The following is a 51,625-nucleotide window of genomic DNA, read 5'->3' as shown; positions in this document are numbered from 1 at the left end:
GCGAAGGCTAGCGGGAGAAATAGACCTCTGGAGCTAAAAGCCAGAGAAGACTGAAGGTCCTCGGCGAATTTTAGTGAAGAGGAGCTATTTCTGCTAGCCTAAACCCGAGTACGGCGGGGACTTTGTGAAGTGACACGAAAGCTGATCTTGCGAACCCAACTAGGTTGAAAACAAAGGCGAAAAAATTAAAGGGCCTGCTTGGTCGTGTCTTTATAAAAACTTTGCTTCCTAACCCCGAACTTATGATAAACTATAAGGATGTAAGTAACTTTAAAGGAGTCGATGAAATAGATGAAAGATTTCAAGGCCTTAAATTGGTATAAAACTTATGGGGAGAAACCCCTGTTAACAGATGTCTCCTTCCTTATTCGGGGAGGGGACCATGTGGGCTTGATTGGAACCAACGGCTCAGGAAAAAGTACTTTAATGCGTATTTTAGCAGGCGTGGACAGCCTGGATAGCGGGGAAATGGAGCACCCCAAAGATTTCAAGGTCACTATGGTTAGCCAAGAGGAAAACTTTGATGAAGACCTCACAATCTTTGAAGCCGTCTATGATTCAGAGAGCCACTTGGTCCAAATTGTAGCTCGCTACCAGGAAGCGGCCCACCGCCTCGCGCAGTCGCCCCAGGATAAAGACCTCCAAGCTGCCTTTAGCCAGGCGGAAGAGGCTATGAATGCAGAAGATGGCTGGCAATTGGATACAACCATCCATACCGTCCTCAACCAGCTAGGCTTTACAGATAGCTCACTAACTATCCGCCAGCTGAGCGGGGGACAGCGTAAGCGGATTGGCCTAGCCAAGGCCTTGATTGAAGAACCCGACCTCTTCCTCCTCGATGAACCGACCAACCACCTGGACTTTGAGATGGTTGCCTGGTTGGAGAAGTATTTAGCTAATTATAAGGGGTCGGTCCTCTTGATTACCCACGACCGTTACTTCCTGGACCGGGTAGTAGGTCGTATTTTTGCCTTGGACCATGGGAACTTGCGCGAATACGAGGGCAATTACCAGGCTTATCTGGAGAAGAAGGCCATCGAGGACGAGCAAGAACGTGAGACGGCCCGCAAACAAAAGCAACTCTATAAGAAGGAATTAGCCTGGATGCGGACAGGCGCCAAGGCTCGGACGACTAAGCAGCAAGCTCGGATTAACCGCTTCGAGGACTTGGAAGGCCAAGTGAAAGGCCAAAGGGGACCGGACCAGAAGCTCAGTATCGACTTTGACCAAGAGCGCCTAGGTAAGAAGGTTATCGAATGTCAGGATTTAACGGTTGGCTATGAGTCAGAAGCTCCCCTGGTCAAAAACTTAGACCTTCTCGTCCAGAACCGGGACCGAATCGGGATTATCGGGGAGAATGGGGCAGGAAAGACCAGTCTGATGAATACCATTGCTGGTCTCTTGCCTCCCTTATCTGGCCAAGTTGTGATAGGGGAGACGGTAAAAATAGGCTACTTCCAACAAGTGCCTGTCGATTTGCCCGAAGACAAGCGGGTCATTTCTTATATCCAAGAAGAGGCGGAAGACTATGTTTACCGGGATGGGAAAACCCTCAGTGCCTCCCAGATGCTGGAAACCTTCCTCTTTGACCGGTCCATGCATGGGGTGAAGATTTCATCCCTGTCAGGGGGCGAGAAGAAGCGGCTCTACCTCTTGCGTATCCTCATGGCCCGGCTCAATGTCTTATTCTTAGATGAGCCGACCAATGACCTGGATATCCAGACCCTGACCATCCTGGAAGATTATTTAGAAGATTTCCCAGGCGCTGTCCTGACCGTCAGCCACGACCGTTACTTCCTCGACAAGGTAGTCGACAAGCTCTTGGCCATCGATGACCATCATGAGGTCGATATCTTCTTCGGTTCCTATAGCGACTACCAAGAAGAGCTTAAGGCAGCGGACAAGGCCAAGGCGGAGGCCCAGGCCAAAAAAACACCCAAGGAGCCAGCAGAAGCTCAAAAACAAAAGGACCCAGATCGCAAAAACCGGATGACCTACCAAGAGAAGAAGGACTGGGAACAGATCGAAACGGTGATTAGTCAACTAGAAGACAAGCTCCAAAGCATTGATGAAGAGATGTTAGCCAATGGAGCAGACTATGGGAAATTAGCCGACTTACAAAAAGAAAAAGAGACCACCGAAGCTGAACTTTTAGACCAAATGACGTATTGGGATTATCTCAGTGAAAAAACTTATTAGGGAGTGACACAATGGCCAAACAATATTTAGACTTATTGCAACATATTTTAGACAAGGGAAGCTTTAAGGATGACCGAACAGGGGTAGGGACCCTGTCGACTTTCGGCTACCAGATGCGCTTTGACTTGAATGAGGGCTTTCCACTTCTGACAACCAAAAAAGTCGCTTTTGGTTTAATTAAGAGCGAACTCCTCTGGTTTTTAAGAGGGGATACCAATATTCGCTTCTTACTCGAGCATAATAACCATATCTGGGATGAGTGGGCCTTTAAGAATTGGGTGGAAAGCGCGGCCTACCAAGGACCGGATATGACTGATTTTGGTCTGCGGGCTGAAAGCGACTCAGACTTCGCGGCAGTTTATAAAGAAGAAATGTCTAAGTTCCGCCAGCTCATGCTTGAAGACGATGATTTTGCGGCTCAATATGGCAACCTCGGTGCGGTCTACGGTAAACAGTGGCGGCACTGGGAGACCCGGGATGGGGGAGAGATTGACCAAATCGCCATCCTCCTCGACCAATTGCGCCATACACCAGATTCAAGACGGATGATTCTCAGCGCTTGGAATCCTGAAGATGTGCCAGATATGGCCCTGCCTCCCTGCCATACTTTGAGCCAGTTCTATGTCCAAGATGGGAAATTGAGCTGCCAGCTCTACCAGCGGAGTGCCGATGTCTTCCTGGGCGTTCCTTTTAATATCGCCTCTTATGCCTTATTGACCCATCTTTTAGCTCGGGAAGTGGGACTCGGTGTGGGCGATTTCGTCCATAGTTTTGGTGATGTGCATATTTATAAGAACCACTTAGACCAAGTCAAGGAACAATTGTCGCGCGAGCCCCGTCCCTTGCCTGAACTCGTCATTAAAGGAGAAGCCCCGATGGATGAGCTTGCGACTGAAGATATCTTCGTCCAAGGCTACGACCCTTACCCAGCCATTAAGGCCCCTGTTGCTGTTTAATGTCATGATTTAACGCTGAAGGAGAGTTAAGATGTTAATTGCCGTTTGGGCCCAGGCCCGCAATGGTGTCATCGGTAAAGATCAGAAGATGCCCTGGCACCTGCCCAATGATTTTCAATTCTTTCGTTCCCAAACCATGTACCATAAGATTGTCCTCGGCCGCAAAACCTTTGAGGGCATGGGCTCTAAGCCTCTGCCTGACCGCCAGACCTATATCCTGACTCGTTCAGAATCGATTGCAATCAATGGCGATAGGTCCTCTGTTGAACTCATCCATGCTATCGATCCCATCCTAGAACTGGCCAAGAAGGAAGATGTCTATATTATCGGCGGTAAGCAGATTTACCAAAGCTTCTGGCCTTATTTAGATGAATTGCGGGTAACTTACATCGACCATGCCATGGCAGGGGATACGGTCATGGATCCTGACCTCAGTGATTTCCACAGCTATGCGGAAATCAAGGGCGCAGTTGACGATAAGAATCCTTACCCCCATCGTTTTATTTTTTACCGACGGGAGGCTAAGTGATGGCAAGACAAAGCAATGGCTGGCGACGGGCCTTCTTTATTCTCCTCGGCTTAGTCCTGGCCCTAGCACTTGGCCTCTTCCTTGTCCTCTCCAGTATCCGGCCTTCTTATGAACCGGTTGACCAGGGAGAGCTAGCCCAAACGGAAGAGACCATACAAGCTGAAACCCAGCTCAGCCGAGAGAGCTTTAACGTTCTCATGCAGGCTCTCCTAGCTGGCGACCAGGTGCCTTACCGCCTCCACTTGGACGATCAGGTCCATTTATTAGGCCAATTTCAGGTCTTAGGGCAAGAGCTGTCTTATGAGATTCGTGCCCAGGCAGAAGCCCAGAATGACGGGAATATTGGTCTTTCTATAGAGGCCATTGAAGTAGAAGGCTTGGACCTGCCCATTGGAACTAGTCTAGCACTCTTTAGCCGGCTCATTCCCGACCATGTGCCGCTCAGTGTGGATAGGGACCAGGAGCGTCTCATTGTCCGCCTCGACCAAGTTTCAGCAGAGGGACAGGTCGCTATCGTAGCGCAAGCGATTGACCTGCCTAACAATCAGATCAAACTTGCCTTTTCCCTGCCTTTGCCTTATGCTGTAGAACAAATAGAAGCTTACCGACAAGGCCAGTAGAGGAGGAAGAAGATGTCACTTTCATTTTACCGCTATGTGGAACGGTTTAGAGGGCGGGGCAGTCTAGAGGTCGACCAGAAGGAAGCTTTTGCTGACTTGGTCTACCGCGACCTGGACTTTCCCCGCGACAGTAAGGAATTCGATGAAATCAGCCGCTATATTGAAGGCCATAGTGACTATGCCGATTACATCTCATGTTTTGATGACTTATGGCAGGCCTATGACTATGAACAAGGTTAGAAAGTAGGCTCACATGCAGGAAGATAAACACACGCAAACAAGTGACCAAGCTAAAGCAAGCCCTAAAAATACAGGCAAGTTGGGCAAAAAAAGAGTTGGGCAGGGTGCTCTCTGCCTGTCGGTTGGACTGGTCCTGGGTATCCTAGGAACCAATACCTATACCACAGGCCGTTTACCCTGGGACCTGCTAGCTTCAGACCAGGCCCTATCGGCTGCTGACCTGCGTAAGCTCCAGTACGGCTACCAAATCTTGAACGACCAATATATTGGAGACGTTAAGAAGGGGGAAGTCGTGAATGGTGCTATGGCGGGAATGGCAGATAGTGTAAAAGACCCCTATACCGCTTATTTGACCGGTGCTGCTTCAGAGAGTCTGGATGAAACCATCAAGGGGAGTTTTGAAGGGATTGGCGCCCAAGTCACTACCGAGAATGGCTGGCTTACAATTATCAGCCCCATCAAGGATTCACCCGCTGAAAAAGCTGGCTTACAGGCCAATGATATCATCCTCGAAGTGGATGGCAAGTCGACCAAGGGTTTGTCTACCGAAGAAGCGGTCAAGATGATCCGCGGCGAGAAGGGAACAGAGGTCGAGCTGAAGATTAAGCGGGGCGACCAAGAGCAGACAGTCAAGGTGAAGCGGGATGAAATCCCTATCGAAACCGTCCATGCCCGTCTTATGGACCAAGCCCCTGACGTCGGCCATATCCAAATCTCCGAATTCTCAGAAACGACCTACGACGAACTCGTTCAAAACCTCAAGGACCTGCAAAAGCAGGGCGCTAAGAAATTCGTCTTAGATGTGCGGGGGAATCCAGGGGGCCTCTTGCCTTCCGTTTTGAAGGTTGCCAATATCTTCCTCGAAGAGGGGCAGACCATTTTGAAGGTGGAAGACAACCAGGGGGAAGAGCAAGTCTACCAGGCCAATAGCCAAGACTTGGGCGACTTTAAAGTCCAAGCCCCTCTCGTTGTCCTAATTGATGAAGGTTCGGCCAGTGCGAGTGAAATCTTAGCCGGCGCCCTCCAACAGAGCGGTCAAGTGCCGGTCGTGGGTCAGAATTCTTATGGTAAGGGATCCGTGCAGACTGTCTTCCCCCTTGATAAGAATGGGAAGATGAAGGTCACTGTGGCGAAATGGCTAACTCCTGACGGTACTTGGATCAATGAGAAGGGAATCCAGCCAGATATTGAGCAAAGCCTGCCAGAATATGCTAAACTGACCCTAATTGATACGAGCCAGCACTACAAGGCGGGCCAACAATCTGAGGCCGTCCTCAATATTCAAAAGATCCTCCACAGCTTGGGTTATCTCAGCGAAGACCAGGTGACCAGCCGTTACGACCAAGGCACCGTTGAAGCGGTTCAAACCGTCCAGGAAGAAGCCGGCTTGAAGGTCACAGGAGAAGTGGACGGAGAAACCGCCCTGCGTTTAACCCAAAAGATGCAAGAGAAGATTAAAGCCAATGATAGCCAGTTGGATAAGGCCATTGACGTCTTGGCGCAAGCTTAGAAAGAAGGCAAATTGATGAAACGATTTTTTAATGAAGTAATTTCTTTTATCCTCCCAATTCTCATTGCGGTTGTCCTAGTTTTAGGGGTGCAAAAATACATTGCCTTCCCGATTAATATTTCGGGTGACTCCATGGCGCCTACTCTCCACAATGGGGATATGGCCATCGCCTATCGCTTGGCTGAACCAGATCGCGGGGATATTGTCGTCTTCCCGGGCCCCGATGCCCCTAATGAGAAATACATCAAACGGGTAATCGGTAAGGCTGGGGATACGATTAAATACCAGGACAACCAGCTCTACGTCAACGGCGAGCCTGTTAAAGAGGAATATCTGGAGCCCTTAAAGGCCAGCAATCCCGGCCAGCTGGTGACCCAGAACTTCACCCTCGAAGAACTGACCAATGAAAAAACGGTGCCTGAGGGCGAATTCTTTGTCCTCGGTGACAACCGTCCCGTTTCAAAGGACAGCCGCTATTTTGGCTTCGTCCACAGCGACCAAGTCGAAGGGACCACCAACTTTAGATTCTGGCCCCTATCTGACTTCGGCAAGATTCAAGAATAAATTTTAAGGAGGCAGCCTGCCTCCCTTTTTAATGACAAGCTATAAAGGAGTGAAAATAAGATGGCAACAATTCAATGGTATCCTGGACATATGGCCAAAGCCAAGAAAGAGGTCCAAAACCACCTGAGCCAAGTCGACTATGTAATCGAACTCAGGGATGCCCGGGTGCCCGAAAGCAGTAAGAACCCGATGATCGATCAGATTATCCAAGACAAGCCCCGGATCATTGTCCTTAATAAATCAGACCTAGCCGATAAAGAAGAAACCCAGGCTTGGCTAGACCTGCTCAACCAAGAAGAAGGCAGCCAGGCTTGCGCCTTAAACAGTAAAAACCCCAAGGAAATGAAACGCTTTAAGAAAAAGCTCTACGACTGGACAGCCCCCGTGCGAGAAAAGTGGCAGGCCAAGGGAGTCAAACACCAAGCGGTCCGTCTCATGATTGTAGGAATTCCCAATGTGGGTAAGTCTACCTTTATCAACCAATTTACCCAAAAGAAAAAGGCCCAAGTCGGGAATAAGCCCGGTGTCACCAAGGGCCAACAATGGATTCGAATCGATAAGGATTTTGAACTTTTAGATACTCCGGGAATTCTCTGGCCTAAGTTTGAAGACCCAGAAGTAGGGACGCGTCTGGCCCTCTGTACGGCGATTAAGCAGACCCATTATTACAACGATGACATTGCCCTCTATGCTTTAGCCTTCCTCATGGACTATTATCCCGGTGCCATCGAGGCCAAGTATCCCATTTCTGCTGACCAGGTACACCCTCCATATCCGGAACTCCTCATGACCCTAACGGAAAAGATGGGCTTCTTAGATGATTACGACCGGGCCTCAGAAAAAATCATCAAGGACTTCCAAGATGGCGCCATTAGCCGGCTGACCTTGGACCGAGTGGCGGACTATGAAATGGCTCAGGAGGCAGCTGATAATGACTAAGCGCGAGAGCATCCAAGCCATTAAAGACCGGCTCCAAGCCAAGGGAGCGGACCTGAGGCCGGAAGACCTGGCTCCCTATAGCCAAGACGAGCGCAAGGGGGTCCAGCAGGTCCTCAAGACTTACCAGCGCCGCATCGACCGGGCCCAAGAAGAAGGAGCAGCGATCCAAGAGTTGAGGGCCTATGAAGACCAGCTGAGGGCCCAGGGCTATGCCTATATTGCTGGCGTTGACGAAGTAGGGCGGGGGCCCCTGGCTGGGCCAGTTGTCACTTGTGCGGTCATTTTGCCCCCAGATATGCCAGCTGTTTACTTCAATGACTCCAAGCAGCTCTCCCATAAGAAGCGCCAGGCCTTGGTTGCCGATATCGATAAGTATGCCCTGGCCTGCGAGATTGGCCTCAGTCCCGCTGAACGTATTGACCGCATTAATATCCTCCAGGCGACTAAAGAAGCGATGGCGGCTTCTGTTAACCAGCTCCAACCCAAGGCTTCCTATGTCCTGGTTGATGCGATAACCATACCGGGAATCAGCCAGCCCCAAGAGGCGATCATCAAAGGCGATGCGCGTATTTATTCCATTGCTGCGGCATCAATCTATGCCAAGGAGTATCGAGACCGTCTCATGGCAGACTATGCCGAGCTTTATCCAGAATATGGTTTCGACCAACATGCAGGCTACGGAACTAAGGCCCACTTAGAGGCCCTAGCCAAGTACGGCCCTTGCCCCATCCACCGCAAAAGCTTTGCCCCAGTTAAAGATTTTATTTAATGAATAAATCACTTGATGAACTGGCCGCTCTTTCGTTTATATATGAATGAAGGAGTTGATAAGATGTTTAACAAGCTAAGTCGTCGCCAACAAGAGATTTACCTGACCGAATCGGGCCTCATTCCCTATAGCGAGCGCCTGCGATTATTGCAGGATCCTGACCGAGAAAGAGTAAAGATCCCAGCCAAACACTATGACAAATGGCAGAACTTTACCGCCCACTACCCACCGGCCTATTTCCAAGAACTCTACCAAAAAGAGGGGGTCGTGCCCCTTGTCCTTGGCGATGCTGCCTATCCTGAGGGGCTTATAGAAACCCATAAACCAGCCCTTGTCCTCTTCTGCCAGGGAGACCTTACATTATTGAAACGCCTAGCCCTAGCCGTAGTCGGCAGCCGTAAAATGACAGTTTATGGTCAGGAAGCACTAGAGAGCCTCCTACCAGAAGTCGCTAAGAAATTAGTCATTGTCAGCGGATTAGCAAATGGAATCGATTGCCTATCTCATCAGATAGCTATGAAAGAGCAAGGGAACACCATTGCGGTTATTGGGACTGGATTGGGTCAAGTTTATCCAGACAACCATGCCAAGCTGCAGAGCCAAATTGCACGCGACCACTTGCTGGTCTCGGCCTTGCCTTATCATGCGGGTGCCAAGCGCTGGCACTTTCCTTACCGCAATGAAATTATCGCGGGCCTTTCTGCCGCCTGCCTAGTAGTCGAAGCGGGGCATAAGAGTGGGTCCTTGATTACAGCGAATTATGCCTTGCAGGCTAACCGAGATGTCTTTGCCGTACCTGGCCCCATCAACCAGCCGCTCTCTCGGGGGACCAATGAATTGATCCAGGCAGGGGCTAAGCTGATTTTGACCAGTCAAGATATCCTGGAAGAGTATAGCCATCTTTTTTGAATCATTTCTACTATTATAATAAGGGACAATTTAAGCAATTTTTTTCTCTCGCCATCATTTTATATTTGACAAAGAATCTTGAATGGCATAATATGAGAATCAATTTGACAGCTTATCCGACACTTCAGCCTTTTCCAGCATCTTCTTATTATCCTGTCGGGTAAATTCGAAAGGAGTTATTCTTTTGGCTTATAAGTACCTTGTCATTGTGGAATCACCGACTAAGGCGAAAACCATTGAAAAATATTTAGGCAGAAATTACAAAGTGGTTGCAAGTAAGGGCCACTTGCGGGACCTCCCTAAGAGTAAGATGGGGATCGATATCGAAAATGAGTATGATCCTTACTATATTACTATTCGGGGCAAGGGACCCATTATTAAAGAATTGAAGAAATACGCGAAAAAAGCAGAAAAAATTTACCTGGCTTCCGACCCGGACCGGGAAGGGGAGGCCATCGCCTGGCACCTGGCCTATATCCTAGGTCTTGACCCTAAGGATAAGATCCGGGTGACCTATAATGAAATTACCAAGGAAGCCGTTAAGGAGGCCTTCAAGCACGCCCGGCCGATCGACAATGACCTGGTAGATGCCCAGCAGGCACGCCGGATCCTCGACCGCTTGGTGGGCTATAGCCTGTCACCGATTCTCTGGTCCAAGGTCAAAAAAGGCCTGTCTGCTGGACGGGTTCAATCGGTCGCTTTACACTTAATCATTGAGCGTGAAAAGGAAATTCGCAATTTCAAACCAGAAGAATACTGGTCTATTGACGGCGAATTTAAGAAGGGGCGAGAAAAGTTCAAAGCCAATGCTTCTAAATTCAAAGGCAAGAAGCTTGATCTAAAGAACAAGCAAGATGTTGACCAGTTGATGGCCCACATCACATCTGATGAATTCACCATTGCCAACCTGACCAAGAAGCAACGGCAAAGAAAGCCACAAAAACCTTTCACCACGTCTTCGCTCCAACAAGAAGCTTCTAAGCGGCTTAAATTCCGGACCCGGAAGACTATGATGATCGCCCAACAATTATATGAAGGAATTAATATTGGCAAGGGAAGCGTCGGTCTGATTACCTACATGCGTACCGACTCCACCCGGGTCGCTGATGTCGCCAAAGAAGGGGCCAGTGACTTTATCACTAACACTTACGGTAAGGAATACCTGGGTAAGCAAGGGCAAAGCAAGGCCAAAAACAGCAATGCCCAAGACGCCCACGAAGCCATTCGTCCTTCAGCTCCCGACCGGACCCCTCAGTCCATCGAATCTTACCTGACCAAGGACCAGTACAAGCTCTACAGCCTCATCTGGTGCCGGTTTATGGCCAGTCAAATGGCGCCTGCTATCTATGACACAGTAGGCTGCGACATCGTCCAAGGAGAAGTTTCTTTCCGGGCAACAGGTTCACAAATTAAATTTGAAGGTTATCAAAAAGTCTACGCTGAGAAAAAGGAAAAGGATAATCCGCTCCCTGACTTAGCTAATGGGGATACTGTAAAGAGTGTCAGCTTAGATCCTAAGCAACACTTTACCCAACCCCCAGCCCGCTATACGGAAGCTAGCCTCATCCAAACTTTGGAAGAAAACGGCGTCGGGCGGCCATCGACCTATTCACCAACCATTGAAACCCTGATCAAACGTTACTATGTTAAGATCGAAGCCCGACGCTTTGAGCCGACCGAGCTCGGTGAAATCGTCAACCAACTCGTTGCCACGTATTTCCCAGACATTGTTGATGTGAACTTCACGGCCAGCCTAGAAAATGAGCTGGATAAGATTGAAGAGGGCAAGGAAGAGTGGGTGGAAGTCATCGACCGCTTCTACCAACCCTTCGCCAAGGACTTGGAAAACGCTGAGGAAAAAATTGAAAAAATTGTCATCAAAGATGAGGCCGCTGGTTTCGACTGCGAAAAATGTGGCCATCCCATGGTGATTAAATTGGGCCGCTATGGCAAATTCTACGCCTGCTCTAACTTCCCTGACTGCCGGAATACCAAGGCCATTGTCAAGGAAATTGGTGTCGACTGTCCTAAGTGCCAAGAAGGCCAAGTCATTGAGCGGAAATCGAAAAAGAACCGTATTTTCTACGGCTGCAGCCGTTATCCTGACTGTGATTTTGCTTCTTGGGACAAGCCCATTGGTCGCCAGTGCCCAGTTTGCCAAAACTACCTCGTTGAAAAGAAAAAGCGGGGGAGTAAACAAGTCAAATGTAGCCAATGCGACTACCAAGAAAGCGAACAAAAAGGGGATAATTAGAAGCTCTTCTTAGTTTCTAGTCCCACCTCTTACTTACTTTTTTGCTATGGCAACATAAATTAAAAACTATTTATTCGAAGAGATAAAATCAATTTCCGACTTTGGATGATTTTATCTCTTTGTTTGTGTTATAATGTTTAGGTAAAAGAGGGTGAGTGCCATCGAGTTGACAGCAAAAGGAAAAGCCTTCCTAAACTACCTTACAAATGAAAGACACTATAGTGAAGAAACGCTCCTAGCCTACCAGCATGACCTTGAGGAATTTGCGGATTTTCTATCGGAAGCAAATGTAAACGATTTAAAAGATTTGACTTATCAAGATATCCGCCGCTATTTATTCCAATTACAAAAAAAGGACCTGGCCAAGTCATCGCTTGCCAGGCGTTTGAGTAGTTTACGGTCTGCTTTTAATTTTTTCCAAGAATCCGGTTGGGTCGATAACAATCCTTTTCAATATGTTCATTCGCCCAAGCAAGGCTTGCACCTGCCGGACTTTTTTTATGAGGAGGAGCTGCTTGCTCTATTCGAAGCCGTCCAAGGTCCTGAAGCTCTCCAGCAGAGGGACCGAGCTCTTCTCGAATTTCTTTATGCAACGGGCGCCCGGGTTAGCGAATGCACGGAACTTAGCTTAGACCAAGTTGAATTGGACGCCATGGTCGTGCTCCTCCACGGTAAGGGGGGCAAGGACCGCTATGTGCCGTTCGGTGGGCCTTGTAAGGAGGCTTTACAGACCTATCTAGCTGAGGGACGCCAAGAGCTCCTAGCTAAATCTGGCGAAGATCATCAGCTCGTTTTTGTTAACTACAAAGGACAGGGGCTCAGCCGTGAGGGGATTGCCTATATTCTCAAGCAGATAGTCAAACGGAGTGCCTCCCAGCTGGCCATCCACCCCCACAAACTCCGCCACTCCTTTGCCACCCATTTATTGAACCATGGAGCAGATATTCGGACCGTCCAGGAGCTACTGGGCCACTCCAGCCTCTCCACCACCCAAATCTATACCCACCTTTCTAAGGAAAGCCTACGTCAGAATTATATGACTTTTCACCCGCGGGCCCAGCGTCAAGGGCACAATTCAAACCGATCATCTCAGGAGGACTAAAATTATGGATATTCAGGAAGTATTAGATAAAATTCGCCAAGTTAAACGTGTCGTTCAAACGGAAGATATTATTTCAGAAGACAAGGGCAGCGATTTTCCTTTCCAGCGTTTAGTTGAAGAAATCTCTGAAATTCTCGCGGTCAACGCCTATCTGTTAAATTATGAAGGCCAGCTGCTCGGTTATTTGTCTATCTTTGATGATATTAACAGTGCCCGGACCCATCAAATGATGGAAGAGAAGCAATTAGACCCCAATTACATGAAGCGGGTCCAAGAACTTACCGTTACCCTGACTAATATCCCTGTTGAAGACGAACGCACTATTTTTGCCAATGAATATGCGGCCAATTTCCCTAATGGTAAGACGACAATTATTCCGATTATCGGCCATGGTCGGGGACTAGGTTATCTGATCCTAGCTCGTAAAAAACAGGCCTTCGATGCCGGTGATATGATCCTAGGAGAATATGTCGCAACGATCCTGGCTATTGAAATTGAAAACCTCCTCCACCAGCAAGAAGACCGCCAACAAAAGAACCGACTGATGGCTAAGAAGGCAGTGGCTTCCTTAAGCTTCTCCGAATTGGCTGCTATGCGGACAATCTTAAAGGATAAGACCGAGCCTAGCTTCCGCTTCACCGCCTCACGTTTAGCGGAAAAAGAGGGCTTGACCCGGTCCATCATTGTCAACGGCATCCGCAAGATGGAATCCGCCAATATCCTCTCCTCCCAGTCACTTGGCACTAAGGGCACCTTTATCGACCTCTACACCGAAGAGAACCTCCACCTGATCCAGGAAACCTTAGACCAAGAAGAGCGCTAAGCAAGACGATATGATAAAGAAAAAGAGGAGCTGGAAAAACGCCAGTTCCTCTTATATAAAGCTAGCTCTACCAGCTAGTTCACGACCGATGGGAGATCCTTAATAGATCATCCATCGGTCGCTTAAATTTTAGGGTTTCTTCGTCTCTAAAGCTTTATCGTCCCATTATTTTTTGGCCCGGAAACCAAAAGGCACCTTGGATTCACTACCATTGAGGATGCGTTCAATATTGGTCCGGTGCCTGAGGATAACGATCAAGCATACAATGACTAAGATCAGTTGGAGGAAATGATCGCTAGTAAAAAGAAGCGACAAGACCAAAGCCGTCAACACACCAGTGATTGAAGCTAAGCTCACCATGCGTGAGAAGTAGAGGACTAAGAAGAAGGCGCCAATCCCCAAAAGGGAAATCAGGGGCGCGTAGAAGAGTCCCATGCCGAAGCTAGAAGCCACGGCCTTACCTCCCTTGAACTTGAGAAAGATCGAGAAGCTATGGCCCAAAATGACCGCAATGCCATAAACCAGGGGATGCCAAGTAAAGACAGTAAAGCTCTGGGCAATGAGGACAATGAGACCTGCTTTGAGCATATCGCAGACGAAGACAAATAAGCCACCGGTCCTACCAAGAGCACGAAAGGCATTGGTGGTCCCGATATTCCCTGAGCCGTAGTCACGGAGGTCAGTCTGATAGAAGACCCGACCGATCAGTAGCCCAAAAGGAACTGAGCCAAGAAGATAAGCAATAATTAAAAGTAATAGATTTAATAACATATATTCACCTGCTTTTTTGACATGTCTATATTATAGCATTATTCCGACCGCCCTTGATTAAAAAATTCAAAAGGGGCACAAAACTAGGCAAAGGAAACAGGCATTGTGAATTGAGTAAAAATCGAGTAAGATGGTAAAAGATGTCTTTTGAGACGCGATGAAATAAATGATTATAATGGATTAAAGGGGACATGCTTAAGATGACCAAAAAGCAAGCACAATATGATGAAAGTTCAATCCAAGTCCTAGAAGGCTTGGAAGCCGTCAGAAAACGGCCGGGAATGTATGTGGGATCAACAGATAGCCGAGGCCTTCACCACTTGGTCTATGAGATTGTAGACAATTCTGTCGATGAGGCTCTTGCTGGCTATTGCGATGAGATTGACGTCTGCATCCATCCAGATAATTCTGTCACCGTCCAAGATAATGGCCGGGGCATGCCCATTGGCCAACATGCGACAGGCCGGCCCACGGTAGAAGTTATTTTAACCGTCCTCCATGCCGGAGGGAAGTTCGGAGGTGGCGGCTATTCGACTTCAGGTGGCTTGCACGGGGTTGGCTCTTCTGTCGTGAACGCACTTTCTTCATCACTAGAAGTTACCGTCCACCGTGACCAAAAAGAGTATAAGCAAGCTTTCAAGGACGGCGGTAAGCCAGGTAAGGCCCACTTGAAGTCCATTAAATCCAAGGCCACAGGAACCAAGATTCATTTCAAACCAGATGAAAAAATCTTTGGCCAGGCCCAATTCGATCGCAAGACCTTACAAGAGCACTTGCGCGAATCAGCCTTCTTAATGAAGAACTTAAAGATTAATTTTAAAGATGAAAGAGAGGACTTCGAAGAAAGCTACCACTATGAAGAGGGGATTGTCGCCTTCGTTAAATACCTTAATGAAGACAAGGACGCCCTCCACCAGGCTGTTTATTTCGAAGACAAGGCAGCCGAGAGCGGAATCGAGATGGAACTCGCCTTCCAGTACAACGATGGCTATTCCGAAACCATCCTATCCTTTGTCAACAATGTACGGACTTCGGACGGGGGGACCCATGTTTCAGGGCTTAAGACCGGACTTACCAAGGCCTTCAATGAATATGCGCGGAAGACCAACCTGCTCAAACCCAAGGAAAAAAACCTGGAAGGGACCGATGTGCGCGAAGGCTTCACGGCTGTCCTATCCATCCATGTGCCGGAAGAATACCTACAATTTGAAGGGCAGACCAAGAGTAAGCTAGGAACCCCCCAGGCTCGGTCCAGTGTGGAAGCTATGGTTAATGAGAAGTTGGGCATCTACCTTCTCGAAAACGGGGAATCCGCCCAGCACTTGGTCCGCAAGGCATTGAAAGCTCGAGAAGCCCGGGATGCTGCTCGCAAGGCCCGGGAAGAGAGCCGCAAGGGCAAGAAGAGCCGCAAACGAGAAACTCTCTTATCCGGCAAGCTGACCCCTGCCCAGGGTAAAAACGCTAAACGTAATGAGCTCTTCTTAGTCGAAGGGGATTCAGCGGGAGGCTCAGCCAAGCAGGGACGGGACCGGAAGTTCCAAGCCATCCTACCGCTTCGAGGCAAGGTCTTAAATACGGAAAAGGCCAGCATGCAGGATATCTTAAAGAATGAAGAATTGAATACTATTATCTATACCATCGGTGCCGGCGTCGGGGTAGAATTTGAACTTGCCGATGCAAATTACGATAAGGTCATCATCATGACCGATGCGGATACCGATGGGGCCCATATTCAAGTCCTCCTCTTGACCTTCTTCTACCGCTATATGCGGCCCTTGGTCGAAGCCGGCAAGGTTTATTTGGCTATGCCTCCTCTTTATAAAGTATCTAAAGGTAAGGGGAAAAAGGCAAAAATCCGCTATGCTTGGACCGATGAAGAGCTTGCCCAAGTGACTAAGGAAGTTGGCAAGGGCTATACCCTCCAACGCTACAAGGGTCTGGGGGAAATGAATGCTGACCAATTATGGGAAACGACGATGAACCCTGACTCCCGCACCTTGATCCGGGTGACCTTGGATGACCAATCGCTAGCTGAGAAGCGTGTTTCCGTCCTGATGGGGAACAAGGTAGCCCCTAGACGGGAATGGATTGAAGAAAATGTTGCCTTTACTATGGATGAAGAGGACAAGCTTTTAGAGGCTGCTAGCCAGGAGAGCGATCCAGAAATGGAAGAAGAATTGGCCAGTAAACTGGCTGACCAGTCTGCTGGTCCCGAAGCTGACCAAACGAGTCTATTTGATGATGAGGAGTTTTAGTGCATGACAGTTGATATTCAAGAATTATCTCTAGAAGATGTAATGGGGGACCGTTTTGGCCGCTATTCCAAGTACATTATCCAAGACCGGGCCTTACCGGATATCCGCGATGGGCTCAAGCCTGTCCAACGGCGGATTCTTTATGCCATGTTTGTGGATGGCAATACCTCCAGCCATAATTTCCGTAAGTCTGCTAAAACAGTCGGGAATGTGATCGGTAACTACCACCCCCACGGCGACATCTCGGTTTATGACGCCATGGTGCGGATGAGCCAAGACTGGAAAAACCGGGAAGTTTTAATCGAGATGCATGGTAATAACGGCTCGATGGACGGTGACCCAGCAGCTGCTATGCGTTACACCGAGGCCCGTTTATCTAAGATTGCCGATGAACTCTTGGCCGACTTGGACAAGCAGACGGTTGAAACCATGCTCAACTTTGACGATACAGAAGAAGAGCCTACCGTATTACCTGCCGGCTTTCCAAACTTACTGGTCAATGGAGCAGCGGGGATTTCTGCTGGTTATGCGACGGAAATTCCCACCCACAATCTGGGAGAGGTCATTGATGCGACTAATTATTTTATCGACCATCCCAAGGCTAGCATAGACAAGCTCATGGACTTTCTACCCGGTCCCGATTTTCCGACAGGGGGAATTATCCAGGGCAAGGATGAAATCCGCAAGGCCTATGAAACGGGCCGGGGCAAGGTGGTTGTCCGGTCTAAACACCGCATGGAGACCCTGCGTTCGGGCCGCCAACAGATTGTCATCGATGAAATTCCCTTTGAGGTCAACAAATCGGATTTGGTCAAACGGATGGATGAACTCCGACTCAATAAGAGCATCGAGGGCATTAGTGAAATCCGCGATGAAAGTGACCGCAACGGCCTAAGAATTGTTATCGAGTTGAAGAAGGATGCCAATGCCAATGCCATCCTCCAGTATTTCTATAAAAATACGAACTTACAGATTAATTACAACTTCAATATGGTAGCCATTAACCAGCTCCGGCCCCAGCAAGTGGGCTTGAAGGATATCCTGTCAGCCTATATCAGCCACCGTAAGGAAATCGTCACCCGGAGGACCCAATTTGACCTCGACAAGGCTTCTCAGCGCTTGCACATTGTCGATGGTTTAATCAAGGCCATCAGCATCCTCGATGAACTGATCCAAACCATCCGGCAGAGTAAGGACAAGAAGGACGCCAAACAAAATATTATGGAGCAGTTTGACTTTACTGACAAGCAAGCTGAAGCCATCGTCAACCTCCAACTTTACCGACTGACCAATACCGATATCACTAGCCTTCAAGAAGAAAATCTCAGTCTAAATGAAGCCATTGCTTCTTACCAAACGATTTTGAGCCAGCCCAAGGTCTTACTCAAGGTCATCAAAAACGAGCTCAAAGCCATCAAAAAAGCCTATAGCAATCCCCGTCGTAGTGAGATCCAAGACGAAATTAGTGAAATTAAGATTAAAAAGGAACTTCTTATTCCTGAAGAGCAGGTCATGGTGGTCATCAGCAACTATGGTTATGTCAAGCAAACTAGTTTGCGTTCTTACCGGTCCTCTGAACTAGAAGACCTGGGACTAAGAGAGGGCGACCATGTCCAATACTTAGCTGAACATTCTACACTTGACCTATTGATCTTAATCACTAACAAAGGCAATTATATCTTCCAACCTGTCCACGAACTTCAAGAGCTCAAGTGGAAGGACCTAGGAGAGCACATATCGCAAAGGGTTAACTTTGCTAATGATGAAAAAATTATTAAAGTTCTCCCTTACGCCAAAGATAGCAAAGATAACATTTTGCTTATTACCCAGGCAGGCATGGTTAAGCAAAGCCCCTTAGCTGATTTTAAAGAATTTAGAGGTTATAAGAAGCGCTCAGCCGTCGCCATGACCCTCTCCGACGAGATGGACCAGGTCGTCAATGTCTACCAAATTTCTGCCCAGACAGATCAGAGCCAAGCCCAGATCATTATCTTTACCGAATTTGGCTTCAGTCTGCGCTACAGCATTGACGAAATCAACCAGGTTGGCCTCCGTGCCAAAGGGGTGAAGTCCATTAACCTCAAAGATAAAGATCAGGTTGTCAATGCGGTCTACCAGGACCAAGCTGACGACCAGGCGCAAATTATCTTATTCACCCAAAGAGGGCACGCCAAACGTTTGCGCTGGGAAGAAATTGCCAGTCTTGGCCGGGCCAAACGGGGGCTAGTGGTCCTCAAAGAATTGAAAACCAAGCCTCACCGCTTACTCGCTGCCTATCCGGTAACGACCACCCAAGACCTCTTTGAACTCTACTGCGCCAATGGCCAGCTCAAGCAAATTCGAGCTGTTGAGGCGCCAATTGCCGACCGCTATTCCAATGGCAAAGCCCTGGTCGATGAAGACAAGGAAGGGGAGCTTATGCGTGTGACCCCCCTCATCGACTTGGATGAGCTAGCGGCAGAAGACTAGGCCTTTCACTTTTCAAATCTTAAGCAGACCTGTTATACTGGGACTAAAGACTGATTACTGATGATTTCAAAGGAGGCGTTGGATCCAAATGACCATTCCATACTATACTTTGCGTAACGGTGACCAAGTCCCCCAAGTCGGTTTAGGGACCTATAAGCTTAAAGGTCGGGCTGGTGTGGACAGCATCAAGGCTGCCTTAGACATTGGCTACCGCTACCTCGACACCGCTTATAATTATGAAAATGAGGGGACAGTTGGCCAGGCCATTCGTGAATCAGGCCTGGCTCGTGACCAAATCCAAGTCGCTAGCAAGTTACCAGGCCGTTACCACGCTTATGATTTAGCTCTGACGGCCATTGAAGAATCTCTCTACCGGGCCCAATTGGACTACTATGACTACTACTTAATCCACTGGCCTAACCCTAAGCAAGGCCACTATGTCGAAGCTTGGCAGGCCCTGATTGAAGCTAAAAAACGCGGCTATGTCAAAGCGATTGGGGTCAGCAATTTCTTGCCTGAACACATCGATCGCTTAATTGAAGAGACCCAGGAAGTACCAGTTATAAACCAGGTAGAGACCCATCCTTACTTCCAACAGGCTAAGCAGATTGCCTATGACAGAGACCACGGCATCCTGACCCAAGCTTGGAGCCCACTCGGTCGGGGGAGCGAGAAGATGTCTGAATCCATCTTGGAACAAGAGCTAATTAAAAAGATTGCTGAGAAGCACGGCAAGACACCAGGTCAGGTCGTCCTGCGCTGGCATCTACAGATCGGCACCATGCCCATTCCTAAGTCGAGCCATGCTGACCGCCTGGAAGAGAACTTCAAGGTCTTTGACTTTGAACTTGACGATGACGATATGGCCCAGATTGCTCGCTTGGACCATCCCAATGGTCGAACCGGGGCACAAAATCCAGCAGTTTATGAAGAATTCTAAGCCTAAAGCCGGCTTTTATGATAAAATAGAGGCAGAAGTTTTTTAGAAAAGAGGAGATTTTGTGAGTAAAATTCTTGTTTTTGGACACCAAAATCCAGACACAGATGCCATTACATCTGCTATCACTTACAGTCATTTATTAAATCAATTGGGTGAGGAGGCTGAAGCCATCGCTCTTGGCGACTTAAACCCAGAGACCCAGTTTGCTTTAGAGCATTTCTCTGTCCAAGCCCCACGTGTGCTTAAGAAAGTAGCTGCAGAAACAGATCGCGTGGCCTTAGTGGACCACAACGAATTCCAACAATCTGCTGAAGATATCCGTGAGGTTGACATCCATTCTGTAGTGGACCACCACCGGATTGCTAATTTCGAGACGGCTTCACCTTTGGCCTATACCGCTCGCCCCGTAGGCTGTACCCAGACGGTCATTTATGGCCTCTACCAAGTCCATGGCGTTGAAGTGACTAAGGAAATCGCAGGTTTAATGCTTTCTGGTCTGATTTCTGATACCTTGCTCTTGAAATCACCAACTTGTACCGAAGAAGACCGTAAATTAGCCAGCAAGCTCGCTGAAATTGCTGGAATCGACCTTGAAGCTTATGGTCTCGACATGCTGCGGGCAGGGGCCGACGTTTCTGAAAAATCTGCCTTGGAAATCGCAGATGGCGACGCTAAGTCCTTCGAAATGAACGGTCACTCCGTTCGCATCGGCCAAGTCAACGTGGTAGATGTCAATGACGTCCTCAAGCGTAAAGACGACATGCTCCAAGTCATGCAAAAAGAAACCGCAGAAAAGGGCTATGACGCTTTCTTCCTCGTGGTTACCAATATCTTAACCAATGATTCAGAAGGCTTACTAGTTGCTAATGTCGACCTTGTCGAACACTTTGAAAAAGCCTTTGCTGGTGAGATCGTTGACTCTCAAATCGCCTTACCAGGCTTAGTATCTCGGAAAAAACAAATTGTACCTCCTTTAACTGAAGCTTTCGAAGAAGCTTAGAGGAGCGTTTGCATGAATTAAAACGAGGCTGGGACAAAAAGCTCCAGCCTCGTTTTAAATAGGGGTTGTGTAATGAAAAAAATGGAAATTGTGGTGGTTGGAGGGGGCGAACTCGGCCAAGAATTATGCTATCTTCTCAATAAGGAAGGGCACGAGATCACCTTAATCGACCAGTCCCAGCAAGTCATCGACAAGTTGATTGAAGTTCTAGATATCCAAGGTATCTGCGGGACAGCAACCAACTTAGATACCTTGTTGGAAGCCAATGTGGACCGCTGTGACGTCTTTATCAGCGTCACCAACTTGGATGAAGTGAATATTATCTCAGCCATCCTAGCTGAAAAAATTGGCGCCCGCTACCGGATTGTCCGCTCACGCTCGGGGGAATATACGGCCAATGAAGACTTCATCCGCGAGCACCTGGGCATTAACTATGTCATCAACCAGGACAAAGAAGCCGCTAAGGAAATTGTCACGGTCCTGGACTATCCTGCTGCTATTCATGTCGAAAAATTTTACCATGACCGGATCAAGCTCCTCCAGATTCGCCTGACCGCCTACAGTCCTATCCTCAATTGGAGTGTAGCCCAGGTCCGGCAAAAATTAAGCGATATTGTGATCTGCCTGGTCGAGAGAGGGGACCATGTCTTTATTCCGCACGGGGATGATTACCTGCGCCAGGATGACCAGATCCATATTATCGCAACCAATGAAGTCTTGAGCCAGTCTGCCTATATCGCAGGCCACAAGCAGCGGGCCAACTACCGGTCGGTAATGATTATAGGGGGAAGCCGGATCAACCGCTACCTGGTGCCCTTGCTGGACAAGCGCGGTATCCATGTCAAATTAATCGAAAAAGACCTCAAGCGAGCCGAACTCCTAGCTGATGAAATTGACCAGGCTGAGATTATTTTAGGCGACGGAACGGACCAACGTTTCTTAAGGGAGCACCGGATCGACCGTCATGATATTGTCATTTCCATGACCGATTCCGACGAAGAAAACTTGATGCTATCCCTTTTCGCCCATGAAGAAGGCGTTAAGAAAAACATTACCAAGGTTAACCGACCCAAGCTTGTCCGGCTCCTGAATGCAGAAAACCTGGATGTCATTGTCTCGCCCCGGATATCAGTTTCAGATGCCATTATCCGCCATGTACGGGCTATTCCAGAGAATAACAGTGCGCTCTTAGGCTATGCCCGATTGGCAGTGGATAAGGAAATAGCGGAAGCTATGGAATTTCAAGTCAGCGCCCAGGACCGGGTGACCCAAGCGCCAATTAAAGACCTGGCCATCAAAGACCATGTGCTCCTAGGGATGATCGTGCGCCAGGACCGACTCCATATTCCATCCGGCGACGACCAGCTCCAGGCAGGGGATGATGTCTTGATTTTTACCTCCTGCCGGGATGTCTTTAGCCTGGATGATATCTTAGAGAGGGGTGAGCGAGCCTAGCCATGAATACGTCCTTTCTTCGTTTTATCATCGGTCGTCTGCTGATGATCCTAGGTCTCTTGATGCTTCCATCTATCCTGGTGGGACTCTATTACGGCAATCCCGCCCGGGTCATCTGGGCCTTTGTCATCACCATTGCCCTCTGCGAACTCCTTGGTTTAGCCTTGTCCTACCGCCAGCCCGATTCGGATATCTTCTACCAGCGCGAAGGCTTTGCCCTGGTTAGTATTATCTGGTTGCTCTATTCTTTTTTTGGGGCCTTGCCCTTTTATTTGAGCCAGTCAGTAGGGGACTTTATCGATGCCTTCTTTGAATCGGTCAGTGGCTTTACCACGACGGGCGCCTCTGTTCTCAGCTCCAGCCTCCATATCCTGCCTGAAGCCCTCATGTTCTGGCGGAGCTTTACGCTCTTAATTGGTGGGATGGGTATGTTGGTTTTTATCCTATACATTCTACCGAATTTCGGGGCCAGGGGGGTCTATGTCATGCGGGCCGAACTACCTGGTCCGGTCTTTGGTAAGGTAGAGTCCCGGGTCTCCAGCTCCATCAATATTCTCTACAGCATTTATTTGGTCATGACCCTAGTCGTCATGGTTCTCCTCCGCTTGGGAAAGGTTCCCTGGTTTGAAGCAGCCCTCTTAGCCATGGGGGCCTCGGGGACAGGGGGCTTTAACATTTACAGCAATTCCATTGCCCACTACAATAGCGACTATGTGGACCTCGTTATGGCCATTGCCATGTTCATCTTCGGGATGAGCTTTAACTTTTTTTACTTGCTCTATATCGGCAAGTGGCGGCAGGTCCTCCACAGTGAAGAATTGCGCTGGTATGTGGCCATCATTGCCTTGGCCAGCTTAATTATCTTCCTCAATATTAACGGCCTCTACCAGAGCCCCTTCCAAGCCTTAAAAGACGCCTTCTTCAACGTAGTATCGGTTAACTCGACTACTGCCTACACCAATGTCTCCATCGCTAATTGGCCGGTCACGACAGATATTGTCCTGCTCTTCCTCATGTTTACAGGAGCCATGTCCGGCTCGACCACTTCAGGCTTGAAAATCGTCCGGATTGCGATCTTCTTCAAGTCCATCCGCCAAGAGATCCGCCGGGTCCTAGCACCTAGCCGGGTCCAGCCCATCAAGTTTGACGGAAAAAGGGTAACCCATGATATCCAGCGCTCGATTGCCTTTTATCTGATGACTTATCTAGCTGTTTTCTGCCTGGTACTCTTTATCCTGAGCCATTACACCCAGAGCTTCAGCGGAGCCTTCAATGCGGTTATCGCCACGCTGAACAATATTGGTTATGGCCTAGACCTGCTAGGCCCTAGTGAAGACTATGCCGAATTAGCCCCTTTCGCGAAGTTCATTATGTGCCTAACCATGCTGATGGGGCGCTTGGAAATCTATCCCATCCTCCTAAGCCTAACACCACGAGTTTGGAAGAAATACTAGTATAAGACAAAAAGACAGCTCAAGGTAAATCCTTGAGCTGTCTTTTTGTCTTAAATTATACTTCTTTATTCACCGAAGCATCATAGATCGTATCGATAGCTGTCTTGAGTTCATTGTGGAAGTCTTCATCAGATTGGCTAGCCCGTAAAGCATTGGTTAGAGCACGGGAGAAGCTAGCAATCACGCCTTCATTGCGGCGTAGCTTATCATTGGCTTCATCAATCGAGTAGCCGCCAGATAGGGCAACCACGCTTAGGACTTGTGGATGGTCAACTAATTCTTTGTAAGCGTTATCGACGCTTGGTAGGGTTAGCTTAAGCATTACCACTTGGTCGTCAGCTAATTGGTCAAGTTCCTTGAGAATTTCTTGTTTGAGGACTTCTTCAATCTCAGCCTTATCCTCAGCATGGATATTAACTTCCGGCTCAACAATAGGGACGAGGCCAGCAGCAATAACTTTTTTGGCCAAATCAAATTGTTGGCTAACTACTTTCTTAATTCCGTCAGGGTTCAATTCTAAGATATTCGAACGTTCCTTGGTCCCAAAGATGCCACGTTCGTTGGCACGGGCTAATAGGTCATCAAGATTTGGAATATCTTTCATGACTTGGACACCGTTTTCGATCTCAGCTAGTCCTTTGTCAATTTTTAGGAAGGGGACAATCCCTTTATCTGCCAGGTAAGTCGCGGTATATTTACCTTCAACTTGGCGATCCATGGTTTGCTCAAATAGGATAGCCCCGAGAATCTTGTCTGAATTAAAGGCGTCATCCGTCATAATCCGGGTCCGCATCTCATGGACGAGATCAAACATTTCTTCTTCGCTAGAGTATTGGTCCTCAGAAACACCATAAGCGGCTAAGGCCTTAGGAGTTGAACCACCGCTTTGGTCTAAAGCAGCGATAAAACCGTCTCCTGATTTCACACGGTCAAACTGTTCTTGGTTCATAATATTATAAGACTCCTTTACTTAAATTCTATTTGAGACAAAAACTAAATCCCAATCGTCTCGCACTTATTATAACAAAAATGAACTTAGCTTCAAAGGGAAGGCCTATATTAATTTACCCATCGCTTCTCATAATGTATATTATGTTAACTAGAATAGATAAAAAGACTCACTGACAAGATCCACTGATTTCTTAGCTTATATATGAATATTTATTCATTATGTGTAAGTCTAATTTCTATCTATCCCATCATCTCTTTGGTTAACTACAAACTGACCCCGTCTTTAGCCTCTAGACTTAGTTTACTGCTCAAGTTAAGACGCTAGCTAGGCACACTAAGTCCTAGTTGCTGATAATTTGATCAAAAAGCTCCAAAATGCATTTCACAAAGTCATTTCGAAATTAAATAAATATGCTTCAAATTTGAATTGTTTACTCCTTGTCACTGACTCTCTCTTAAATGTTTGGCCTTGCAAGCCTTTTCTTAGTTATTTAGTCCATTTAGCTTGATAACATTCTGAGTCAACTTTATTTACTGGATTGGCTGACTCCATTCACTCGAAGTTAACTTACTTGACCTCTTATAGGTCCTCTATGCTAAACTTAAGGCAATGAAATGAATATAATAGATAGGAAGTGTTGGATAATGGATATTCAAGTGAGTGACGCGGCGGTAAAGTTCTTTAAAGATGAAGTGGCACCAGGCCCCGGTCAAGGCATTCGCATTTATGGTAAAGTCTATGGGTCTACCAATGTGCATGACAACTATTCCGTGGGGATCTTAGTTGAAGCGCCGCAAAATGTTTTTGCCCAGGTAGAAAAAGATGGCTTGCTGATCTTTGCTGAGGATGAAGACCAGTGGTTCTTTGAAGATTATAATTTAGAAATTGATTACGATGCTGAAGAAGATGTGCCAACTTACTACTTTATCAGTTCTAATCCTGAAGAAGCCGCCAAGCAGCGAGAAGTCGATGCCCAATCTGGCGCTTCCGCCCATTAAAGAAAGCGTGACTTAAAATGACTAAGATGCATGTCCAAGCTGAAGTGCTTGAAAACTTACATTTAAAGCTGTCCGTCGATGGCCACGACTATGAACTCGACCACGATTTACCAGACTCTGACTACCAGCCCCAAGCCACAAGCCCAGCTGGTGCCCTCTTGATCGGTCTAGCTGGCTGCAAGCTCATGCTGGCTCAATCCTACTTGCGCAGTCGCAAGCTCGAAGGCGTGACGGTCTCTCTCGACCTAGAAGCCAATTTAGGCCGAGATGACCAAAAACACCGCAATCTGCAGGCGGATGTGAAGCTCAATATTGACGGTGACTTGACCGACAAGCAAAGAAAGAACCTCCAGCGCTACGTGGACAGCCAATGCGCTGTTGAACAGATTATCTTAAGTGACAGCAACCGCATTCAAACCCACTACCAGTTTAATTAAAATGATTACAATTAAACCACATCCAAACTTTACTTGCTATGGCTTTGGATGTGATTTTTTCTTTAATAAATTATAGAAATTAAATACTGGCCAAGATACTGCCAATCCCATAAGCAGCTAGGGCGGCAAGTCCACCGATTACTAGCATTTCCATGCCGGACTTGAAGCTATTTTCCTTGGTAACCGAAGCCTTAGACACCCCTAAGATAAAGAGCGTGACAAAGGTCATCAGGATAGAAATACTGAAGCTATAAGGAACAAAATCTTCATTAAAGTATGCCAGGATAAAGATGATGAGCGGAAAGAGACCGAAGAAGGCAAAGGAAAAGAAGGTAATGCAGGCATTGGTTAAGGGCTGGGAAGCCTCTTCTTCTCCTACAGAGAGGACCTTCATCTGGGTATCGACATCATGCTGGACTAGTTTTTCAGCAATAATCTGGGCTTGTTGGCTGGATAAACCCTTATTTTCATAGACTTCTTGAATGTGAGTTTGGTTGAGTTCAGGATCTTTTTCAAGGATTTTTGCTATTTCCAAGCGCTCAAAATCATCATAAGCTCGCTCTGACTTACTGGATAAATAATCGCCGATAGCCATGGAGATACCATCCGCCAAGAGATTAGCAAAGCCTAGGATAAGGATCACCTCCATATTGAGGTCTCCCCCGATAGCCCCTGCCACCACAGCAAAGGTTGTAATAATTCCATCCAAACCGCCATAAACCATGGACTTCAACCCCTCGCCCCGGTTAAAGTTCTGTACTTCACTTGCCATATGAACCACTCCTTTTCTTATTCAATGCATGCTTCCAAGTCTATTAGAAAGTAGTCAATCGATGAAAAAAGGCACACCGAAAGACAGTTGATACTGCCTCACAGTGTGCCTCATTAAGCGCTCTGCTGTCGGAAGTCTCACCTCCCGACCGGGTTTTGGACCTAAAGATCCGCCACTTGCTCTAAACGATTATTTAACTTTCTATACTCATTATAAATAACGCCATCCACTATGTCAAGCTATATTATAATAATTACAATGTAAATTTAAAGTAAAGAAAAGAAAGACTCCAAACGAGAATCACTCACTTGGGGTCTTCCCTATTTAACTTTCTAAACTTAACCGCGCAAGCGCTGGCGGACATCTATAATTAAATCCTCTAAGCTTTTAATCCCTAGTTCATCCATCCTATGCGGTAAGGCTTGGATGAGTTTTGGGCAGATATAAGGATCAGTAAAATTGGCAGTGCCAACAGCTACAGCTGAAGCGCCCGCCATAAACATTTCGAGCACATCATCGACTGTGAAGACACCGCCCATGCCAATAATCGGCAGGTCTGAGTGACTGGCTACCTGGTGGATCAAACGAATAGCAACCGGCTTAATCGCTGGTCCTGATAAGCCACCCGTTTGGTTGGCTAAGATCGGACGCCGGGTCTTCAGGTCAATCCGCATGCCCAGAAGCGTATTGATCATGGTAAAACCATCCGCTCCCCCCGCCTCGATGGCCTCGGCAATCGGTAGGATATTTGTGACATTAGGCGATAATTTGGCATAGACAGGCACCTTAGCCACCTTCTTAACCGCCTGAATCAGGTCAAAGGCCACGTCAGGATCTGTCCCGAAGGTAATTCCGCCTTCTTTAACATTGGGGCAAGAAATATTTAATTCAATGGCTTTGACATTAGGGGCGTCACCTATGCGTTCACAAACGATCACATAGTCTTCCTGGGAAGAGCCGGCTACATTGGCGATAATGGGCAGGTCTTCATAGACTTCTAAGGCCGGCAGATAGTCCTTCATGACCACCTCTAGGCCTGGATTCTGTAGTCCAATCGCATTGAGCATGCCGGAGGGGGTTTCGGCCACCCGTGGCGTCGGATTACCCAATTTTTCTTGAGGGCTGGTAGCCTTGACCATGATCGAGCCCAGTTGGTTGAGGTCATAGTACTTAGCGTATTCCTTACCGAAGCCAAAGCAACCTGAAGCAGGAATGATAGGGTTCTTTAAGTCGAGTCCTGGCAGCTTAACCGCTAAACGATTCGTCATTAGAGCACCACCTCCTTAGCTTGGAAGACGGGGCCATCTTCACAGACCTTCTTCGTCCGGATCTGACCTTGGGGGCCATCCTCGGATGACCGGCAGACACAGGCTGCACAAGCCCCCATCCCGCAGGCCATGCGTTCTTCTAGAGACAGCTGGATATTGTCTGTTCCCTGGCAGGTCTGGTAGACCGCCTTGAGCAGGCCATTGGGACCGCAGGAAAAGACAGCATCAGGTTCAATCCCTGACTCGCGTACCATCTGGCAGACATTGCCATGGAAGCCATAGGAGCCGTCATCGGTAGACACATGGGTGGGGCCTAATTGGCTAAAGGCCTCTTCATAGTAGACCACGTCCTTGGTCGCATAGCCGAGGAAATGGTGGCAGTGGACCCCTTTTTGGCGGAGCTGGGCCGATAATTCATAGAGTGGAGGAATTCCGATCCCCCACCAATAATGAAGGCCTGGTCGCCTGCTTGAAGCTGGGAGAGGTCAAAGCCCCTACCTAAAGGCCCCATGACATCGAGGACATCGCCAGCTGTCATCTCAGAGAAGATCCGGGTCCCATCCCCTTCCACCCGGTAAATAATCCGGCAGGTCCCAAGCTCGCGGTGGATGCGGTTGAGACTGATGGGACGCCTGAGTAAGAGGTCCTGCCGGGGCACCCGGATATGGATAAACTGTCCGGATTCCCCCATTTCTTGGACAAGGTCCCCTTTCAAGGTCATTTCAAAGATTCTAGGTGCAATTTCTTCCTGCTTGATGATGGTCATCATCTCCTGGCGCATGTCCTCTCCCCTTTCTAAAATAATTTAAATCGCTTGAATTGAGAATGCACGAGCTTGCATGACACGAAGGATGGCGCGGGCTGTATCCAAGGAGGTAAAGAGTGGGACCCCTTGTTCAACCGCAGCTTGGCGGATCGCAAAACTGTAGTCCTGGCTTTCGTCTTCCTCTTGGGAGACCCGGTTAACAACGGCTTGGATAGAGCCTGAATGGATGGCTTCTTGGACAGATGGGGCCTGAGGATCTTCACTGTGGCCTTCAATGCTTTGAACCAAGAGCCCTTGTTCTTCAAAGTAAGCCGCTGTATTCGTTGTGGCCACAATCCCATAACCCAGTTCCGCAAAAGCGTCGGCCAGGTCATAGGCTTCTTCCTTGTCTTCGTCAGCAATAGTAAAGAGAATATTCCCGTGGTCCGGCATATGGAGGCCGGCTGCCTCAAAGGCCTTGTAGAGGGCCTTGTTGCTATCGCGGTCGCCGCCCATGACTTCCCCTGTTGACTTCATTTCAGGACTCAGATAGGAGTCGACTTGGTTCAATTTAGTGAAGGAGAAGACCGGTGCCTTGACATAGACTTGGTCTGTTTCAGCTGCTAGGCCAGTTGGATAGCCAAGATCGGTGATTTTCTGCCCAAGTATAGCCTTGCTTGCCAGTTGGGCCATTGGAATATCGGTCACCTTACTTAAGAAAGGTACGGTCCGGCTAGCCCGTGGATTCACTTCAATCACATAGACTTTATTTTCATAAATAACGAATTGGATATTCATCATGCCGATGCAGTTTAAGCCCAGGGCTAATTTTTCCGTATAGTCCAAGATAGTGGCCTTAATCTCTTCAGAGAAGGATTGGGGTGGATAGATCCCCATGGAGTCGCCTGAATGGACGCCGGCATGCTCGATATGTTCCAAGATACCTGGCACAAGGACATTCTCCCCGTCACAGATGGCATCGACTTCGCATTCATAGCCAGGGAGGTAGCGGTCGATCAGAACCGGATGTTCAGGTGAGGCCTTCACCGCATTGGCCATATAGTTTTCAAGGTCGGCTTGGTGTTCCACAATCTGCATGGCCCGGCCGCCTAGAACATAGGATGGCCGTACCAGCACTGGGTAGCCGATCTTGTCCGCGATCTGTACCGCTTCTTCGGGACTTCTAGCCGTGTCCCCAATCGGTTGAGGAATCTCTAACTGGCTCAGGGCCTGTTCGAATAAATCACGGTCTTCTGCCCGGTCCAAATCTTCCACTGTGGTTCCTAGGATCTTAACGCCAGCCTCGGCGAGTGGTGCAGCCAGGTTGATGGCGGTCTGACCTCCGAATTGGACGATAACGCCGAGGGGCTTTTCAACCGCAATGACTTCCATCACATCTTCAAAAGTTAAAGGTTCAAAGTAGAGCTTGTCAGAGATGGAGAAGTCTGTCGACACGGTTTCCGGGTTATTGTTCATAATAATGGCTTCATAGCCCGCGTCTTGGATGGCCTTCACAGAATGGACAGTCGCATAGTCAAATTCGACCCCCTGGCCAATCCGGATAGGGCCTGAACCTAGGACGAGGATAGAGTCTTTGTCCGTGGAAGGCTGGCTTTCACTGTGGCTTTCATAAGAGCTGTAGAAGTATGGAGTGGAAGCTTCGAATTCAGCAGCACAAGTATCTACCATCTTGTAGACCGGATGGATGCCCGCTTCCAAGCGTTTCTCACGGAAGTCAGCTTCGTCCATGTCCCATAACTGGGCCAGCTTATAATCGGTAAAGCCATATGTTTTAGCCTGGCCAAGTTTTTCCATGTCTCCTGGGTGCGACTTAAGATCATCCTCAATTTCTACGATGTGTAAAAGTTTATCCAGGAAGAAGAGATCGATCTTTGTCAACTGGGCGATATCTTCAATGCTGTAGCCGCGGCGGATGGCTTCCATGATATAGAAGAGTCGGTCGTCTTGGGCTTTGATTAATTTTTCGCTAATGACATCGTCTGAGACATCTTCGAGTTCTTTCATTTCGGCGTGGTAGCAGCCAATTTCCAGTGAACGGACAGCCTTCAGCGTCGCTTCTTCGATATTCCTTCCGATCGCCATGACTTCTCCTGTCGCCTTCATTTGTGTCCCTAGGCGGCGCTCCGCATCTTGGAACTTGTCAAAAGGCCAGCGCGGAATCTTGCAGACAACATAGTCCAAGGTGGGCTCAAATTCTGCATAAGTTGATTCCGTCACAGGGTTCATCATTTCATCCAGGGTCAGGCCGAGGGCAATCTTGGCTGCTAGCTTGGCGATCGGATAACCTGTTGCCTTGGAAGCTAAAGCAGAAGACCGAGACACCCGAGGGTTCACTTCAATCACATAATACTTGAAGCTCTTAGGATCTAGAGCTAACTGCACATTACAGCCCCCTTCAATTTCAAGGGCACGGATAATAGCTAAGGAAGCATCACGAAGCATCTGGTGTTCATCATCGGACAGGGTCTGGGTGGGTGCGTAAACAATAGAGTCGCCCGTGTGGATACCGACAGGGTCAAAGTTCTCCATATTACATACCACAATGGCATTATCAGCGGAGTCCCTCATCACTTCGTATTCAATTTCCTTGTAACCCGCAATGCTCTGTTCGATCAGGCACTGGGTCACGGGGGATAAGGAAAGCCCGTTTTCGGTGATTTCTTTAAGCTCCTCTTCGTTCTCGCATAGGCCCCCACCCGTTCCGCCTAGGGTATAGGCTGGACGTACAATCAAGGGGTAGCCGATTTTCGCTCCAAAAGCGACCGCTTCATCTACCGTGTGGACAATGGTCGATTCAGGGATGGGTTGCTTTAATTCTTCCATCAATTGCTTGAACTGGTCCCGGTCCTCGGCCTGTTCAATGGCTGAGAGTTTGGTGCCCAGTAATTCAATGCCTAATTCGTCTAAGATGCCGGCTTTAGACAATTCTAAGGCCATATTAAGACCGGTTTGCCCGCCTAGGGTTGGCAGAATCGCATCGGGACGATCTTTTCTCAGGGTGCGGGAGACAAATTCATAGGTAATGGGTTCGATATAGACCTCATCTGCGATCTCCTTGTCAGTCATGATGGTCGCAGGGTTAGAATTGACGAGGACGACTTCATAGCCTTCTTCTTTAAGAGCTAGGCAAACCTGGGTCCCAGCATAGTCAAATTCAGCTGCTTGGCCGATCACAATCGGGCCTGAGCCAATGACCATAATTTTTTGGATATCTGTACGTTTAGGCATCTTAGTGCTCCTTTCTTGCATCAATCATTGCCATGAAGTCATCGAAGAGATGGAGGGCGTCGTGTGGCCCTGGGGCAGCGTCCGGATGGTATTGGACGGTGAAGGCTGGATAGTGGCGGTGCTTGAGCCCTTCCACTGTCCCGTCATTAATCTCCACATGGGTAATGATTAATTTTTCTGGATCGATGGAGTCTTTGGCTACCGCATAGCCATGGTTCTGAGAAGTGAAGTCAATCCGACCGGTCGCAATCTCGCGGACTGGATGGTTGACTCCGCGGTGGCCGAATTTCATCTTGTAGGTATCGGCTCCATTGGCGAGGGCAAATAATTGGTGGCCGAGGCAGATCCCGAAGATTGGGACCTGTTCTTGAATTTCACGGATCATATCGAGGACAGCAGGCAAGTCTTTCGGATCTCCTGGTCCGTTTGAGAGCATGACGCCATCGGGTTTGAGGGCCAGGATCGTTTGAGCATCGGTATCATAAGGGACAACGGTCACGGAACAATGCCGTTCAGAGAGCGCCCGCAGGATCGAATGCTTGAGGCCAAAGTCCACGACAACCACCCGACGTCCGGTATTAGGATTAGGATAAGGCGTCTTAGTTGAGACACTCGCAACGTGGTCCTTAAGAGCTGGTTCGGCTTTGAGCTCAGCCAGGGCTTGGTCCCGGTCGGCATCAACCGCGATAATAGCTGCTTTCATGGCCCCCTGTTCACGAATTTTATGGGTCAAGGCCCGGGTATCAATCCCTGCTAAACCTGGAATCTCATGTTGTTTCAAAAACTCATCCAAGTTCATCTGGCTCCGCCAATTGGAGGGACGGCGGGCCCATTCCTTAACAATGACCGCCTTACAAGAAGGAGCAACGGATTCATTATTATCTGCCGTGATCCCGTAATTGCCGATCATCGGATAAGTAAAAGTAATCAACTGGCCAAAATAAGACGGGTCCGTGATGGTCTCTTGGTAGCCGGTCATGCCAGTGGTAAAAATAAGCTCACCGCTGACTTCTTTTAAGGCACCAAAAGCTTGTCCGCTAAAATATGTGCCATCTTCAAGTAATAAAATTCTTTCCATCTTTAGGCCTCCTTTTGCCATACCAATTGCCCATCCACGAAAGTTGCTAGGGTCTCTCCCTTGATCTTCCAGCCTGCAAAAGGCGTATTCTTCCCTTTGGAGAGGAAGTCATCGGGATTAATCTCACTTTCCTGGTCGAGGGCAAAGATAGCCAGGTCAGCTGGGCTGCCAACTTTTAGCTGGCCTGCCTCTAAGTTAAAGATTTCTGCCGGTTTGCGGGCCATCCAATTGACCACCTGTTCGAGGGTAAAAATACCTCTTTCAACAAAATAGCTGTAGATCAGTTGGAAGGCCGTCTCGATGCCGACAATCCCAAAGGCTGACTTAAGGAAGCCTTGGTTCTTCTCTTCGAAGGCATGTGGGGCGTGGTCGGTTGCAATACAGTCAATGGTGCCGTCCAAGAGCCCATCAATTAGGGCTTGGCGGTCAGCAGTTGAACGTAGCGGCGGATTCATCTTGTACATGGCGTTATCAGCCGGAATATCTTCATCCGCTAACAGCAAGTGGTGGGGAGAGACTTCACAGGTCACATGGATCCCCGCTGCCTTAGCCTGACGTACGGCCCGCACACTCTCCTTGGTTGAGACATGGCAGACATGGTAGTGGACGCCGGTCGCTTCTGCCAGGAGAAGGTCCCGGGCGATTTGTGAAGATTCTGAAATCGGTAGAATACCTGGTAGGCCTAGTTCCTCAGAACGGTCTCCCGCATTCATGACCCCACCAAACAAGAGCGAATCATCTTCCACATGGGCCACCAAGGCTTTATTAACTTTGGCAGCTTCCTGCATGGCCTGGTACATGGTGCCTGCAGTCTGGACCCCTACCCCATCATTACTGAAGGCAAAGGCGCCCGCTTGGCTCAAAGCCTCATAGTCCACCAATTCATCCGACCGGAGGCCCTTGGTAATCGTAGCGTATTGGTGGACCTTGATTTTAGCCTCTTTTTTGATCAGGTCATACATATGGTCCAAGCGTTCCTTAGAAGACGGCACAGGGTCTACATTGGGCATGGCACAGACGGTGGTAAAACCACCCCGGGCTGCGGCTAAGCTCCCGGAAGCAATGGTTTCCTTATGTTCTTGACCAGGCTCCCGGAAGTGGACGTGAACATCCACTAGGCCGGGACTGATTAAGCCCCCTTGAGCGTCAAAGACTTGGTCAAAAGCTTCTTCCGCGAAGCCCTGGCCTAAAGCTTGGATACGCCCATCCTCAATAACGAGTTCAACCGGATCCAGCGCATTAGCCTGCCCATTCATTAAGCCATTCTTGATCAGTGTTTTCATGCTTAGCCTCCCTATTCTCTTTTTTTGCTTCTTTACCATTGATGACAGCTTCTAAGATAGCCATCCGCATAAAGACCCCATTGGACATCTGTTGGACGATGCGGGATTGGTCGCACTCCACCAGACTGTCGGCAATCTCCACATCCCGGTTAACAGGAGCTGGATGCATAATAATGGCATGATCTTGCAGTCTTTCAGCTCGTTTTAGAGTTAGACCATAAGCTTGGTGGTAGTCTTCCTTGCTGTAGGATTTCTCTCCGTGATGGCGTTCGTTTTGGACCCGGAGCATCATCATAACGTCCACCTTCTCAACAATCTGGTCGAGATCTTCATAATGGCCATACTGGTCAAAACTTGTGTCATACCACTCAGGAGCCCCGGCGAAGTAGAGCTCAGCGCCTAGGCGGTGGAGCATTTGCATGTTGGACTTAGCCACCCGGGAATGAACCAGGTCCCCAACAATGGCTACCTTCAAGCCTTGGAAGCGGCCGAATTCTTCATAGATTGTCATGAGGTCGAGTAAACACTGGCTAGGGTGCTGGCCGCTACCGTCCCCACCATTGATAAGAGCACAATGGATATGAGGGCTCTTAACCAAGTCATCATAATAGTGGTCTTGCCCATGCCTGATTACCGCAATATCAACCCCCAAGGCCGACATAGTCAAGACTGTGTCGTAGAGAGTCTCCCCTTTTTGCACGGAAGAAGTTGACGCTTCAAAGTCTAAACATTCCAAGCCCAGCTTGCGCTCAGCAATCTCAAAGCTGCGGTGGGTCCGCGTTGAGTTCTCAAAGAAGAGATTGCTAACGAAGTATTGCTTTTGAATCGGCCGGTGTTCGGGATGGTATTTGTAGACTTGGGCCATCTTAATAAGCCCGAGCACTTCTTCATCGCTTAAACTTTCCACACTCAGTAGGTTTTGGAGGCAGATCTTTTGCGTATTTAAAATCATGACAATCCTTTCTAGCTCTTCCTGGAGCGTTCAATCAATGCTTTAATGACTTTGTTCGATATAGATGCCGTCTTCTCCGTCGACTTCTTCCATCTTCACAAGGACGCGCTCTTTGCGGGATGAAGGGAGGTTCTTGCCGACATAATCAGCATGGATAGGAAGCTCTCGGTGGCCCCGGTCAACGAGGACTGCTAGGGCAATCAGTTCTGGGCGGCCAAAGTCCATCACCGCATCCAGAGCTGCGCGGATGGTTCGTCCGGTATAGAGAACATCGTCAACAATGATCACTTCCTTGCCTTCTAGGCTGACTGGGATGTTGGACTCATTGACTTCTGCTTCTTGGACCTTGGTCTTTTGATCATCGCGGTAGCGGGTAATGTCTAGCTCACCAACAGCTACTTCAATGCCTTCGAGTTGTTTAAGACGTTGGGCAATCCGTTGGGCTAGGTAAATCCCCCGTGTTTTGATCCCGACTAGGACAAGTTGGTCTAATTGGTGGTTACGCTCAATAATTTCATAAGAAATCCGGGTAAGGGCCCGTTTAATGGTAACTGCATCGACAATTTCTTTCACTGACATCTGGATTTCCTCCTCCGTTTGGCTCATTAGATACAAAAAAACTCCTGCCCGCAGAGGACAGGAGTTGATGGTTACTTAAAGAAACTCGCACAAAAAAAGCAAGTCTTTTAGAGTTCAGACTGAGGACGCACCCCACCCTGAGACATCTCGCTCCTTCTTAGCCTCACGGGACTAAATTTAAAGGAAAATATTTAATTCATTCACTGGTCATTACTATACGCCAAGCCGAGCTAAAAGGCAAGGGGAAAATGCCCTTGCCTTCATTAGAATATGCTTAGAAAGCATAAATGATATGTTGGATCCCTGATAATAAGAAGTAGAAAGCAACCAAAAAGGTCAGGCTAACTAAGGCGCTCAGGGGATTAAAAATTAAGAAAATAGCCACAATCAGGGCAATGATATTAAGAATTAGGGTCAGCCAGAAGAGCGGCGTACTTACCTGTTTAATCGCTGACAGACTCATAAAGCCAAAGATAGCCGAGATAAAAATCCAGAAAGCAAAAATAAAAGGTAAGATGGACGCTGACAGGCCTGGCTTAAAGACCAAGTAAAGACCCAGTAAGATATTAATAATCCCAAATATTAAAAGATGGGTCGGTTTGATCCCGAAAGATTCTTTTAAGCGATGGCGAACCATGAGCTGGTAAATCCCCCGAAAAAGAATCCCGATAGCAAAGACGAAAGCCAAGGTCATTAGACTAGCCAAGGGATCCCTAAAGGCAAACAAGGCTAGGATAATAAAGAGAATCCCTAAGATAAAGTGCCCCCATCCAAATGATTGGTCATTATTTTCTGACAAATGAAACATCCTTTCTTTATTGTGAAATGATTATAACATTAAGACATTCTCATTCTAACAGAAATAAGGCAAAGCTACCGACTATATGCTTTGGATCGATGGTTTCTTAAGGAAAAATAAAAGGTAAAAGAGACTGGGACAAAGGTTCCAGCCTCTTTTTAAAAAGCGAACATTTTTCAAAAACGTGTTCCAAAAGTCAGTCATGACATCCACTTCACGACCTATGTCCAATCGTTTAACAACGATTTCCCATAGTTCGTTCCAGTGGTTCAGGCCTGAGCGACTTTTGTCACACTCTCTTTCAAATAATGTGTGAAGTGATGCTAAGGGTTCAGCTTTAGCCGAATTTAGCAGCCTTAACGCAAGGTCTTCCGTTCTTTTAATAGGACGTTGAGAAGGAGAGCTACGATGGTACCGGCTGAGATACCGGAAGAGAAGAGGCCGGCTAAGAAGCTCGGTAGGCCTTGGGTGATTTCTGGTCTAAAGGAGACGCCAAGACCGATGCCGATCGCTGAAGCAGTGATGATCAAGTTGCGGGTGTCGAAGCTAATCCGGCTGAGGGACTGGATACCGGACGCAGCCACGGTCCCAAACATGAGCACCCCTGCCCCGCCCAGGACGGGGAGCGGCATGACCGAAATAACTGTCGCTAATTTAGGGCTCATGGAAAGGACAATCATAATAAGACCAGCGACAATGGCCACCTTCCGCGAGGCATTACGAGTCAGTGGAATCAGCCCGGTATTTTGACTGAAGGTGGCAGCAGGGCCTGAACCGAAAAGCGGAGCGATAAAGGAACCAAAGCCATCTGCCCGGACCCCAGCAGCGACCTGCTCATCGCTTAGCTCACGCTGGGTCACTTCCCCTAAAGTCTGCATCACGCCCACCGTTTCGATGACAGTGACCAAGTAACCGGAAAGAAAGGGCAGGGCATAGCGCCAGTCAAAATCAATCCCAATCTGGTTGAAGGGAGGCATTCTAAACCAGGGCGCAGCTAGAATTTGGTCGGTATCCACCCGGCCCATAAAGAGGCAGAAGAGATAGCCGATCCCCATACCGATGAGAATGGCATAAGAGGACCAGTTCCCCCGACCGTAATGGTTAAAGAGAACGACAATCAGAAAGACAAGAACAGCAATGCCGAGATTGCTCGGGTCCCCATAATCGGGGGCTCCAGCCCCACCTGCTGCCCAGTCCATCGCGGTAGACATCAGGGTTGCTCCCATAAGAGTAATCACAGAGCCCGTCACGACAGGCGGGAAAAAGCGCATCAAGGGTTTAACAAAATAGGACATGACGATCTCGAGTAAGGCCGCAAGCATGGTGCCTCCAAAGTAAGCGGGCAGACCGCCCAGGGCAATCACACTCTGAGCCGGTCCAATAAAGGCAAAGTCTGTTCCCATAATAGTAGGCAAACCCACCCCTACCCGGAAAAATCTTGGACCAAAGCCCCGGGACTGGATAATAGAAACCAGGCCCGATACAAATAAGGCAGCACTGATGAGATAGGCCGTCTGTTCCACACTGGAAGAGGCCATTCCAGCGATAATCAAGGGGACCGCTACGAGGCCCCCAAAGGCCGTAATCACATTTTGAAAGCCTAGGACCACCGATTCCACGAGTGCTGGTGAGTCTTCAACCTGGTAGCGCAATTTAATGGCATGTTCTTTTTCTTGCATATTTCCTCCTTGCCCACAGGGACATCATTCGCTTATCAAACATTTTAATTATTACTTTAACACAATATTTAATCCTTGTTAATAGAAAACGAACATTAAATATATTTTATTTAAATTCATTCGTTAAAACGATAGTGTTTTGGCATAAGAAAAAAGCTCCTATTAAGTTAACATCTTAACAGGAGCCCCTTTCCTCTCAGGAGAACATTTATCACTAAGTTTTTAATCCGCAGTCCAAGCCCATTGGACCCGGTCATTGGTCTGGTTGATTTCTTCGACACGTTCTTTTAGCTGGTCGGATTGGTAAATCTTAACTAGATCTTTGACCCAGTCTGCCTCTTGATCAGTTGAACGCACCACTGCTTGTAACTTCAATTCAGGGCGCAGGTCCTCATTCAGCAAGGCTTGGTCAGCCGACATCCCGGAGTCATAGAAGGTTGAGCCTGGGATGATGGCATAGGCCACATCCTTTAAGGCTTGGGGAAGAACAGGCGCTTGGACCAAGGACAGCTCGATGCCAGCCTTGTTCTCAATAATATCATCCTCCCCTACTTCGGACTTATCGGTCTCTGGGTCAAGGCGGATCCAACCCGCTTTCTCAAGTAAGAGCAAGGACCGGGTCACATCGACCGGGTCGTCAGAAATAGCCACCTGGTCGCCTGGCGCCACTTCATCCAAGCTCTTCTTTTGCCCAGCGAAGAGGGCCGTTGGAACGGTAGGAACGGGGGTCACAGCCACCAGGTCAGCCCCGGCCTCCCGGTTAAACTGTTCCATGTAAAGGGTGTGCTGGTCCACATTGAGGTCCATCGACCCCTCCTGGATGGCGATATTCGCCCGCTGGAGATCATCGAAGTCCCGGTTCTCCACCTGGTAACCTTCTTTTTCCAGGGCCGGTTTAACTTCTTCTAAGAAGAGTTCACTGTAAGGACCAGGTGAAGTGGCCACACGAATAGTTGTTGTGGGCTCCACTTGCCGGCTACAAGCCAAGAGTCCACTAATTAAGACTAAGCCAAGCGCTAGACCCAGCCATTTTTTTACTTTCAACATTGCTTGTCCTCCTTCTTTATCTTGCTTACTTAGAGTAACCTATTTAGGCCCTATAAGCAAGCATTAAGCCTAGGTCAGATAGGAAATTTCCGCCTCTTGGGCTTCCATGCAAGCGATGATCTGGATGTATTGGCTAGCGTGTTCAAGCATCTGCCAAAAGAGCTGGGCTTGACCTTCTAAGCCCTGGATATCCACTTCAATGAAGAAGCCATAGCTGAAGGGCTGGTCTTGAATAGGACGGGCATCCAGGCCTTCCAAGTTACAATTGAACAAGTTAAAAATCGTCAGCAATTGGTGGAGGGCCCCCGGCTTGTGGGCCGTTTCCACATAGAGCATCAAGCGACTGGCCCAGGGATGGTCCGCTAACAAATGAACTAAGAGCTGGTCCTTATCTAGGTTCAACAGCTCGTCGCGGTAGCGCCGCATCATAAAGAAACGCGTCATATTGGTCGATTCATTCTGAACTTGGCGGGCTAAAGCCTGCAAGTGGTAAATTTCCCCACAGCGTTCGCTAGACAAGGCCCCTAAACTGGGATCCCCTTCCTGGGCAATGAACTGGGCAGCCTGGGCCGTATCCTTATAGGAAATGGGCTGGATCCAAGGATGGTCCGCAAAAAAGTTCGTGCACTGGGACAAGGCTTCCGGATGGGAATAAACTTGCTTAAGCTGACTCAGCTGGGCCCCCTCTACTCCCCATAAGACATGGCGGATGGGCTGGTAGTGCTCAGCTTCAGCGTAAACTTGCTGGTAGCGAAAGAGGTCCAAGGTCCGTGTAATAAGCCCCGTGGTTGAATTCTCGATGGGCATCACGGCCCGGTCGATTTTTCCACTGAGGAGGTCATCCACCATCCGGCCAAAGCCATCATAAGGCAGCCCCTCATATAGCCCTTCCTGCACAGGCATCTTCTGCCAGTGGGCTAAAGCGGCCTCACTATAAGATCCAACAATACCCTGGTAAGCAACTTTCATCCCTCATCCCTCTTTCTCTCTTTTCTTATGACCGGGTGAGGATTAAGTCCATCAACCCGATCGCCGTCACGGCTTCAATCACAGGTAATACCCGGGGTACAATGCACGGGTCATGGCGTCCGGTAACCTCTAGTTCAACGTTTTCATGACTTTCAATATTAATGGTCGATTGGGCCTTAGCAATCGAAGCCGGCGCCTTAATGGCGGTCCGGAAGTTGATGGGTGTGCCTAAACTGATCCCCCCGACAATCCCCCCATTGTTTAAACTGGCGGTTTGGACCTGGCCCTGGTCATCATAATAAAAATTATCATTGGCTTCTGAAGCCCGCATAGAGGCAATCTCGAAGCCAGCGCCAAATTCAATCCCCTTGGTAGCTGGCACGGAGAAAATTAAATGGGCAAGCGTCGATTCGATGGAATCGAAGAAGGGGTTGCCATAGCCGGCTTCCAAGCCCAAGATATAAGTCTCGACAATGCCCCCTACCGCATCATGCTGGCCCTTGGCTTGGCGGATACAGCGGGCCATTTCTTCAGCTAAGCCCTCCGTCAAAACAGGCAGGGTCTCTTGGCGGAAGGCCAATAAGTCCTCTCGACTGAGTTTTTGGAAGTCAAGCTCTGCTTGGTCCTTGACCTCACCGATCGAACAGACCCTGGAGCCAATGGTCACTCCATACTGGTCCAGCCATTGCTGGCAGACGGCTCCCGCAAAGACGAGGGGCGCTGTAATCCGTCCCGAAAAGTGGCCGCTTCCCCGGTAGTCGTTATATCCATCATAGCGCTTGAGCGCGGGATAGTCCGTCTGACCGGGACGCATGAGTTTACGCATCTGGCTGTAGTCCTTGGACCGGGTATTGGTATTGTAGATCAGAGCCGTCAAGGGCGCGCCCGTTGTATGGCCGTTAAAATAGCCACTCACAATATCCGGTAGGTCTTCTTCCCGGCGCGGTGTCGTTAATTCATTTTGGCCCGGCCGGCGTCGCGCCATCTCTACCAAGATCTTGTCTTCATCGAGGGCTAGTCCAGCTGGCAGCCCAGAAATGGTGATGCCAATGGCTGGACCGTGTGACTCACCAAAAATGGCCACTTGTAACTGTTTACCCCAAATTCCACTCACGGTATTCGCCTCCTAATTTCTTAAAATCTTCCCAGAAGTGTGGGTAAGATTTGCTGACGCTATCTGCATCTTCTATGATAATGGCTTCCTGGCAGACCGTCGATGCGATGGCTAACATCATCGCAATCCGGTGGTCCTTGTGGCTGGATACCCGGCAAGCTCCTTTGAGCTGGTCCACACCTTGGATGATTAAATTATCTCCCTGGACCTGGATCTTAGCCCCTAACTTACTGAGCTCTTCTTGCGTCGCTTTTAGGCGGTCAGATTCCTTGATCCGTAAGCGGGCCAGGTTCTTAATCTGTGTCTCACCCTTGGCTAAACAAGCGGTCAGGGCAAGGACAGGAATCACATCGGGACATTGGGAGCCGTCTAATTCGCAGCCGCCTTCCAATACTTTAGCTTGGATTCGGATTCCGTCATCCTGGACCACAAGCTCAGCACCCAGGGCTTGGAGGAAGCTAATAATCTCTTTATCCCCCTGCTGGCTGGATGGGGCGAGGTCTTGGACGGTGACCGGATTACCGAGGGCCCCTGCACAGAGAAAGAAGGCAGCTTGGGAATAATCGCCTTCCACCCGGTAATCGTTAGCCTGGTAAGTCTGCTTGCCTTTAATCTGGAAGCATTGGTCCTCTGCTCGGTAGTCAATGTCAATCCCATACTTGGCAAGAATATCCAAGGTCAAGTGGATGTAACCCACCGACTCCAAGGGGCCCGTAATTTGCAGGGTCGAATCGCCTTCTAAAAGCGGCAGGGTATAGAGCAGCCCCGTAATAAATTGTGAGCTAATATTGCCTGCCAATTGATAAGCGCCAGCTTGCAGTTTTCCTTCAACTTTCAAGTCCAAAGCTCCATCCGACAAGTTCTCATAATAGAGCCCTTGTTCGTTATAGATCTTTTCATAGGGATCCAACGGCCGACTGCCTAACTTCCCTCGGCCGACAAAGTGGGTCTGACCTGGAAAAAGGCTGGCAATAGGAATCATAAAGCGCAGGGTCGAGCCTGACTCATTGGCATCGATCAGCCGTGAAGCAGACTTGGATGGATGGCCACCACGGATGCTTAAGTCTACCCGCTGGTCTCCGGCTTCCGTCAGCTTGATTTCAGCCCCCAAACTTTGCATGGCTTCAATGGTTGCTTGAATATCATCAGATAGCTGCACATTTAGGACCTGACTTTCCCCCTGGGCGAGGCCAGCCGCAATAATGGCGCGGTGGGCCAGGCTCTTGGAAGGTGGGATATGGACCGCACCCGCTAAGGGCTTGGCTTGAATTTGTAAATCGGTCATTAATGCTTTCCTCCTTCCAGCAAGGGATCAAAGAAATGATCAGGCACCTTGCGGATTTCAGCCTGGCCAATCCTTTTGAGGGTAATGATATGGAGTTGGCCATTTAAATTTTTCTTGTCATTTTTAATGAGAGGCAGGATGCCCGCATAGTCTTCCACTTGGTCCAAAACGGTCGGTAAACCGAAGTCTTTCACCACTTGGTAAATTTCTTGGGTCGACCCTTGGGGGCTGAGCCCCTGGTCCTCTGCCAATTGGTTGATCGCCAGCATACCAATAGCCACCCCTTCGCCGTGGGTATAGCGCTCATACTGGTAGTAGGCCTCAATGGCATGGCCTAGGGTATGCCCATAATTTAGCAGCATCCGACAGCCCGTATCCTTCTCATCGGCTTCGACTACTTCCTGCTTGATGGCACAACAGCGCTCTAGGATCCTTTCAATATCAGCCATGACGCCTGACCGGTTGCCCGCTTGCTTGAGCTTGTCAAAGAAAGCCCGGTCGCGGATGCAGCCGTATTTAATGACCTCTGCCATGCCATCGCTAAAGGCCTTGTCAGACAAGGTCTCTAAGACATTGGGATCAATCAAGACGGAATGGGGGTGGTAGAAGGCTCCCACCAGGTTTTTTCCTTCCTTGAGGTCCACGGCTACCTTGCCGCCCACACTGGAGTCCACTTGGGCAAGGAGCGTGGTCGGAACTTGGATCAAATGAATCCCGCGCAGGAAGCTAGCAGCAACAAAGCCTGCCAAGTCACCAATGACCCCACCCCCTAAGGCAATAATCAAATCGCTCCGGCTGATGCCAAAGTTCACCAAGCGTCCGTAGAGACCGGGTAGGTTTTCAATCGATTTACTGGCTTCACCAGGGGCTAGGACAATTAGCTCAAAGTCATAGCCAGCCTCTTGTAAAGTCGTCGTCACTTGGCTTCCATAGTAGTGGGCCACATTTTCATCCGTAATGACGACGACTTTTTTGCCTTTATGGACAGCTTGGATTTCTTCGGCTAGCTGACCGAGCAAGCCCTTCTTAATTTTTAATGGATAGCTGACTGCTGGTCGATTCAGTTTAATTTCAAGCTCCGCCATTTCAACAGCTCCTCTCATTTGTGCTTTTAATTATTTAGTCTAGTCGCCCTCTGGTACGGTCCGTCCTTCGACTTCAGCAAGGACACGGATTTGTTCCATCAAGCGGTCGAATTGGTCTGGGGTCAAGCTCTGTTGACCATCGCTCCATGCATTCTTAGGATCAGGGTGGATCTCCATGATCAAGCCGTCAGCGCCCGCTGCAATCCCAGCCTTAGCTCCGGCAGGTACCATGTAAGCAATCCCAGCCGCGTGTGAAGGGTCCACAATAATAGGCAGGTGGGTCTTATGTTTCATCAATGGCACCGCTTGAATATCTAGGCAGTTCCGGGTTTCAGTTTCGAAGGTCCGGATTCCGCGTTCGCAGAGAATAACATTTGGATTCCCTTCTGCCATGATGTATTCAGCAGACATTAACCATTCTTGGTAGGTGGCGCTCAGGCCACGTTTTAAGAGGATAGGCTTGTCGGTCTTACCTAATTCTTTTAAGAGGGAGAAGTTCTGCATGTTACGGGCCCCAATTTGGATAACGTCCACATGTTCCACGAATTCATCCAATTGTTCAATGGCCATTAATTCGGTAACAATTGGCAGTCCTGTTTCACGACGGGCTAGGTCCAAGAGGCGGATCCCTTCTGACTGTAAACCTTGGAAGCTGTATGGTGAGGTTCTTGGCTTGTAGGCGCCCCCTCTAAGCATGTTGGCCCCAGCTGCTTTCACCCGCTTAGCTGTCCCAACAATCTGTTCTTCCCCTTCAACGGAGCACGGGCCTGCAATAATAGCTAATTCCTTGCCGCCGATGATTTGGTCGCGGACCTTGATCTGACTTGCTTCAGGGTGGAAGGCCTTATTGGCTAACTTATACGGTTCAGAGACCCGGATAACTTCCGCAATGGTGTCATTGGCCTGAAGTTTGGATTGGTCCACGCGGGAAGTATCTCCGACAATCCCGATGACATCAACCTCTTGGCCTTCAATAATAACGGCCTTGTTACCTGTATCTTCGATTTTATCAATGACATCTTTAACATCGCCAGCTGTCACGTTTGCTTTCATTACAATAATCATTTTCTGTCTCTCCTTTTTATTTCGCTACTATATTTACTATAACACGGTCGGTCTCAGATGGATTCTTAGAAGCAAAAAAGCTGCATTCGTCTTTAACCGAATGCAGCCTGACTAATCCTCTCGAGATGTGAAGTCTTAGATAGTGGGTGCTCCATTCGATTTCTTACCATCAATGGAGCCCTATGCATCAAAGATTGCTTTAGCCTCCATTACCTTTAAAAAAGTAGAAGCTAAAGTAAAACCAGCTATTTGCTAAAAGTTGTTGTTGAGTTAACATGTTCTTTCCTCCTCACTGGTTTTCTTTAATGCGTGCTTTAAATATAGCAGACCAAGGGGAAGCTGTCAACTATTAAATGATAAAATTCTAATCTTATTTTTATTTTACTAATATGTTAACTTCAGATCTTAGCTAAAAAGATTGATTTGACAACTCTTTTTGCCATTTTACCAAGCAAGGCTTGCATTACAATAATGATAACTTTATCATTATCGTAGTGAAAATAAGCTAGAACGGAGTGATGAGATGGAATTTTATGGCTTATTTGGCTACCCCTTGGGCCATAGTCTATCCCCAGAGATCCACCAGATTATATATGAAGAAGCCCAGATTGAAGCGGCTTACAAACTCTTTGAAGTTCCCGAAGAAAGTCTCAGCCAAGCCTTAGAAGCGCTGAAGACTTTAGATATCCGTGGCGCCAATGTCACCATCCCCTATAAGCAGGCCCTCTTCCCCTATCTGGATGAGCTGTCTGAAACTGCGAAAAAATTGGATGCTGTCAATACCATTAAGCAAGTCGACGGTAAACTCAAGGCCTATAATACGGATTATGATGGCATCCACCTATCTTTTGAACGCCGCCATTGGCAGACTCAAGGGAAAGCCGCCTATGTCCTAGGAACAGGAGGGGCTGCCCAGGCGATGGGCCATTATCTGACGGACCACGGCGCCCAAGTCCACCTGGTATCCAGACATCCCGACCAGCACCAGGACAAGCCCTGGCCTTGCCTTTCCTATGCTGAGCTTGAGATCCTAAGAGGCGACTTCCTGGTCAATTGTACACCTGTCGGCATGTATCCGAAGACCCAGGCCTCCCCGCTGGAAGCGCATGACCTCGACCGCTTTGACCATATCTTCGATACCATCTATAACCCTTATGAAAGCCAGCTCTTAAGTGATGCCAAAGCAGCCGGCAAGGCCTACTGTAACGGCCTGGACATGTTAGTCGGCCAAGCCATCCGCTCCGTCGAAATCTGGGAAGACCAGCATTTCTCTAAGGACCAGGTGGAGCGTATTTTAGCCCGTGTAAAGAAAGGATTTAACCATGACCCAGCCTAATCTCATCCTCATCGGTATGCCCGGATCGGGAAAAACCAGCCTCGGTCAAGCCCTCGTCCAAAAACTTTCCTTAGATTTCCTAGACATGGACCAGGAAATTGAAAGAGTCTCGGGCCGAACCATCTCTGAAATTTTTGAAGAAGGAGAAACTGCCTTCCGTAGCTTCGAATCCCAACTTGCCCGCGAGCTTGATCAAGCTAAGGGCCTTATTATTGCCACGGGTGGCGGGGTCGTCAAAGATCCCGATAATGTTAAGGCCCTTAAAAAAGGAGGCAAAGTCTTCTTTATCGACCGCCCCCTGGACCAGATTGCTGCAGACATTAACAGCGACCAACGCCCCCTACTCAAGGGACGCCTGGACCAGCTCCAGGTCCTCTACCAAGAGCGCTACCCCCTCTACCAGGCAGCTGCTGATTTCCATATCTCCAACCAGGGCAGCCTGGACCAGTGCCTGAAAACCATTATAGCGACCTATCGAAAGGACGGAAACCATGAAATTCTTAATTCTTAACGGCCCCAATCTCAATTTCTTAGGCATTCGGGAACCAGCTATCTATGGCCATGCTAGTCTCAAGCAAATTGAAAGTGATTTAGACCAAAGCTTTGACCATGAGCTCAGCTTCTTCCAGAGCAACCATGAAGGCGCCTTGATCGACCGCCTGCAAGAAGCTTATTACGAAAAGATCGATGGGATTGTTTTTAACCCGGGTGCTTTCACCCACTACTCTTATGCCCTCCACGATGCGCTCACCAGCATCCAAATCCCTTGTGTGGAAGTCCACCTCTCAGCCATCCAACAAAGAGAGAGCTTCCGTCAGACCTCAGTTATTGCCCCTGCCTGCATCGGCCAGATTTCAGGCTTCGGTAAGGACAGCTACGCCCTGGGCCTAGAAGCCCTGCTTAAACATTTGGAGGAATAAGTATGAAAATTGTCATTGTCGGTCTGGGAGCGATCGGGTCTTCCTTTGCCCAAGCCTTGACCCAAGCAGGCTACCAAGAAATCCGCGGCATCGACCAGAATCCAGAGACCTGTCTCAAAGCTGAAGAATTAGGGATTGTAAAGACTGCCCAAACGGAGGATGACCAAGCCCTCAGCCAAGCTGACCTCATCTTTATCACCCTCCACCCCCAAGCGGTCGCCCCCTATGTTGAAAGCAAGCAGGACCTCTTCAAGTCGACCTGCCTCTTGACGGACGTTACAGGGATTAAGCGGGACGTTATGGACCAAGTCGAAGCCATTCTCCGCCCTGACTTAGACTTCATCTATGCCCATCCGATGCGAGGGAGTGAAAAGGCAGGGATCGCCGGCCTCAATAGTGCCCAATTCCGGGGAGCCAACGCCCTACTCGTCGTTAGCCAAAGAAACCAGGAGAGCCACCTCGAATTGATCGAAGCCCTCTACCGGGCCATGGGCTTCCAGGAGGTCAGCCGGGTGGATGCCGAAAGCCATGACCGGGCCATAGCCTATGTGAGCCAGCTCATGCACGTCCTCGCCGTTGCTGCGGTAAATTCCGCCCCTAACTGTGAGGACACCATGCAGTTCGCGGGCAATAGCTTCCAAGAACTGACCCGGATTGCGGACGTCAATGCGCCCCTATGGACAGACCTCTTCCTCCACAACCAGGACTACTTACTGGAAAGCATCGAAGCCTTCGAAAAAGAACTGGTCCGCGTCAAAACAGCCCTAAAGAACAAAGACTCTGACCAGCTCCAAGACGCCTTCCAAGCATCCACCCAGCAAAGAAGAGAATGGTATGTGGACTAAGGTCTAAAATTTAAAACATCAAAAAAATCCTCGACCTTCACTAATCCAGTGCGGGCCGAGGATTTTTATATGGTCCATATTAAGCTTTTAAGAGCAAGTCGTCATCACGCAATTGGTTACCGACATTCTCCTTGAAGAGTTCCATCAAGTCTTCAACCGATAATTTGGCCTTGTCTTCCCCTTTGACATCGACAACAATGCGGCCATCATGGAGCATGATCAGACGGTTGCCGTAAGCCAGAGCATCATTCATGTCATGGGTGATCATGAGAGAAGTTAAGTGGTTCTCCTCAATCAGAAGCTGGGTTAAGCCCATCACCATCTCACTAGTCCGCGGGTCGAGGGCCGCCGTGTGCTCATCCAAGAGTAAGAGCTCGGGCGTTTCGAGGATGGCCATGATCAGGGTTAGGACTTGGCGCTGGCCCCCAGACAAGTTAGATGCAGCGGTGTTCAAGCGGTCTTCAAGGCCCAAGTCGACCCGGCTGAGCTGGTCACGGAAGAGCTGGCGCATGTCTTCTGTTACAGACCGGCCGAAGCCCCGACGCTTGCCCCGTTTGTATGCGATGGCAAGGTTCTCTTCAATGGTCAGATTACGGGCAGTCCCCATTTGTGGATCTTGGAAGACCCGGCTGATTCCAGCGGCCCGCTTGTAGGCAGGCCGGTCCGTAATATCTTCACCGCGCAGGCGGATCCGCCCAGAAGACACTGGAATCGTTCCTGCAATCAGGTTGAGTAAGGTTGACTTGCCTGCCCCATTGGAACCAATCACAGAGATAAAGTCATGGTCATGGATGGCGAGGGACAAATCTTTAGTCACATGGTTTTCATTAATACTTCCTGGATTGAAAACCTTATTAATCTGGTCAAGTTCTAGTAAGTTCGTCATAACACTACTCCTTTACTTAGCACTGGCTTGCCGGTTCGCGAAACTGGCCTTGGCATGGGGGGCATAGAGAATAATAGCGAGCGCGATGGATGAAAGCACCTTGATATCGCTGGGAAGAACAGGCAGGAATTGTTGCTGCATGATGAAATCAATAATCAAGCGGTAAATCACAGCTCCAATCGCAATGGTGATTAAACGTTTGCCGAAAGTGAGGTTGCGGCGGAGCACTTCCCCAATAATAATAGCGGCTAAACCAATAACAATCGTCCCGGTCCCCATGGCAATATCCGCATAGCCGTTATTCTGGCAGATAATCGCTCCTGATAAGGCAATCAAACCGTTAGAGAGCATCAAGCCCACTAACTTCATTTGGTCCGTTTTGACCCCATTGGCTTCTGCCATGAGCGGGTTATCCCCAGTCGCCCGGAGCGTCAAACCATATTCGGTATTCATAAAGATCACCAGAGCCATAATAACAACTGCTAGGAAAATTAAGGCAATGATTAAAGAAGCCAAGGTAGGATTCATCCCCGTCGCTTGGAAAGACTCCATGATATTGGCCTCCCCTAGTAAAGGAATATTGGCCTGCCCCATGATCCGCAAGTTAATGGAATAAAGCCCCGTCATGGTTAGGATCCCGGAAAGCAAAGCTGGAATATGCATCTTATTAATCATAAAGCCATTGACCAAGCCTGCCACTAAGCCCGCTAAGAAAGCAGCAAGGGTAGCGATCAACGGATGGACTCCCGAAACAATTAACTTGGCGCAGACCGCCGCACCCAAGGGGAAACTCCCCTCAGCTGACAAGTCGGCAATATCTAAAATGCGGAAGGTCAAATAGACCCCAATTGCAAGAATGGACCACATGAGTCCCTGTGAAATACTTGAAACAATTAAATCCATATCCTTTATTCTCCCTTCTTAATCTGTGCTGGGTCAATCCCTAGGTCTTTGGCCATGGCTTCATTTATTACTAATTCATAATCCTTAGCTTTTTCGACAGGAATTTGACTGACATCGGCGCCATCTTTGAGGATTTTAACCGCCATTTCAGCCGTCTGCCGGCCTAGATCCTTGTAGTTAACCCCGTAAGTCGCTAAGCAACCTTCTAAGTGGGCGCTCTCAGCTCCGATGGTTGGCACTTTGGCTTCCCGGACCACACTGCCAATTGTCGGAATCGTTTGGGCAATCGTGTTATCGGTCGGTAAGCAAATGCCATCCACACGTTTGGCCAAGGCTGTAACCGCTGACTGGACTTCATTGGTTGTCGTCACCGTTTGTGCTTCCACTTTCAGGCCCTTGCTTTCCGCATAGTCTTTGAAAGCCTTAAACTGGATTTCAGAATTCACTTCGCTGGAATTGTAAGGCATGCCCACCGTCTTAATCGACGGATCGATCGTCAAAAGTAGGTCCACCGCTTTCTCCACTGGGGCAATGTCGCTGGTTCCTGAAGCATTGGTTCCCGGTTGGTCCAAGGACTTCACAAGGTTAGCAGAGACCGCATCCGTTACCGCTGTAAATAGGACAGGGGTTTGCTTATCGGCATTGAGGGCAGCCTGGGCTGCGGGCGTCGCAATGGCGAAAGTTAAATCCTTGCGCCCCTTCATATTTTGGGCGATCGAATTCAGGTTAGACTGGTCAGCCTGGGCATTCTGGTAATCAATATGGATGGTCTCCCCATCCTTGAAGCCCGCTTCTTCGAGGCCTTCCACGAAACCTTCCCGGGCATTGTTGAGGGCTTGGTGTTCCCCATATTGGATAATCCCAATCTCTTTTTGTCCGTCTTGACCGCCCTGGCTACATCCAGCCAGAGATAGGCCGACTAAGCCTAGTCCTAAAATAGCGCGTATTTTCTTATTCATTCTTCTCTCCATTTCTAGTGCTAAGGCACAGATCCGTCTAGCCTTCCTGGCAAACAAAAAAGGTTTAATTAGATATGATAAAAACTAATTAAACCTTAAGGCTATCTGATTTATAAGCTATGCCTTTAGCCATTAGAATTTATCATTCTGGATGGCTAAACACTTCAAAAGACTTCAGCCATCATAGATCCAAAACGCTGATGTTTGTACCTATGATGGATTCACAGCTACAAACACGATCTAAAATAGCTAAAGTAATACTTGCTCATTTTCTTAGCAGAACATGAAAAATTAACATGCTCTAAATTCAATTGTTTCATTCTTCATGCTCCTCCCTATCGTGATGACCTAATAATAAACCGACATTATAATAAAGTCAAGAGAATAATTAACAAAAACTAATCTTTCTTACAAAAATATCATAATTAAGGGTGTGAGCAAGAGCGGTTAGACTTGAATGATTGGAGCCCAAGCGGATAAGAGCGACTTTAGCCGGTCGTTCCGATTGGGTGAAATCCCTTCAAGTCTGCTCTTGCGAACCCGACTAGGAAGGGTGTGAGGGCTGGCGGGAGAAATAGACCTCTGGAGCAAATAGTCAGAGAAGATTGCAAATCTTCGGCGACTATTTGTGAAGAGGAGCTATTTCTGCCAGACCGAACCCG

At 48.6% G+C, this 51,625-nt stretch carries 44 protein-coding genes and 2 pseudogenes; 25 read left to right on the top strand and 21 right to left on the bottom strand.

Features of this window, described 5'->3' with window-relative positions:
• Window positions 1-291 precede the first annotated feature (291 nt).
• From HMPREF3090_RS02875 to HMPREF3090_RS02815, 13 genes are all read left to right on the top strand, one after another.
• The gene (locus HMPREF3090_RS02875; protein ID WP_070485879.1) at window positions 292-2,199 is read left to right on the top strand and encodes an ABC-F family ATP-binding cassette domain-containing protein; all 1,908 of its coding nucleotides are present in this window, start codon (window positions 292-294) and stop codon (window positions 2,197-2,199) included.
• An 11-nt stretch (window positions 2,200-2,210) separates the two neighbouring features.
• Complete coding sequence (locus tag HMPREF3090_RS02870; RefSeq protein ID WP_067976246.1) at window positions 2,211-3,155, top strand: thymidylate synthase; 945 nt, start codon at window positions 2,211-2,213, stop codon at window positions 3,153-3,155.
• Window positions 3,156-3,186: 31 nt separating this feature from the next.
• Window positions 3,187-3,684 carry a dihydrofolate reductase gene (locus tag HMPREF3090_RS02865; protein ID WP_067976245.1) on the top strand — a complete coding sequence of 166 codons (498 nt, stop codon included), beginning with the start codon at window positions 3,187-3,189 and terminating at the stop codon, window positions 3,682-3,684.
• Entirely contained in the window at window positions 3,684-4,304 is a 621-nt protein-coding gene (locus tag HMPREF3090_RS02860) for a DUF2140 family protein (protein WP_067976243.1), read from the top strand. The genes HMPREF3090_RS02865 and HMPREF3090_RS02860 overlap by 1 nt, the downstream gene beginning before the upstream one ends.
• A gap of 12 nt (window positions 4,305-4,316) precedes the next feature.
• Complete coding sequence (locus tag HMPREF3090_RS02855; protein WP_067976241.1) at window positions 4,317-4,544, top strand: YozE family protein; 228 nt, start codon at window positions 4,317-4,319, stop codon at window positions 4,542-4,544.
• A gap of 13 nt (window positions 4,545-4,557) precedes the next feature.
• Complete coding sequence (locus HMPREF3090_RS02850) at window positions 4,558-6,054, top strand: S41 family peptidase (RefSeq protein WP_067976239.1); 1,497 nt, start codon at window positions 4,558-4,560, stop codon at window positions 6,052-6,054.
• Between the two features lie 15 nt (window positions 6,055-6,069).
• The gene (gene lepB / locus HMPREF3090_RS02845; protein ID WP_067976237.1) at window positions 6,070-6,618 is read left to right on the top strand and encodes a signal peptidase I; all 549 of its coding nucleotides are present in this window, start codon (window positions 6,070-6,072) and stop codon (window positions 6,616-6,618) included.
• Window positions 6,619-6,678: 60 nt separating this feature from the next.
• Entirely contained in the window at window positions 6,679-7,557 is an 879-nt protein-coding gene (ylqF, locus tag HMPREF3090_RS02840; protein WP_070485877.1) for a ribosome biogenesis GTPase YlqF, read from the top strand.
• A complete protein-coding gene (locus tag HMPREF3090_RS02835) occupies window positions 7,550-8,326 on the top strand; it encodes a ribonuclease HII (protein WP_067976231.1) in 777 nt (258 codons plus the stop codon). The genes ylqF and HMPREF3090_RS02835 overlap by 8 nt, the downstream gene beginning before the upstream one ends.
• Window positions 8,327-8,389: 63 nt before the next feature.
• Window positions 8,390-9,235 carry a DNA-processing protein DprA gene (gene dprA / locus HMPREF3090_RS02830; RefSeq protein WP_067976230.1) on the top strand — a complete coding sequence of 282 codons (846 nt, stop codon included), beginning with the start codon at window positions 8,390-8,392 and terminating at the stop codon, window positions 9,233-9,235.
• Window positions 9,236-9,419: 184 nt separating this feature from the next.
• Window positions 9,420-11,489: a type I DNA topoisomerase gene (gene topA / locus HMPREF3090_RS02825; protein WP_067976229.1), complete on the top strand. Its 2,070-nt coding sequence runs from the start codon at window positions 9,420-9,422 to the stop codon at window positions 11,487-11,489.
• A gap of 166 nt (window positions 11,490-11,655) precedes the next feature.
• Window positions 11,656-12,591 carry a tyrosine recombinase XerC gene (gene xerC, locus HMPREF3090_RS02820; protein ID WP_230080811.1) on the top strand — a complete coding sequence of 312 codons (936 nt, stop codon included), beginning with the start codon at window positions 11,656-11,658 and terminating at the stop codon, window positions 12,589-12,591.
• Window positions 12,592-12,595: 4 nt separating this feature from the next.
• Entirely contained in the window at window positions 12,596-13,414 is an 819-nt protein-coding gene (locus HMPREF3090_RS02815) for a hypothetical protein (protein WP_067976228.1), read from the top strand.
• 165 nt (window positions 13,415-13,579) lie between these two features.
• On the opposite strand, the gene plsY is transcribed toward HMPREF3090_RS02815, so the two are convergent.
• Window positions 13,580-14,185 carry a glycerol-3-phosphate 1-O-acyltransferase PlsY gene (plsY, locus tag HMPREF3090_RS02810; RefSeq protein ID WP_067976227.1) on the bottom strand — a complete coding sequence of 202 codons (606 nt, stop codon included), beginning with the start codon at window positions 14,183-14,185 and terminating at the stop codon, window positions 13,580-13,582.
• Between the two features lie 200 nt (window positions 14,186-14,385).
• Between plsY and parE the strand changes: the two genes are divergently transcribed.
• From parE to HMPREF3090_RS02780, 6 genes are all read left to right on the top strand, one after another.
• Window positions 14,386-16,440, top strand: a complete 2,055-nt coding sequence (gene parE / locus HMPREF3090_RS02805; protein ID WP_067976226.1) for a DNA topoisomerase IV subunit B — start codon at window positions 14,386-14,388, stop codon at window positions 16,438-16,440.
• A gap of 3 nt (window positions 16,441-16,443) precedes the next feature.
• Entirely contained in the window at window positions 16,444-18,909 is a 2,466-nt protein-coding gene (parC, locus tag HMPREF3090_RS02800) for a DNA topoisomerase IV subunit A (protein WP_070485873.1), read from the top strand.
• A gap of 88 nt (window positions 18,910-18,997) precedes the next feature.
• A complete protein-coding gene (locus HMPREF3090_RS02795) occupies window positions 18,998-19,849 on the top strand; it encodes an aldo/keto reductase (RefSeq protein ID WP_067976222.1) in 852 nt (283 codons plus the stop codon).
• A gap of 61 nt (window positions 19,850-19,910) precedes the next feature.
• A complete protein-coding gene (locus HMPREF3090_RS02790; protein WP_067976220.1) occupies window positions 19,911-20,849 on the top strand; it encodes a manganese-dependent inorganic pyrophosphatase in 939 nt (312 codons plus the stop codon).
• Window positions 20,850-20,921: 72 nt separating this feature from the next.
• A complete protein-coding gene (gene trkA, locus HMPREF3090_RS02785; protein ID WP_067976219.1) occupies window positions 20,922-22,304 on the top strand; it encodes a Trk system potassium transporter TrkA in 1,383 nt (460 codons plus the stop codon).
• A gap of 2 nt (window positions 22,305-22,306) precedes the next feature.
• On the top strand, window positions 22,307-23,758 hold the full coding sequence (locus tag HMPREF3090_RS02780) for a TrkH family potassium uptake protein (protein ID WP_067976217.1): 1,452 nt from the start codon (window positions 22,307-22,309) through the stop codon (window positions 23,756-23,758).
• 55 nt (window positions 23,759-23,813) lie between these two features.
• On the opposite strand, the gene HMPREF3090_RS02775 is transcribed toward HMPREF3090_RS02780, so the two are convergent.
• The gene (locus HMPREF3090_RS02775) at window positions 23,814-24,707 is read right to left on the bottom strand and encodes a fructose bisphosphate aldolase (protein WP_067976213.1); all 894 of its coding nucleotides are present in this window, start codon (window positions 24,705-24,707) and stop codon (window positions 23,814-23,816) included.
• Window positions 24,708-25,354: 647 nt separating this feature from the next.
• Between HMPREF3090_RS02775 and HMPREF3090_RS02770 the strand changes: the two genes are divergently transcribed.
• Together HMPREF3090_RS02770 and HMPREF3090_RS02765 are read left to right on the top strand one after the other, a co-directional pair.
• Window positions 25,355-25,708, top strand: a complete 354-nt coding sequence (locus HMPREF3090_RS02770; protein WP_143485075.1) for a HesB/YadR/YfhF family protein — start codon at window positions 25,355-25,357, stop codon at window positions 25,706-25,708.
• A 17-nt stretch (window positions 25,709-25,725) separates the two neighbouring features.
• Window positions 25,726-26,145 (top strand): OsmC family protein, encoded by a 420-nt coding sequence (locus tag HMPREF3090_RS02765; protein ID WP_070485871.1) that lies wholly within the window; start codon window positions 25,726-25,728, stop codon window positions 26,143-26,145.
• 79 nt (window positions 26,146-26,224) lie between these two features.
• Here HMPREF3090_RS02765 and HMPREF3090_RS02760 read toward each other — a convergent pair whose 3' ends face one another.
• The 16 genes and pseudogenes from HMPREF3090_RS02760 to aroF all read right to left on the bottom strand — a co-directional run bounded on the left by HMPREF3090_RS02760 (window position 26,225) and on the right by aroF (window position 45,102).
• Window positions 26,225-26,917 carry a VIT1/CCC1 transporter family protein gene (locus HMPREF3090_RS02760; protein ID WP_067976209.1) on the bottom strand — a complete coding sequence of 231 codons (693 nt, stop codon included), beginning with the start codon at window positions 26,915-26,917 and terminating at the stop codon, window positions 26,225-26,227.
• A 338-nt stretch (window positions 26,918-27,255) separates the two neighbouring features.
• Entirely contained in the window at window positions 27,256-28,185 is a 930-nt protein-coding gene (locus tag HMPREF3090_RS02755) for a dihydroorotate dehydrogenase (RefSeq protein ID WP_067976208.1), read from the bottom strand.
• Window positions 28,185-28,966: pseudogene (locus tag HMPREF3090_RS02750) on the bottom strand (dihydroorotate dehydrogenase electron transfer subunit). The gene HMPREF3090_RS02755 and the pseudogene HMPREF3090_RS02750 overlap by 1 nt, the downstream one beginning before the upstream one ends.
• Before the next feature lie 24 nt (window positions 28,967-28,990).
• The gene (gene carB / locus HMPREF3090_RS02745) at window positions 28,991-32,179 is read right to left on the bottom strand and encodes a carbamoyl-phosphate synthase large subunit (RefSeq protein ID WP_070485869.1); all 3,189 of its coding nucleotides are present in this window, start codon (window positions 32,177-32,179) and stop codon (window positions 28,991-28,993) included.
• A gap of 1 nt (window position 32,180) precedes the next feature.
• A complete protein-coding gene (locus HMPREF3090_RS02740; RefSeq protein WP_067976203.1) occupies window positions 32,181-33,257 on the bottom strand; it encodes a carbamoyl phosphate synthase small subunit in 1,077 nt (358 codons plus the stop codon).
• Between the two features lie 2 nt (window positions 33,258-33,259).
• Window positions 33,260-34,540 carry a dihydroorotase gene (locus HMPREF3090_RS02735; RefSeq protein WP_067976201.1) on the bottom strand — a complete coding sequence of 427 codons (1,281 nt, stop codon included), beginning with the start codon at window positions 34,538-34,540 and terminating at the stop codon, window positions 33,260-33,262.
• A 31-nt stretch (window positions 34,541-34,571) separates the two neighbouring features.
• Window positions 34,572-35,492, bottom strand: a pseudogene (locus HMPREF3090_RS02730) (aspartate carbamoyltransferase catalytic subunit); the annotation flags it as partial.
• A 42-nt stretch (window positions 35,493-35,534) separates the two neighbouring features.
• On the bottom strand, window positions 35,535-36,071 hold the full coding sequence (pyrR, locus tag HMPREF3090_RS02725; protein WP_067976633.1) for a bifunctional pyr operon transcriptional regulator/uracil phosphoribosyltransferase PyrR: 537 nt from the start codon (window positions 36,069-36,071) through the stop codon (window positions 35,535-35,537).
• A 274-nt stretch (window positions 36,072-36,345) separates the two neighbouring features.
• On the bottom strand, window positions 36,346-36,870 hold the full coding sequence (locus HMPREF3090_RS02720) for an HdeD family acid-resistance protein (protein WP_158444765.1): 525 nt from the start codon (window positions 36,868-36,870) through the stop codon (window positions 36,346-36,348).
• Between the two features lie 356 nt (window positions 36,871-37,226).
• A complete protein-coding gene (locus tag HMPREF3090_RS02715) occupies window positions 37,227-38,549 on the bottom strand; it encodes a uracil-xanthine permease family protein (protein ID WP_070485867.1) in 1,323 nt (440 codons plus the stop codon).
• 222 nt (window positions 38,550-38,771) lie between these two features.
• Window positions 38,772-39,596, bottom strand: a complete 825-nt coding sequence (locus HMPREF3090_RS02710; protein ID WP_067976195.1) for a MetQ/NlpA family ABC transporter substrate-binding protein — start codon at window positions 39,594-39,596, stop codon at window positions 38,772-38,774.
• A gap of 69 nt (window positions 39,597-39,665) precedes the next feature.
• Complete coding sequence (locus tag HMPREF3090_RS02705; RefSeq protein ID WP_067976193.1) at window positions 39,666-40,565, bottom strand: prephenate dehydratase; 900 nt, start codon at window positions 40,563-40,565, stop codon at window positions 39,666-39,668.
• A gap of 25 nt (window positions 40,566-40,590) precedes the next feature.
• Complete coding sequence (gene aroC / locus HMPREF3090_RS02700) at window positions 40,591-41,679, bottom strand: chorismate synthase (RefSeq protein ID WP_067976191.1); 1,089 nt, start codon at window positions 41,677-41,679, stop codon at window positions 40,591-40,593.
• Window positions 41,660-42,964, bottom strand: coding sequence for a 3-phosphoshikimate 1-carboxyvinyltransferase (gene aroA, locus HMPREF3090_RS02695; protein WP_067976188.1), 1,305 nt, complete (start codon window positions 42,962-42,964; stop codon window positions 41,660-41,662). The genes aroC and aroA overlap by 20 nt, the downstream gene beginning before the upstream one ends.
• Complete coding sequence (gene aroB / locus HMPREF3090_RS02690; RefSeq protein WP_067976183.1) at window positions 42,964-44,049, bottom strand: 3-dehydroquinate synthase; 1,086 nt, start codon at window positions 44,047-44,049, stop codon at window positions 42,964-42,966. The genes aroA and aroB overlap by 1 nt, the downstream gene beginning before the upstream one ends.
• A gap of 39 nt (window positions 44,050-44,088) precedes the next feature.
• Complete coding sequence (gene aroF, locus HMPREF3090_RS02685; protein WP_246818688.1) at window positions 44,089-45,102, bottom strand: 3-deoxy-7-phosphoheptulonate synthase; 1,014 nt, start codon at window positions 45,100-45,102, stop codon at window positions 44,089-44,091.
• A gap of 535 nt (window positions 45,103-45,637) precedes the next feature.
• Between aroF and aroE the strand changes: the two genes are divergently transcribed.
• From aroE to HMPREF3090_RS02665, 4 genes are read left to right on the top strand one after another with little or no spacing between them, the layout of a single operon-like run.
• Entirely contained in the window at window positions 45,638-46,450 is an 813-nt protein-coding gene (gene aroE, locus HMPREF3090_RS02680) for a shikimate dehydrogenase (protein WP_067976181.1), read from the top strand.
• Window positions 46,437-46,961 (top strand): shikimate kinase, encoded by a 525-nt coding sequence (locus HMPREF3090_RS02675; protein ID WP_070485865.1) that lies wholly within the window; start codon window positions 46,437-46,439, stop codon window positions 46,959-46,961. The genes aroE and HMPREF3090_RS02675 overlap by 14 nt, the downstream gene beginning before the upstream one ends.
• Window positions 46,942-47,370 carry a type II 3-dehydroquinate dehydratase gene (gene aroQ / locus HMPREF3090_RS02670; RefSeq protein ID WP_067976179.1) on the top strand — a complete coding sequence of 143 codons (429 nt, stop codon included), beginning with the start codon at window positions 46,942-46,944 and terminating at the stop codon, window positions 47,368-47,370. Before HMPREF3090_RS02675 ends, aroQ begins: the two co-directional genes overlap by 20 nt.
• A 2-nt stretch (window positions 47,371-47,372) precedes the next feature.
• Complete coding sequence (locus tag HMPREF3090_RS02665) at window positions 47,373-48,215, top strand: prephenate dehydrogenase (RefSeq protein WP_070485863.1); 843 nt, start codon at window positions 47,373-47,375, stop codon at window positions 48,213-48,215.
• Between the two features lie 79 nt (window positions 48,216-48,294).
• Here HMPREF3090_RS02665 and HMPREF3090_RS02660 read toward each other — a convergent pair whose 3' ends face one another.
• From HMPREF3090_RS02660 to HMPREF3090_RS02650, 3 genes are read right to left on the bottom strand one after another with little or no spacing between them, the layout of a single operon-like run.
• Window positions 48,295-49,101, bottom strand: coding sequence for an ABC transporter ATP-binding protein (locus HMPREF3090_RS02660; RefSeq protein WP_067976176.1), 807 nt, complete (start codon window positions 49,099-49,101; stop codon window positions 48,295-48,297).
• 12 nt (window positions 49,102-49,113) lie between these two features.
• Entirely contained in the window at window positions 49,114-50,004 is an 891-nt protein-coding gene (locus HMPREF3090_RS02655) for an ABC transporter permease (protein WP_067976175.1), read from the bottom strand.
• A gap of 5 nt (window positions 50,005-50,009) precedes the next feature.
• Entirely contained in the window at window positions 50,010-50,963 is a 954-nt protein-coding gene (locus HMPREF3090_RS02650; RefSeq protein WP_067976174.1) for an ABC transporter substrate-binding protein, read from the bottom strand.
• Between the last annotated feature and the right edge of the window lie 662 nt (window positions 50,964-51,625).

Source organism: Aerococcus sp. HMSC23C02 (assembly GCF_001806805.1).
GTDB classification, from domain to species: domain Bacteria; phylum Bacillota; class Bacilli; order Lactobacillales; family Aerococcaceae; genus Aerococcus; species Aerococcus sanguinicola.
The sequence above is the reverse complement of the archived record's forward strand: the minus strand, read 5'-3'. Positions and strand labels throughout refer to the sequence as shown.

Bases quoted from the DNA above. Each gene is read 5' to 3' on its own strand.
- HMPREF3090_RS02875 (WP_070485879.1), top strand. From the start codon at position 292: ATGAAAGATTTCAAGGCCTTAAATTGGTATAAAACTTATGGGGAGAAA.
- HMPREF3090_RS02870 (WP_067976246.1), top strand. From the start codon at position 2,211: ATGGCCAAACAATATTTAGACTTATTGCAACATATTTTAGACAAGGGA.
- HMPREF3090_RS02865 (WP_067976245.1), top strand. From the start codon at position 3,187: ATGTTAATTGCCGTTTGGGCCCAGGCCCGCAATGGTGTCATCGGTAAA.
- HMPREF3090_RS02860 (WP_067976243.1), top strand. From the start codon at position 3,684: ATGGCAAGACAAAGCAATGGCTGGCGACGGGCCTTCTTTATTCTCCTC.
- HMPREF3090_RS02855 (WP_067976241.1), top strand. From the start codon at position 4,317: ATGTCACTTTCATTTTACCGCTATGTGGAACGGTTTAGAGGGCGGGGC.
- HMPREF3090_RS02850 (WP_067976239.1), top strand. From the start codon at position 4,558: ATGCAGGAAGATAAACACACGCAAACAAGTGACCAAGCTAAAGCAAGC.
- lepB (WP_067976237.1), top strand. From the start codon at position 6,070: ATGAAACGATTTTTTAATGAAGTAATTTCTTTTATCCTCCCAATTCTC.
- ylqF (WP_070485877.1), top strand. From the start codon at position 6,679: ATGGCAACAATTCAATGGTATCCTGGACATATGGCCAAAGCCAAGAAA.
- HMPREF3090_RS02835 (WP_067976231.1), top strand. From the start codon at position 7,550: ATGACTAAGCGCGAGAGCATCCAAGCCATTAAAGACCGGCTCCAAGCC.
- dprA (WP_067976230.1), top strand. From the start codon at position 8,390: ATGTTTAACAAGCTAAGTCGTCGCCAACAAGAGATTTACCTGACCGAA.
- HMPREF3090_RS02815 (WP_067976228.1), top strand. From the start codon at position 12,596: ATGGATATTCAGGAAGTATTAGATAAAATTCGCCAAGTTAAACGTGTC.
- plsY (WP_067976227.1), bottom strand. From the start codon at position 14,185: ATGTTATTAAATCTATTACTTTTAATTATTGCTTATCTTCTTGGCTCA.
- parE (WP_067976226.1), top strand. From the start codon at position 14,386: ATGACCAAAAAGCAAGCACAATATGATGAAAGTTCAATCCAAGTCCTA.
- parC (WP_070485873.1), top strand. From the start codon at position 16,444: ATGACAGTTGATATTCAAGAATTATCTCTAGAAGATGTAATGGGGGAC.
- HMPREF3090_RS02795 (WP_067976222.1), top strand. From the start codon at position 18,998: ATGACCATTCCATACTATACTTTGCGTAACGGTGACCAAGTCCCCCAA.
- trkA (WP_067976219.1), top strand. From the start codon at position 20,922: ATGAAAAAAATGGAAATTGTGGTGGTTGGAGGGGGCGAACTCGGCCAA.
- HMPREF3090_RS02780 (WP_067976217.1), top strand. From the start codon at position 22,307: ATGAATACGTCCTTTCTTCGTTTTATCATCGGTCGTCTGCTGATGATC.
- HMPREF3090_RS02775 (WP_067976213.1), bottom strand. From the start codon at position 24,707: ATGAACCAAGAACAGTTTGACCGTGTGAAATCAGGAGACGGTTTTATC.
- HMPREF3090_RS02770 (WP_143485075.1), top strand. From the start codon at position 25,355: ATGGATATTCAAGTGAGTGACGCGGCGGTAAAGTTCTTTAAAGATGAA.
- HMPREF3090_RS02765 (WP_070485871.1), top strand. From the start codon at position 25,726: ATGACTAAGATGCATGTCCAAGCTGAAGTGCTTGAAAACTTACATTTA.
- HMPREF3090_RS02760 (WP_067976209.1), bottom strand. From the start codon at position 26,917: ATGGCAAGTGAAGTACAGAACTTTAACCGGGGCGAGGGGTTGAAGTCC.
- HMPREF3090_RS02755 (WP_067976208.1), bottom strand. From the start codon at position 28,185: ATGACGAATCGTTTAGCGGTTAAGCTGCCAGGACTCGACTTAAAGAAC.
- carB (WP_070485869.1), bottom strand. From the start codon at position 32,179: ATGCCTAAACGTACAGATATCCAAAAAATTATGGTCATTGGCTCAGGC.
- HMPREF3090_RS02740 (WP_067976203.1), bottom strand. From the start codon at position 33,257: ATGGAAAGAATTTTATTACTTGAAGATGGCACATATTTTAGCGGACAA.
- HMPREF3090_RS02735 (WP_067976201.1), bottom strand. From the start codon at position 34,540: ATGAAAACACTGATCAAGAATGGCTTAATGAATGGGCAGGCTAATGCG.
- pyrR (WP_067976633.1), bottom strand. From the start codon at position 36,071: ATGTCAGTGAAAGAAATTGTCGATGCAGTTACCATTAAACGGGCCCTT.
- HMPREF3090_RS02715 (WP_070485867.1), bottom strand. From the start codon at position 38,549: ATGCAAGAAAAAGAACATGCCATTAAATTGCGCTACCAGGTTGAAGAC.
- HMPREF3090_RS02710 (WP_067976195.1), bottom strand. From the start codon at position 39,596: ATGTTGAAAGTAAAAAAATGGCTGGGTCTAGCGCTTGGCTTAGTCTTA.
- HMPREF3090_RS02705 (WP_067976193.1), bottom strand. From the start codon at position 40,565: ATGAAAGTTGCTTACCAGGGTATTGTTGGATCTTATAGTGAGGCCGCT.
- aroA (WP_067976188.1), bottom strand. From the start codon at position 42,964: ATGACCGATTTACAAATTCAAGCCAAGCCCTTAGCGGGTGCGGTCCAT.
- aroB (WP_067976183.1), bottom strand. From the start codon at position 44,049: ATGGCGGAGCTTGAAATTAAACTGAATCGACCAGCAGTCAGCTATCCA.
- aroF (WP_246818688.1), bottom strand. From the start codon at position 45,102: ATGAAAGCAAACGTGACAGCTGGCGATGTTAAAGATGTCATTGATAAA.
- aroE (WP_067976181.1), top strand. From the start codon at position 45,638: ATGGAATTTTATGGCTTATTTGGCTACCCCTTGGGCCATAGTCTATCC.
- HMPREF3090_RS02675 (WP_070485865.1), top strand. From the start codon at position 46,437: ATGACCCAGCCTAATCTCATCCTCATCGGTATGCCCGGATCGGGAAAA.
- aroQ (WP_067976179.1), top strand. From the start codon at position 46,942: ATGAAATTCTTAATTCTTAACGGCCCCAATCTCAATTTCTTAGGCATT.
- HMPREF3090_RS02665 (WP_070485863.1), top strand. From the start codon at position 47,373: ATGAAAATTGTCATTGTCGGTCTGGGAGCGATCGGGTCTTCCTTTGCC.
- HMPREF3090_RS02660 (WP_067976176.1), bottom strand. From the start codon at position 49,101: ATGACGAACTTACTAGAACTTGACCAGATTAATAAGGTTTTCAATCCA.
- HMPREF3090_RS02655 (WP_067976175.1), bottom strand. From the start codon at position 50,004: ATGGATTTAATTGTTTCAAGTATTTCACAGGGACTCATGTGGTCCATT.
- HMPREF3090_RS02650 (WP_067976174.1), bottom strand. From the start codon at position 50,963: ATGAATAAGAAAATACGCGCTATTTTAGGACTAGGCTTAGTCGGCCTA.